Source organism: Serratia sp. TSO36 (assembly GCF_057808395.1).
Map to the genome: position 1 here is coordinate 114,599 of NZ_JBJZOU010000024.1, position 56,887 is coordinate 171,485.

Here is a 56,887-nt window from a genome sequence, read left to right on the forward strand (position 1 = left end):
TCGCCAGCATGATCATGCTGCCGCCGTGGGATTGCAGCAGATCGACGTAGGAGTCCATACGCCCGGCGGTGGTTGGCCCCAGCGAACCGGACGCGTAGCCCTCCGGCGTTTTGGCCGGGCCGGCGTAGTAGATCGGGTGATCCTTGACGTACTGCGGCAGGCCTTCACCGCGATCCAGGCGCTCTTTCAGCTTGGCGTGCGCGATATCACGGCCGACGATGATGGTGCCGCTCAGCGACAGGCGGGTGGAAACCGGGTACTGCGACAGCTGTTTGAGGATCTCGGCCATCGGACGGTTGAGATCGACCTTGATCGCCTCTCCCTCCCCGGCCTGGCGCAGCTCCTGAGGAATGAATTTCCCCGGATTGTGCTCCAGTTTTTCCAGCCAGATGCCGTCGCGGTTGATCTTGCCTTTGATGTTGCGGTCCGCCGAGCAGGAGACGCCCATGCCGACCGGGCACGACGCGCCGTGGCGCGGCAGGCGCACCACGCGGATATCGTGCGCGAAGTATTTGCCGCCGAACTGCGCGCCCAGCCCCAGGTTCTGCGCTTCTTGCAGCAGTTCCGCTTCGAGTTCCAGATCGCGGAACGCCTGGCCATGCTCGTTGCCTTCGGTCGGCAGACCATCGTAATACTTGGTCGAAGCCAGCTTGACGGTTTTCAGCGTCGCTTCCGCCGAGGTGCCGCCGATGACGAACGCCACGTGGTACGGCGGGCAAGCCGCGGTGCCCAGCGTGCGCATCTTGTCGACCAGGTAATTTTTCAGTTTGCCCGGCGACAGCAGCGCCTTGGTTTCCTGATACAGATAGGTTTTGTTGGCGGAACCGCCGCCCTTGGCGATGCACAGGAACTTGTACTCTTCACCGTCCACGCTGTAGAGATCGATCTGCGCCGGCAGGTTGCTGCCGGTATTGACCTCTTTATACATATCCAGCGCGGCGTTCTGCGAATAGCGCAGGTTCTCTTCGATGTAGGTGTTGTACACCCCGCGCGACAACGCGGCTTCATCGCCGCCGCCGGTCCAGACGCGCTGGCCCTTTTTGCCGACGATGATCGCCGTGCCGGTGTCCTGGCAGGTCGGTAAAATACCCTTGGCGGCGATTTCTGAGTTACGCAGAAATTGCAGCGCAACGTACTTGTCGTTTTCGCTGGCGTCCGGATCGTCGAGGATATCGGCCACCTGCTGTTGGTGCGCCGGGCGCAGCATGAACGAGGCGTCGTGGAACGCATGCTGGGCAAGCAGGGTTAACGCTTCAGGGGCAACTTTCAGAATTTCCTGGCCTTCAAATTCGCTCACGGAAACGTGGTCGCGGCTCAGCAGGTAGTATTCGGTATCGTCTTTCTTCAGCGGGAACGGATCTTGATAGTGGAACGGTTTATTCGACATTGATCTCTCACTTGCAACATCAGCTGCGTTAAATTCACACTTGCGGCGCACGGCTCGGCGCCTTGTCAAAAAACTGCCTCCACCTTACGTATTTTTAATCAGTCAGTTATTGCGCCAAATCGCAAAATAACCGCTCTTTGCGTAAGGGATTACCACAGGCGGCGTTTCAACCTTGCTCGGTGAGAACTGCGGGTACAGGCTCATCATGCACGCTTTATTATCCCGCAGTTAACACATTGATTACAATCCATCGGCGGCGATCGCCTTATCAATGTGGCGAAAAACCGGCGCGCAGCGCCAAGAAAGCGTCGGATGCGGATTTACGCCGGGGTATGCGGATTTACGCCGGGGTATATTGTCAGCCGCCGCGCCATTGCTTAAGCTAGGCCGCAATGAACAAACCAAGAATCCCCATCGCGCTGCAACAAGCGGTGATGCGCTGCCTGCGAGAAAAGCTGCAGTTGGCCCGCCGGCATTTTGCCGTCGAGTTCCCCGAACCCAGCATCGTCTATCAGCAACGCGGCACCAGCGCGGGCACCGCCTGGCTGCAAAGCTGGGAAATCCGCCTGAATCCGGTGCTGCTGCTGGAAAACCAACAGCCGTTTATCGATGAAGTGGTGCCGCACGAGTTGGCGCACCTGCTGGTGTTTCGCCAATTCGGCCGGGTGGCGCCGCACGGCCGCGAATGGCGCTGGATGATGGAAAGCGTGCTGCTGACCCCCGCCAGCCGCACCCACCGCTTCGAAACCGCCTCGGTGCAAAGCAAAACCTTCCCCTATCGCTGCGGCTGCGGGCAGCACCAGCTCACCATTCGCCGCCATAATCGCGTGCTGCGCGGCGAAAGCGAATACCGCTGCCGCCGGTGCGGCGAAAAACTGAAATTTCTCGCTAGCGAGAACCTTTAGTTAAACGATTTATACGTTAAAACAAGCAAATATCGCCATTTGCCACTGCCGGCAAGTTCCGTTACCCTGCCTGCTTTTCCAATTTTGAGCTGTTTTGGAATATGCTTCGCAGAATTTTGTTTATGGCGGTTTTCGCCGCAGGCGCCGTACAGGCGCACGGCATCAATAATTTTTCTCAGGCCAAGGCGGCGGCGGCCAAGATTAACCAGGATGCGCCGGGCAGCTTTTACTGCGGCTGCCGCATCGACTGGCAAGGCAAGAAGGGCATCCCGGATCTCGCCGGCTGCGGCTATCAGGTGCGTAAAAACGCCCAACGCGCGCAGCGTATCGAGTGGGAACACGTGGTGCCGGCCTGGCAGTTCGGCCACCAGCTGCAGTGCTGGCAGGACGGCGGGCGCAAGAACTGCAACAAGGACGCCACCTATCGCCAGATAGAAACCGATCTGCATAACCTGCAGCCGGCGATCGGCGAAGTGAACGGCGACCGCAACAACTTCATGTACAGCCAATGGAACGGCGGCGCCGGCCAGTACGGGCAATGCCCGATGAAGGTGGACTTCAAGAATAAACAGGCGGAGCCGCCCGCCCGCGCCCGCGGCGCCATCGCCCGCACCTACTTCTACATGCGCGATCGCTACCAGCTGCGGCTGTCACGCCAGCAAACCCAGCTGTTCGAGGTGTGGAACCGGCAATATCCGGTGAGCCAATGGGAATGTCAGCGTGAAGCACGTATCGCCAAGGTGCAGGGCAACCACAACCCCTATATTCAACAGGCTTGTCAGCAGCGGAAAAGCTAACCTACTATAGCCTTTATCTTTCATGGCGCCGCCAACCCGCGGCGCCGTTTCGTCAGGATCAGACTACCCATGCGCATACCCCGCATTTACCATCCGCAGCCGTTGACCGATCGGGCGGAGATCGCCCTCAGCGAGGACGCCGCCAACCACGTCGGCCGCGTGCTGCGCATGAGCGCCGGCCAGGCGCTGCAGCTGTTCGACGGCAGCAACCAGGTGTTCGACGCCGAGATAGTCCGGGTGGACAAAAAGAGCGTGCTGGTGCGCCTCAGCGACGGCCGCGTGGACGACATCGAATCGCCGCTCAACCTGCATCTGGGCCAGGTGATCTCGCGCGGCGAGAAGATGGAGTTCACCATCCAGAAATCCATCGAGCTGGGCGTCAACGTCATTACCCCGCTGTTTTCCGAGCGCTGCGGCGTCAAACTGGACGGCGAGCGTCTGGCGAAGAAAATCCAGCAATGGCAAAAGATCGCCATCGCCGCCTGCGAACAGTGCGGCCGCAACCGCATTCCCGAAATCCGCGAGGCGATGTCGCTGGAAGCCTGGTGCGCCGAACAAGACGGCAGCCTGAAGCTCAACCTGCATCCGCGCGCCAGCCACAGCATCAACACCCTGCCGCAGCCGGTAGACCGCGTCCGCCTGCTGATCGGCCCGGAAGGCGGTTTGTCCGCCGACGAAATCGCCATGACCACCGACCACGGATTTACTGATATTCTGTTGGGACCACGCGTTCTGCGTACCGAAACCACAGCGCTCACCGCCATTACCGCTCTGCAGGTCCGCTTCGGCGACCTGGGTTAAAGGAGAAAAGATGATTAAGCTCGGCATCGTGATGGACCCTATCGACTCCATCAACATCAAGAAAGACACCAGCTTCGCCATGCTGCTCGAAGCGCAGCGCCGCGGTTACGAATTGCACTACATGGAGATGAACGATCTCTATCTGCACGCCGGTGACGGGCGCGCCCGTACCCGCCTGCTGAGCGTGAAGGAAGACAAGGAGAACTGGTTCAGCTTCGGCAGCGAGCAGGATCTGGCGCTGCACGATCTGGACGTGATCCTGATGCGCAAGGATCCGCCGTTCGATACCGAATACATCTACGCGACCTACATTCTGGAGCGCGCCGAGGTCAAAGGCACGCTGGTGGTCAACAAGCCGCAAAGCCTGCGCGACTGCAACGAGAAGCTGTTCACCGCCTGGTTCCCTGAGCTGACGCCGGACACGCTGGTCAGCCGCAGCGCCGCGCACATCCGCAAATTCCACCAGCAGCACGGCGACATCATCCTGAAGCCGCTGGACGGCATGGGCGGCGCGTCTATCTTCCGCGTGAAGCAGGACGATCCTAACCTATCGGTGATCATCGAAACCCTGACCGAACACGGCAGCCGTTTCTGCATGGCGCAGAACTTCCTGCCGGCGATCAAGGACGGCGACAAACGCATCCTGGTCGTCGACGGCGAGCCGGTGCCTTACTGCCTGGCACGCATTCCGGCGCAGGGCGAGACCCGCGGCAACCTGGCGGCCGGCGGCCGTGGCGAAGCGCGCCCGCTGAGCGAGAGCGACTGGAAAATCGCCCGCACCGTCGCCCCGACGCTGAAAGAGAAAGGGCTGATCTTCGTCGGCCTGGACGTGATCGGCGATCGCCTGACCGAAATCAACGTGACCAGCCCAACCTGCGCACGCGAAATTGAGGCGGCATTCCCCATCTCGATTACCGGCATGCTGATGGACGCGATTGAAAAGCGCCTGGCGGCGAAGTAATGCGCATGCGGGCGGCCTGCCGTCCGCTATCCAGCATCGCGCCCGCCAAAGCCGCCTTTTCGCGGCTTGAAAGGCGGCGGGTATAGCCGCATACTGGCGGCTGTTTATTTTCTCACCCATTGATTACCTTATACTAACGCCATGAATTTACAGCACCATTTTCTGATCGCCATGCCCACCCTGCAGGATCCTCGCTTCAAGCGCTCGGTGATTTACGTCTGCGAGCATAACGAAGAAGGCGCCATGGGTTTGGTGATCAATAAACCGGTGGAGCAGTTCACGGTAGCCACGGTACTGAGCAAGCTGAAGATCATGCCGCCTGCGCGCGATCCGGCCATCAGCCTGGACAAACCGGTGTTCGCCGGCGGCCCGCTGGCGGACGATCGCGGGTTTATCCTACATACGCCGCGCCACGGCTTCGGCGCCAGCATTCAAATCTCCCCCAACACCATGATCACCACCTCGAAAGACGTGCTGGAAACGCTCGGCACCCCGGAACAACCGGACGACGTGCTGGTGGCGCTGGGTTATGCGGGCTGGGAAAAGGGCCAGCTGGAGCAGGAGGTGTTGGAGAACGCCTGGCTGACCATCGAGGCCAACACCGACATTCTGTTCCGCACGCCGATCGCCAGCCGTTGGCGCGAGGCGGGGAACCTTCTGGGTATCGACATTCGCAGCATCGCCAACCACGCAGGACACGCCTGATGAGCAACCGCACCATTATCGCCTTCGACTTCGGCACCAAAAGCATCGGCGCGGCCGTCGGCCAGGAGTTGACCGGCAGCGCCCGCGCCCTGCCCGCCTTCAAAGCGCAGGACGGCTCGCCGGACTGGCTGAAAATCGAAAAGCTGATGAAGGAGTGGCAGCCGGATCTGGTGGTGGTCGGCCTGCCGCTGAACATGGACGGCACCGAACAACCCGTGACCGCCCAGGCGCGCAAGTTCGCCAACCGCCTGCACGGCCGCTTCGGCATCCAGATCGATCTGCATGACGAGCGCCTGAGCACCGTGGAAGCGCGCGCCAACCTGTTCGATCGCGGCGGCTTCCGCGCGCTCGACAAAGGCAGCGTGGATTCCGCCTCTGCGGTGGTGATCCTCGAAAGCTGGTTCGAACGGCAGCTGGGCTAACCCTCCGTTCCCTCCTCCGCACTCTCCCCCAACACGCCGGCGTCGATCCGCTGCTGCAAACCTTGCTCAAAGGTTTGCATGCCGGACTGCGCGCCGGTTTGCAGCACGCTCGCCAACTGATGGGTTTTCCCTTCGCGGATCAGGTTGCTGACCGCCGCCGTCGCCGTCAGCACCTCAAAGATCGCCACTCGCCCACCGCCGGGCCGCCTCATCAGCTTTTGCGCGATCACCGCCTGCAGGCTGCCGGCCAACTGGGCGCGCACATAGGGTTTCTCTTCCGCCGGAAACACGTCCACCAGCCGTTCCACCGCCTGCGGCGCGCTGCGGGTGTGCAGCGTCGCCAGCACCAGATGGCCGGTCTCCGCCGCGGTGAGCGCCAGCCGGATGGTGGCGATATCGCGCAGTTCGCCCAACAGGATCACATCCGGATCTTCGCGCAGCGCGGCGCGCAACGCCGCATCGAAGCTGTGACTGTCGCGCCCGATCTCCCGCTGCTGGATCAGCGAACGCCGGCTGCGGTGCAGGAATTCGATCGGATCCTCCAGCGTCAAAATGTGCCGCGGCTGGTGCCGGTTGATCTCGTCGATCATCGCCGCCAGCGTGGTGGACTTGCCGCTGCCGGTGGCGCCGGTGACCAGGAGAAGCCCGTCGTCGCGCCGCAGCAGCGCCGGGACGATGGCCGGCGCCGCCAGCTCGGCAAGCGAAGGCGCCTGCCCGGCGATGCGCCGCAACGCGAGAGACATCCCCGCGCTTTGCTGAAAAACGTTGGCCCGCAGCCGCTCCCCGCCCGGCCTGTGCAGCGCCAGATCGATCTGCCCCAGCCGCCGCAGGCTCTCGCGCTGCTGCGCATTCAGCAATCCGTCGCAGAGGGCCTGCACGCCTTGCGCCGTCAGCGTTGGCGCCGCCGCCAGCGGCTGCAGTTCACCGTCGATGCGCAACATCGGCGGATGACCGGCACAAAGGTGCAGATCGGAAGCATTATGCTTTACACTAAGGGCCACGAATTCATCGATATCCATATCACTCTCCCGGGTCAATAATGAGCACTATCCAACAGAACCTGCAGGATGTCAGAAACCGCATCGCGGCCGCCGCGCAAAACTGCGCGCGGGCGCCAGAAGAAGTTGCCCTGCTTGCAGTCAGCAAAACCAAACCTGTGGCGGCGATCGAAGAAGCCATCGCCGCCGGCCAGCGCGCCTTCGGCGAGAACTACGTGCAGGAAGGGGTAGACAAGATCCGGCATTTCGCCGAGTCGCCGCAGGGCGGCGAGCTGGTGTGGCACTTTATCGGCCCGCTGCAATCCAATAAGAGTCGGCTGGTGGCGGAACACTTCGCCTGGTGCCATACCGTAGATCGGCTGCGCATCGCCCAGCGCCTGAGCGATCAGCGCCCGGCCGGCATGCCGCCGCTCAACGTGCTGATTCAAATCAACATCAGCGACGAGCAAAGCAAATCCGGCATCGCGTTAAGCGAACTGCCAGCGCTGGCCGAAGCGATCGCTGCGCTGCCGAACCTGACGCTGCGCGGCCTGATGGCCATCCCGGCGCCAGAAGCGGATTATCAGCGGCAGCTGGCGGTATTCAACCAGATGAACGACGCATTTCTCGCCCTGCGTCAGCGTTATCCGCAGGCCGATACGCTATCTATGGGCATGACGGACGATATGGCGGCAGCGATTGCCGCAGGCAGCACCCTGGTGCGCATCGGCACCGCAATTTTTGGCGCCCGCGACTACTCGCAGGCCTGACAAACAGACGAGGGATTTGATGCAACATCGCAAGATTACCTTTATCGGCGCCGGCAACATGGCGCGTGCAATCATCGCCGGCCTGGTGGCGGGCGGCTATCCGGCCAAATCCATCAGCGTCTGCGCCCCTTCGGCGAAAAACCGCGATGCGCTGGCGGCGGACTATGGCATCGTCAGCAGCGGCGACAACGTCGCCTGCGCGCGCGCGGCCGAAGTAGTGGTGCTGGCGGTCAAACCGCAGATGATGGCCGACGTTTGCCAACCGCTGCGCGAGCAGGTCGATTTCAGCGGCAAACTGGTGCTGTCGATCGCCGCCGGTATTCAGGTCAGCCGTTTCTATCAGCTGCTCGGCGACAAGCTGGACATCGTGCGCATCATGCCCAACACCCCGTCGTTGGTCGGCAAGGGCATGAGCGGGTTGTACGCGCCGGCGCAGGTCAGCCAGCAGGATCGCGACTACACCGGCGATTTAATGGCGTCGGTCGGTAAAGTTTGCTGGGTCGATGACGAAAATGGCATCAACGGCGTGATCGCCGCCGCGGGCAGCGCCCCGGCCTATTTCTTCCTGTTTATGGAGGCGATGCAACAAGAGGCCGAACGTATGGGCTTCGACAGCCAGACCGCGCGCGATCTGGTGCAGCAGGCCGCTTCCGGCGCCGCCGCGCTGGTGGAAGCCAACCCGGATACGCCGCTGGGCACGCTGCGCGAGCAGGTGACCTCCAAAGGCGGCACCACCGCCGAAGCGCTGCGGGTGTTCAATGAACGCCAGCTGCCGGAAACCGTGGCGCAAGCGATGCAGGCCGCCGTTTCCCGTGCGCAAGAGATGGAAAAATTATTTTAAATAACCATGAGTTAAGGAGAAGGACCACTTCATGCTAACGCTGACTTTCCTGGTCAAGACCGTTATTGATCTGTACGTGATGGTGCTGTTGCTGCGCATTTGGATGCAATGGACACGCACCGATTTTTACAACCCGTTCTCGCAGTTTGTGGTGAAGATCACCCAGCCGGTGGTCGGCCCGCTGCGCCGCATCATCCCGTCGCTGGGGCCCATCGACAGTGCTTCACTGCTGCTGGCGTTCCTGCTGATGACCATCAAGTACCCGCTGCTGCTGCTGATTCAGGGCGGCGCGATGTCGCTCAGCCCCTATAACCTGCTGTTCGGCCTGATCTCGCTGGTGAAGTCTGCCGGCTACCTGATCTTCTGGGTGATGATCATTCGTGCGCTGATGAGCTGGATAAGCCAGGGCCGCAGCCCGATCGACTATGTAATGTACCAGCTGACCGAACCCTTGATGGCGCCGATCCGTCGCATCATCCCGGCGATGGGCGGCATCGACTTTTCCGCCATGGTGGTGATCCTGATCCTCTATCTGATCAACTACCTGGGCATGGATCTGTTCGGCGAGATCTGGTTCCTGCTGTGAGTGCAGTCACTCCGGTGCTGGACGGGCTGGCGATCAGGCTATATATTCAGCCGAAAGCCAGCCGCGACCAAATTATCGGCTTGCATGGCGACGAACTGAAAGTCGCCATCACCGCCCCGCCGGTCGACGGCCAAGCCAACGCCCATCTGATCAAGTTTATCGCCAAGCAGTTCAAAGTGGCGAAAAGCAACGTCACCATCGAGAAAGGCGAACTGGGGCGGCATAAACAGTTACGCATCGTGAATCCGCAACAGATCCCCGCCGTAGTCGCGGCGCTCATCGAATAATTTTCAAGGTAGTCATTATGCAAAAAGTCGTTCTTGCCACCGGTAACCCGGGCAAAGTGCGCGAACTCGCCGACCTGTTGGCCGATTTCGGCCTGGACGTGGTCGCGCAAACCGATCTGGGCGTGGAATCCGCCGAAGAGACCGGCCTGACGTTTATCGAAAACGCCATCCTGAAAGCGCGCCATGCGGCACAGATCACCGGCCTGCCGGCGATCGCCGACGACTCCGGCCTGGCGGTCGACGCGCTGGGAGGCGCACCGGGCATCTACTCCGCACGCTACGCCGGTGAAGACGCCGACGATCGGCAGAACCTCGACAAGCTGCTGGCGGCGCTGAAAGACGTGGCGCCGGGCCGGCGCGGCGCGCAATTCCACTGCGTGCTGGTCTATCTGCGCCATGCGCAAGATCCGACGCCGCTGGTGTTCCACGGCAGCTGGGCCGGCGAAATCACCGAGCAGGCCGCCGGCGAAGGCGGTTTCGGTTACGATCCTGTCTTCTACGTGCCGGAGCTGGGCCGCACCGCCGCCGAGCTGAGCCGCGACGAGAAGCGAGCGATTTCGCACCGTGGCAAGGCGCTGAAGCTGATGTTGGAAGCCATGCGCAATGCTTAAGCTGCCCCCGCTGAGTCTCTACATCCACATCCCGTGGTGCGTGCAGAAATGCCCGTACTGCGACTTCAACTCCCATGCGCTGAAGGGTGACGTGCCGCATCAGGAGTATGTCGATCATCTGTTGGCGGATCTGGATGCCGACCTGCCGCTGGCCGGCGGCCGGGAGATAAGCACCATCTTCATCGGCGGCGGCACCCCCAGCCTGCTGAGCGCCGAGGCGATGCAAGCCTTGCTGGACGGCGTGCGGGCGCGCATACGCGTCGCCGACGACGCCGAAATCACCATGGAGGCCAACCCCGGCACCGTGGAGGCCGATCGCTTCAGCGGTTACCAGCGCGCCGGCGTCAACCGCATCTCCATCGGGGTGCAAAGCTTCAGCGCCGAGAAGCTGACCCGCCTGGGGCGCATCCACGGCCCGGAAGAGGCCAAGCGCGCGGCGACGCTGGCGACCGGCCTCGGCCTGCGCAGCTTCAACCTCGATCTGATGCACGGCCTGCCGGATCAGTCGCTGGAAGAGGCGCTGGACGATCTGCGCCAGGCTATCGCCCTCAATCCGCCGCACCTGTCGTGGTATCAGCTGACCATCGAGCCGAACACCCTGTTCAGCTCGCGCCCGCCGGTATTGCCGGACGACGACGCGCTGTGGGATATCTTCGAACGCGGCCACCAGTTGCTGAGCGCCGCCGGCTATCAGCAGTATGAAACCTCGGCCTACGCCAAACCGGGCTACCAATGCCAGCACAACCTCAACTACTGGCGCTTCGGCGACTATCTGGGGATCGGCTGCGGCGCGCACGGCAAGGTGACCTTCAGCGACGGGCGCATCCTGCGCACCGCCAAGACCAAGCACCCGCGCGGCTTTATGCGCGGCGACTACATGGACAAGCAGCATGAGGTGGCGGCGGCGGATCGGCCGTTCGAGTTCTTCATGAACCGCTTCCGCCTGTTGGAAGCCGCGCCGCGCGCCGACTTCGTCAACTACACCGGGCTGGCGGAAAGCGTCATTCGCCCGCAGCTGGACGAAGCGCTGGCCAAAGGCTATCTGGAAGAAACCGCGGAGCACTGGCAGATCACCGAGAAGGGCAAACTGTTCCTCAACTCGCTGCTGGAACTGTTCCTGGCAGACGACGAGTAAAAAAAAGCGCTGAATAATCAGCGCTTTTTTATTGGTGTTAATCCGGGTAAAACGTCTGAGACAGAATCTGCTGAGTTTCCCAGATGCCGTTTTCCGGATACACATCCAGCCCGGTTTCGGCCGTGGCGAGCGCAACGGCCTTCGACCAGACGACATCCAGCCAATCAGCATCGCCCAGTTTACCTTTTAGGCTGGGAGACTCTTTCAAGCTGTAAAGCACCTCTTTGCGCTGCGCTTTAATCGTTCTCTCCCAACTGGTTCCGCGCCTGGCCGGCTGATATTTCCATTTAAGCAAATGTGCAATCAGCACCGTCATCCGGCTAGCAAGTTCCCTTTGCTCGCTCTTCCCCACGTCCTCAATCTCCTCGGCGATCTTTTCAATATCGATCTCAGACAATTTTCCGGAGCGCAAAAGAGCTGCCTGTTCATTTGCCCAGGCGACAACATCGGTTTCGTAACGTGTATGGCTCATAGCGTCCTCCGTAAACATCCCTAAATCTGTACGTAGTTTGACCAGTCTGTCAGATAAGCTTCAGAAGGTCAAAAAACGTTCTCCCGAGGAAATTCTTAACTTACTTCAACGCCTTCAGCAGATCCTTGCGCTGGGTTTCCAGTGCGGTGACGCGGTTGCAAACGTCGCGGCCGAAGTTCTGGAAGTCCTGCTCCTGGTTGTTCCATTCGTTCTGGATCGCCTTCTGCAAGCCGCCCAGATTGCCCATGATCGCCTGCAGCGGGTTGCCGCCGCTGTTGGCGGCCTGTTTGACGCCCATCTCGTTCAGGCTGTCCTGCAGCACCCCGCCCATGCTCTGCTGCACGATGTTGCGGCCGTCCTGTTCCACCTGGTCAATCGCCTTGTGGTGGAAGGTCAGGCCGTCGCTGCGGTGTTCGATGATGCGGTTCATCTGCTGCTTCAGCTGGCCGTTCAGGGTGGTCAGCCGGTTGCGCACGTTGCTGTTGCTGCCCAACTCTTTGACGATCACCTTATCCAGCGCCGAACGGGCTTTCTCCAGGTGCTGCTGCGCGCCGTCGTCGATCCACGGCAGCTGCTTGCGCAGCGCGCTCTGGTAGCTGAAGGCTTTCTGCCGCTGGCTGTCGTTCAGGCTCAGCGCCTGGCCGTTGCGGATCACGTCGCCATCCGGCGAAATTTGCAGGTCGCCGCTGGCGCCTTTCACCTGCACGCTCTGCGGGCTGATGATCACATCATCCTGGGGTTTAACGCTGCATTGGTACTCGGCGTGGGCCTGCGCGGCAGTCGCCGCCAGCAGCAGTAAGGCTAACCCGGTTTTCTTCAACATAGCTTCTCCTGACTCCCATCCAGATTGGGATTAAAAAATCGAACGACCGATACGTTGAGACAACAGTTCCAGCGCCGCAGTTCCCGCCAGCGAGTTGCCAGAAGCATCCAGCTCCGGCGACCAGACGACGATCGACAACTCATCCGGTACGATGGCCACGATGCCGCCGCCCACGCCGGACTTGCCCGGCATCCCCACCCGATAGGCGAATTCGCCGGCGCCGTCGTACATGCCGCTGGTCATCATCAGAGCATTGATCTGCCGGGCCTGCAGCGGGCTGATCACCGCCTCGCCGCTGAGATCGCGGCCGCGATTGGCCAGATACACGAAGCTGCGCGCCAGCTCCACGCAGCTCATGCGCAGCGCGCAGTAGTGGAAATAGGTTTGCAGGACGGTGATCACGTCGTTCTCGAAGTTGCCGAACGACTTCATCAGGTAGGCGATGGCCGCATTGCGATCGGAGTGTTCGAACTCGGAGCGCGCCACCCGCAGGTCATAGGCCAGGTCGTCTTCGCCGGCCAACTGGCGCACCACCTCCAGCATCCGCTGTTTGGGGGCGCTGAGCCGGGTTTGCAGCATGTCGCACACCACCAGCGCGCCGGGGTTGATAAACGGATTGCGCGGTTTGCCCTGTTCCATCTCCAGCTGCAGCAGCGAGTTGAACGGCAGGCCGGAAGGCTCTTTGCCGACGCGCCGCCAGATCTCAGGCTCCTGATAGCGCGTCAACGCCAGCGTCAGGCTCAGCACCTTGGAGATCGACTGAATGGAGAAGCGCTCCGCGGCGTCGCCGGCCTGGAACAGTTCGCCGTCCACCGTGCAGACGGCGATCGCCAGCCGATCGGCGGGCACTTCCGCCAACGCCGGGATGTAGTCGGCCACTTTCCCCTGGCCAATCAGCGGGCGCACCTGTTGCAGGATCTCCTCCAGCAACGCGTTATCCAATGTTGTTACCACCTCGGTCACACTCCGGGCAAAACAAAGGCGCCGTTAAGGCACCTTAAATCAATAAAACGGCGCGGCGCGAAGCCGCGCTCATCGGGCAAGCGCGATCAATCCCACCAGATATCGAACAGATCGCTGACCTTAACGTCGCTCAGTTTGCGCGCTTCCAGCCAGTTTTTCACCAGCTCGCGATGCTCGTCGGTGCAGTGGCCGATCTTCTGCAGGCAGATCAGACCTTCCCACTGCAGGTAGCCGCTGCCGTCAAACGCCAGGCCGTTCGGCTCGATCACTTCATCGATGAAGGTATCCAGCGTGCTGTCGATGTCTTCCACCGACGTGCCTTCGGCGAAGCGCCAGGCTACGGAGAAACCCAGCTCCTGAAATTCTTCAATGTGCAACTTTTTACGTAAACGACGACTGCGGTTCTTAGCCATTATTCTTTCCTCTCAAACATCAAGTCCCAAACGCCATGTCCCAGGCGCTGGCCGCGTAATTCAAATTTCGTCAGTGGGCGCGAATCCGGACGCGGCACGTAATCATTATCGCTGGAAAGATTACGGTAGCCTGCGACCCCGTTCATAACCTCTAACATATGTTCCGCATAAGGTTGCCAATCGGTGGCCATGTGGAAGACGCCGCCGGTCTTCAGCTTGCGCAGCACCAGTTCGACAAACGGCGTTTGCACGATGCGGCGCTTATTGTGGCGCGCCTTGTGCCACGGATCGGGGAAGAACAGCTGCACCATGTCCAGCGAGCCATCCGGGATCATGTTTTCCAGCACCTCAACCGCGTCGTGGCACATCACGCGCAGGTTGCTCAGCTTCGCCTCGTGGGCGTCGGCCAGGCAGGCGCCCACGCCCGGCGAGTGCACCTCAATCCCTAAAAAGTTCTGCTGCGGGTTGTTGCCCGCCATGGTCACCAGCGAGGCGCCCATGCCAAAACCGATCTCCAGCACCGTCGGCGCGTCGCGGCCGAACAGCGCGGCGAGATCGACAGCGTCAGCCTGATACTCCACGCCCATCACCGGCCAATAGTTCTCCAGCGCGTGCTGCTGGCCTTTGGTCAGCCGCCCCTGGCGGCGGACAAAACTGCGGATACGGCGCATCGCGCGGCCGTTCTCATCAAATTCCGGGGAGATGACGTCATTAATCATAGTGCTTTCTGTCTGTTTGGCTGCCAATTAGGGAAACGCGCATTATGCAAAGATACATTGGTTTAGCAAGTGTTCATCTTCTGTACCCGCCGTGCGGCGTCGGAAAGTTCCGGTTTACAGCACCATGACTCTATGCTGCAATCTCGCTTCATTTTCTGCCGGATAACGACGCTGCTCATGATGCAAGCACAACAATTCGCACAGGTGGTGCTTGACTGGTATCAGCGCTACGGCCGCAAGACCCTGCCGTGGCAGCTGGAGAAAACCGCCTATCAAGTATGGCTCTCCGAGGTGATGTTGCAACAGACCCAGGTTGCCACCGTCATTCCTTATTTTCAGCGCTTTATGGCCCGTTTTCCCAACGTGCGCGCGCTGGCGGAGGCCCCGCTGGACGAAGTGCTGCATCTGTGGACCGGCCTCGGCTATTACGCCCGCGCCCGCAACCTGCACAAGGCGGCGCAGACCATTGTCGCACAGCACGGCGGCGAGTTCCCGACAACCTTCGCAGAAATCGCCGATTTACCGGGCGTCGGCCGTTCCACCGCCGGCGCGGTGCTGTCGTTGGCGCTGGGCCAACACTATCCGATCCTCGACGGCAACGTGAAGCGCGTGCTGGCCCGCTGCTACGCGGTGGAGGGCTGGCCGGGCAAGAAAGAGGTCGAAAACCGGCTGTGGAAAATCAGCGAAGAGGTCACCCCGGCGCAGGGCGTCGGCCAGTTCAACCAGGCGATGATGGATCTGGGCGCCATGGTCTGCACCCGCTCCAAGCCCAAGTGTGAACTCTGCCCGCTCAACGTCGGCTGCCTGTCTTACGCCAATCACAGCTGGGCCAACTACCCCGGCAAGAAACCCAAACAGATCCTGCCGGAAAAAACCGCCTACTTCTTATTACTGCAGCACGGCGAGCGCGTGTGGCTGGAACAGCGCCCGGCGGTAGGCCTGTGGGGCGGCCTGTTCTGCTTCCCGCAGTTCAGCGCGCGCGTCGATTTGGAACTCTGGCTGCAGCAGCGCGGTCTGAAAGGCAAGCGCCTGGAACAGCTGACCGCGTTTCGCCACACGTTCAGCCATTTCCACCTCGATATCGTGCCGATGTGGCTGTCGCTCGACGCGGCGGGCAGCGGCATGGATGAGGGCGCGGGTCTCTGGTATAACTTAGCGCAGCCGCCGTCGGTCGGGCTGGCGGCGCCGGTAGACCGTTTGTTGCAACAGTTGGCCAAGCAGCCCCCGATCCAACAAAACTTATATGGCGATAGCGCCATCGATGAGGAATTAGCATGAGCCGCACCATTTTTTGTACTTTCCTGCAGCGCGACGCCGAAGGCCAGGACTTCCAGCTTTATCCCGGCGACGTCGGCAAGCGCATCTACAACGAGATCTCCAAGGAAGCCTGGGGCGAGTGGATGAAGAAGCAGACCATGCTGATCAACGAGAAAAAGCTGAACATGATGAACGTGGACGACCGGAAGCTGCTGGAAGAGGAAATGATCAAGTTCCTGTTCGAAGGGCACGACGTGCACATCGAAGGCTATACGCCGCCGAGCGAATAACGCTGTTGGGGCCAGGCGCTGGCCCGCTTCAATCCTCTTATACTTCTTCCAAACGGCTTTAAGATGAAGAAAATTTTAGCTTTGCTCGTAATAGCGCCTTTGCTGATCTCCTGTTCCGGCAAAAAAAGTGAAGAAATCAACGAAGCCTGGATTAAAGATACCAACGGCTTCGACATTCTGATGGGCCAATTCGCCCACAACATCGAGAACATCTGGGGTCTAAACGAGGTTCTGATCGCCGGGCCGAAAGACTACGTCAAATATACCGACCAATACCAAACCCGCAGCCACATCAACTTCGACACCGGCGCCATTACCATCGAGACCATCGCCACCACCGATCCGGCCGCGCACCTGCGCCAGGCGATCATCAGCACGCTGCTGATGGGTGACGATCCGGGCTCCATCGATCTCTATTCCGACGCCAACGATATCCAGATCAGCAAAGAGCCGTTCCTGTACGGCCAGGTGCTGGATAACAAGGGCGCGCCGATCCGCTGGGAATGGCGCGCGGCGCACTTCGCCGATTACCTGCTGCAGACCAAGCTGCAAAAACGCACCTCCGGCCTGCACGTGATCTACTCGGTCACCATCCAGCTGGTGCCGAACCACCTGGACAAACGTGCGCACAAATACCTGCCGATGGTGCGCAAGGCGTCGGAAAAATACGGCGTGGACGAGTCGCTGATCCTGGCTATCATGCAGACCGAATCGAGCTTCAACCCGTATGCGGTGAGCGGTTCGGACGCGCTGGGCCTGATGCAGGTGGTGCAGCATACCGCCGGTAAGGATGTGTTCCAGATGCGCGGCAAATGGGGCACCCCGAGCCGCAGCTACCTGTTCGATCCGGAGAACAACATCGACACCGGCACCGCCTACCTGGCGATCCTGCAGAACAACTACCTGGGCGGCATTCAGAACCCGACCTCGCGCCGCTATGCGGTGATCACCGCCTACAACGGCGGCGCCGGCAGCGTGCTGCGGGTGTTCTCCAGCGACAGAACGCGCGCGGTGGGCATCATCAACGCCATGCAGCCGGGCGACGTGTACCAGACGCTGACCACCAAGCACCCGGCCGCCGAGTCGCGCCGCTATCTGGTGAAAGTGAATACCGCGCAGAAGAGCTACCGCAGGAAGTAACGCGTTCCGCGTGGATAAATGAGAAGGGCCGGTGCGAACCGGCCCTTTTTCTATGGCTTGATCATATAGCCGAAGATGCGCTTCCAGCCGTGATCTTTTTTCTCGATGTAGACCCCCTGCAGCTCCGGCGAGAAGCCCGGCAGGCGGTTGATGCCCTCTTCCAGCGCCAGGAAGTAACGCTGCACCGCGCCGCCCCACACTTCGCCCGGCACCACGCACAGCACGCCCGGCGGGTACGGCAAGGCCCCTTCCGCCGCGATGCGCCCTTCCGCCTGGCCGATCGGCACCAGCTCGACGTTATCGCGGATAAACTCCACGTTGGCGTCCTGCGGGTTCATCACCACCGGCGGGAAATGATCCTGGCGGAACATCTCCTTTTGCAGCTGTTTGACGTCGAAGCTGACGTACAGATCGTGCATCTCCTGGCACAGCCGGCGAATGCTGTAACCGCGGTAGCGCTGCTCGTTCTTGCGGTACACCGTCGGCAGCACCACGCTCAGCGGCGCGTCCTCTGCAACATAGCGCTCGAACTGCGCCAGCATCTCCACCAGCTGTTCCATCTTGGCCGGGTTCTCCGCCGGGGTCAGCAGGAACAGGATCGAGTTGAGATCGCACTTCTCCGGCACGATGCCGTTCTCGCGCAGGAAGTTGGCCAGAATGGTGGCCGGAACGCCGAACTCGGTGTATTGGCCGGTCGCGGCGTCAATCCCTGGCGTGGTCAGCAGCAGCTTGCACGGATCGACCAAATACTGATCCTGGGCATAGCCTTCGAAGCCGTGCCACGTCTCCCCCGGCACGAAGGTGAAGAAGCGCGCGTCGTTGGCGATAAGGTCAGTATCGTGATCCTGCCAGTCTTTGCCCGCCACCTGCAGCGGAATAAACGGCTTCAGCTGCGAACAACGCTTGAGCAGCTGTTTGCGCGTCTCGATGCCCAGCTTGACGCAGTCCATCCACATGCGGCGCCCGGCGGGGCCGGCGTGCATCTTGGCGTTGACGTCCAGCGCAGCGAACAGCGGATAGAACGGGCTGGTCGACGCATGCAGCATGAACGCGTTGTTCAGGTGCTTGTGGTTGCAGTGGCGCTTTTGCCCTTTGATATGATCGTCTTTCTTGTGGATCTGCGAGGTCTGCGAGAACCCCGCCTGCTGTTTATGCACCGACTGGGTGACGAAAATGCCCGGGTCGTGTTCGTCCAGCTCCAGCAGCAGCGGCGAACACTCTTTCAGCATCGGAATAAAGCCTTCGTAACCCACCCAGGCGGAGTCGAACAGGATGTAGTCGCACAGGTGGCCGATGGTGTCGATCACCTGGCGAGCGTTGTAAATCGTGCCGTCGTAGGTGCCGAGCTGAATGATCGCCAACCTGAACGGCCGCGCCGCCGCGGCCTTCTCAGGCGCCACTTCGCGGATCTGCTCACGCAGGTAGCGCTCGTCGAAGCAGCGCGCGTCGATGCCGCCGATAAAGCCGAACGGGTTGCGGGCGGTTTCCAGATAGACCGGCGTGGCGCCGGCCTGGATCAGCGCCCCGTGGTGGTTGGATTTGTGGTTGTTGCGATCGAACAGCACCAGATCGCCACGGGTCAGCAGCGCGTTGGTCACCACCTTGTTGGCCGCCGAGGTACCGTTGAGCACGAAATAGGTTTTATCGGCGTTGAACACCCGCGCCGCGTGCTTTTGCGCATCCTTGGCCGACCCCTCGTGGATCAGCAGGTCGCCCAGCTTGACGTCGGCGTTGCACATATCAGAACGGAACAGGGTTTCACCGTAGAAATCGAAGAACTGCCGGCCGGCCGGGTGCTTGCGGAAGAACTCGCCGCCCTGATGCCCCGGGCAGGCGAAGGTCGAGTTTTCCATCTCGACGTAGGTCTTCAGCGTTTTGAAGAACGGCGGCAGCAGCGCCTGCTCGTAGGCATCGGCGGCGGCCTCCAACTGCGCCATGTAGAACGGCTTGCTGGCGCCGGCCAGCAGCGCGAAGACCCCACTGACGAACGGCAGATAGTCCGGCGAGAGATGCTCATCCCCTTCCACCGCCACGAAGGTCGGGATGTTGAACCCCGTCGCCTGCAAGCGCGCCAGAATGCCGGCGTTCACGTCGGCGACCGACACCACCACCGCCGCCACGTCGGTGTAGTCCGTCTGCTCTACGCGCACGATCTGACGCAGCGTCTCAATGGTAGCGACCAGGCTGGCGCTGGTCGCGATTTTCAATTCTTTCATCATGCTGACTCTCAAACGGTGAAGGATGAGGGTGTGCCACCGGCACGGTAATGAGATAACGCGGTTATCCCGGTAAAGCGATACCCGGGCACGGCAGCATAAGCGGCGTGCGTGACCGGCTAATGATCGGCGATCATCAGGCGGCTATCGGGAAAACTGGTCTTGGCAGCGTCCGACAGGCATCAGTAAAATCAGGGCCGCAGCGCTGGCTTTACGCATGCCTAACAGCGAGCATCAGGCGGCCTTACCGCATGGCCGGCAGGCGTATTCGGGCGGATGGCGTACGGAGGAAACAACGGCGGAACGGTGGCGGCGTCAGATGTCTGGTGCGCAGCAGCGCTTGAGCAACAAAACCAGTCATGCCAATAACCCTCTGGCTTATAAGAAGCGGGAACACCGTCAGGGAACGGATAGTGCTAAAATTTGCGCAATGATTGCATGATTCGTTGCGGGGTTCAAGCAAGAATCGCCTTGATTGAACGCTCGTTGATTAAATCATAATGCATTGTTATTTAATTAAAAAATAATAACCCACGCTCGCGTCATCGGTATAAATACACGTTTTATATGCATATTTATTGAAAGGCGATATCCCCCCGCCCCCCATCCCGCCGGGTTCGCTGCCTGAAAATAGAGCAACCGATCGGCTTTGTGACAGAAAGCGATTGACGCCATCCGGCCAATACGGTTTAATGCGCCCCGTTGCCCGGATAGCTCAGTCGGTAGAGCAGGGGATTGAAAATCCCCGTGTCCTTGGTTCGATTCCGAGTCCGGGCACCATATTCAGAAGAACCCGCCTATGGCGGGTTTTTCGCTTTCTGGGGTACGGACTCTCCATCGAACTGCGTTCGATTATTCGGCCTGAAGGCCTCACCCTGCGGGCCAGCGCTAAAGCGCTGTTCAACGCGGCGCCAGCGCCGGTTGTCCGAGTCCGGGCACCATATTCAGAAGAACCCGCCTATGGCGGGTTTTTCGCTTTCTGGGGTACGGACTCTCCATCGAACTGCGTTCGATTATTTGTCAGGTACGCCATGCGTTAAGCGATAGTGATCGGGGTCGGTTACAGCCAGGCAATCATCAATGGCAGAAAGGTTGTTGTGTAGCATACCAGCTTGGGCTCGTATCAGGCGGAAAACACTCTGGTTAGCCTATTCTGTTGGTTAATCAGCAAGTGGCCGCCGGCGAGGAAATGCCTTTTCCAGGTGTGAATGAGCAATACCCCGGCGCTTCTTACCTGTGCCCAAGATGAATAAACCGGCTTCGCCGTTTATTAAAATTTAACGCGTTGTCTCCTACCATAAAATTTTATGACGGCTAATAATCAGCCGTTTTTTCCTGACTAATTTAATATGCATATAAAAAGACAACAGGCTAAATAAAAATAGTATTGCTGCAGAAAGCAAAAAAAACACTTAAGTTCCTTTTGTCAGAAAAAGAAAGCTCTAAAACTGCTAAAATAGGAAGCCATCATTTTCAAAAAAAGATTAGTCATCTTGCGATATTAACCAATACATAAATTCTCGATGGCGATTCAGCATCAGTTTTTTCATCACCGACCGTTTATGGCTATGTACCGTTTTTACGTTTATCCCTAGGAGTTTGGCTGTTTGTGATTGATCAAAACCTCTTTTTAGATAACCGATTACCTGTTTTTCCCTACTCGTCAGAACATAACCGAGAAGCTGTTTTTCAGCAGGATTTTTAACCAAGCTCTTCGCCAACAACTCAAATAGTCTGCTCCGGTTATCGGTTCGATAAAGGACACTCTCACTCTCATTAACGCGCCCTACTCTTTTTTCTTTAATGGTCATGATAGCCGATACAGCTTCGCAAGGATTCATTTTACGCCATCGTTGTGCGCGCCACATCGATGCTGCAATCACCATATCAGCCTGTACGCCATCATCAGGCGACAAAAAACTTACCGTCTTATGATTTTTTTCCGCATATTCCGTAATGCTGAAACGTAATCCCGCCACGAAATAAGCATTTTCATCATCAATAACGATATTGATTCGTTCCATTATTCACCTCTTAAACAATGCGGATAGACTGGCAGCAACCGAATTTATTGGCCCAGGCAGAGGAAAAGCATAAGGAATGGATTACACCGTAAAATAACCGCGATGGCAGAATGCAATTCCTTAACCAAACCTCCCATACCTATCTATTCATATTCCAGGTTAAAGGTGACAGCAGCACTAAAATCCCCACGAACAATGGTTCTGCTTTGTAGAGCAAGCGGCTCACCTCGAATATAGGCCTGAAGACGGATCTGATTATTACCGCTTACCAGTGAGAGCTTTTCGCCCCGTTTATTCAGCGGCAGCGATTTACCTTCCATACTCTCTAAGCCGATTGCAACGCCTCTGGCCTGGCTGCCGGTATCCAACGCTAAATAGCCTGGTAAGCTGCCGTTTTCGCTACCGACAAAAGTTACCGTCAGGGATTGCCCCAGACTCAGATCGCACTCCGCCAGCTGAATGGCCAATGGAACGGGTAACGTACGTTGATAGCTATAAAGGTATTTATCTATCACGGTGCCAAAATCGAGCGGGATAATTTCACTGCCAGGCGGGATCACGCAGGGCTCCGCCACCAGCTCGCCATGAAAATACAGGTTATCCTCTGCCCGGGCGTGTGGAGTGAAAACAATCAATAACGCCATCGCTGCAGAAAAAAACGGAAAAACTTTCATATCAAGCTCCTAGAAAAATTCAGCCAGCAAAGTCGCGGTCGCAAAAAAAGCGCCTTCCGTCAACGTGGCCCCCGGTCTGCTCACCGGCACCGCCTCCAGCCGCGGCGGGCTACTGGGATCGATAGAAATGGAGCTGTAGATCACAAAAGGCTCGTCATTTTGATAAACGCGAATCCCCAGATCTGCTTTATTGCTCTGTAGCGCGGCCCCATCAAACGCGGTGCCATTCCCCTTCAGGGTTAACCTTAGCTCCCAAGGACGCGCCCCCGGTTCACAATCAAGGTGGTAATCGATCGCCTGGCGGTAGTTAACGCCATCCACTTTTTTGATCCCAACGCGCGAGCCAAAATCGACATCTATTTTCGCCCCGGCGTTAATCGTGCAAGGAGGCGGGGCAATCAAGCCGCCACGAAATTGCATCGCAACCTCCTCTGCAGCCAGCGCAGCCCCCTGGAAACATAGAGCCAAACACACTACAGGAAAGACAAGACACGGCTTCATGCATTCACTCCAAGGGTTATTGATAGTCGACCCGCAACGTTGCGGATGCGGTGAATTCTCCCGTTTCCAGATTGACGCCGCTCCGCTTTACCGGCACGGCATCCAATTTAACCGGATTGGGATAGGAAAAATTGTGCCAGGAATTCAGCGGCAGTTGATCCCCACCTTGCCTTTGCAAGATGAGGATAGCCAAACCATCCCGACTGGTGCCGAGCAGCCCCTGGCCGAAATTGGCGGTGCCGCCCTGCACCTGCAACCGCATGGCGTTTTTATAGGGATTATTACAGGTGAACGAAAAATCTATCGGCATACGGTAAAAGTTACCGTTAATGCGTGTTGTCATCACCTCATCGCCAAAATCCACCTCAATCGGCCGTCCGCCGTTGATGGTGCAGGGCAAAGGCTGCATCACCGTCACACTGACTTTCACTGTCGCCGCCTGTGCGAAGGCCATTACGCTACTGCCGCACAGAAGCAACGCCGCAGCGGTTTGTCGTACTCTGGTTACCATTTTCACCCGTTACCCCTCAGTCATAGCTCAGATGAAAATCCACCACGGCACGATAGCTGCCCGCCACCAGAGGCTGCGCGGTACGCTCAGCCATAATCCAGTAAGCCAGCGCATTGCTCCCCGGCGTCAGCCACAGCGGCTCACCTCGGCTGCCCAAGCGCACGTTGCGGCCGTGCTCATCCAGCATTCGCAATCCCATGCCGCTCACCCCCTGCGCTTTTATCAGCTGCGGGTTATCCCGATCGGCCCGCGCGCTGAAGCTCACTCTGACCGCCGGTTGATCCGGTGCCCAGCTTAAAGCTCCCGTACGCTCATCCCGGCTGGCCGACCGAGTACGCAAGCAATCGCGCAGGCGCAACTCAACCGCCACCGGCGTACCGCGAGCCCCCACCTGTTCAAGCCTTCCGGTCGCCATTTCTCCCAGCCATATATCCTGGCGAGCAGAAGCCATCTCCAACCGGCAAGCACTCTCGGCCAGCGCCCCCCTGATATGCAGCACGCCATTGGAACCCTCCACCTGCCAGTTATCCGCCGCCCGTGTTGCAGGCAGCAGCCACAGCATCATCGCCACGCTGAGCGGCGCCATCAGCGCCAGCCCCGCCAACGTCAATCCGTAACGCCATCCGTTCACCCCATAGCGCCAGATTTCCGGTATTGCATGCCTACGTGCCATTCGTTTTCTCCTTTAACTACGGCCTCCGGTTATCTCACGAGCTTTTCTTCTCCGGTACGACGCTGCATTTACCCGCCTGACAATTGAACGCCAGCTGCGGCCGGCCGCCATAGTCGTTGATATAGGTCAGCACTGGATTGCCGCCCAAGGTCGCGGCGCTCACCGACAATGGCGCGCTGCCCTTCGGCGGCACCATAAACGGTTCGAAGTTTTGCGCGCCCGCAGCGCCTTTATGGCTGGCCGCATCGATAAGGGTGACGTAATACGGCGTCGGGTTATTGACGATGTATTTATCGCCTTGCCTGGTCAGCGTTAATTGCTCCTGCCACGGCGCAGCGTTGCGCTCGGGGGCTATCGCCGCCGGGCGATAAAACAGCTTGATGCGCGTCTGCAGCGCGATCTGCAGCGAATTCGGCTTGTTGCTCTTCGGCGGGATCTCGCGCAGGTTAAAGTAGTACAGCGTTTCCCTGTCCTGCGGCAGCTGTTTGGCCGCCGGCAACGCCTGGATCTTCACCTGGCTTGGCTTGCCCGGCTCAATGCGCTGCACCGGCGGCAGCACCGTCAACGGGCTTTGAATCTTGTTGCCCTGCTCGTCTTCCAGCCAGCCCTGCGCTAAATAAGGCAGCTGCTTATTTTGGTTGCTGACGCTCAGGCTCACTGACTGCAGCCCACCATCGAAAATAACGCGGGTGCGATCCAAGGCAATGGCCGCCTGCGACGACATCGACAAAAAGACACTGCCAATTAATGCTATTGCCGGTACGGCTCGCGCGACATTATATTGCATAGATATATTCATAAATAACCTTCCTCCCGGCAGCTCAATAAAAACCTCAGCCACCGAATTAAATATCGGCATAAAATTTAAAACTGCTAAATGACTTCAAATACAATCAGCGCATTGCCAGAAAAAGTGCCGCCTTCAATACCACTCAACTGCGCGCCGTCCAATTTGGCCACAAAGGCATAGGTCGCATTAAAACCTGGCGAGACGTCAATCACCTGCTCATTAGACGAATTTGGATCGCCAATCGACAGCTTCGCTTTTATTTCATCACTCGTGCCGCTCTTACGCAGCGTTACCGTATTTGCGCCCACCTGATTGACATCGGTAAATCTGAGGCGGGCTTTTCCCGAAGTCCCGCCCTGGCAGGCCAGTTTGGCGGCAATGCCCTTCACTTTGTTTTCACCCGGCGTCATCACGCCAAAATCAATCTCGCCGCTGCTTTGCCATGTCACCGCGCAAGAAAGCGGCTCCGGTGGGCGCGGCCTGGTTGGCGGCAGAGGCGGCAATAAACCAGAGCAGTCGGAACCTAATACGAAAGAGGTATATCCCGTTCTTAGTAGTAATTCTAAACAGCGCGGAGGTCGCTTCTCCGAGCGTCTATATTTAACTATTTCCGCTAAAGGCAAAATATTTCTCATCACTGCATTTGCCTCGTCAACACTAAACTTGACGCTTCCATATGCAAAATTAATACCTTCAGAATATACACCGTACCCAAATGCATCGTAGGTGCGAAACTCAAGCCGACAAAAACCGTAACAGTCTAGCTTACCCTTACCAATCCCATTAAATGCCTCGTCGCCAGCGTGAAAAACAACTTTGGAAAAATTAAAATCTAACTCCCCTAACCTCGGATAATCATTATCGCTAGGCGGATCAAGCCAGCGCCAATCGGAGTACCAACCCTCTACGTACGTTGCTTGTGCCATTGTGCTATAAAAACAGATGGGTAAAGCAAATATAAGGGCAATTAGCTTTTTCAATTTACGCTCCACTTTTCAATCCCTCCGTTCCCGCTAATACCCGGCAAGGAAGCAGTAAATTATTCACCAGCATTTCTGGCGGCAATAACATCGGCATTTGCACTTCGCACTGTGCTGTGCCCCCCCAGTGCACGGTCATATTTTCTCCGGCTTTGATACCGCTCAGATACACGCTGCCGCCGTCGTTGACGATGCCGGTTTCCTGTTTCCGCGCGTTCCGCACCGTGGCGCCGAACGGCGGCTCGCCGCCGTCCGCCAGCTTGATCACCGCCATCGCTTTCTCCCCGGCAATCACTTCAAACTTGCGGTAACCGATGGCGCCTTCGGTCAGCGTCGCCTGCACCACCGATTTGATCGCCTCGGCGCCATCGCCCAGCTCGTCCAGATCGATACTGGCCTTGTTGCGGTAGTAGCTGTTGACATCCGCCACCACCGCTTTGCCCCAGCGGTTGGTCGCCGCAACGCTGCCATAGCCGCGCACCGGCACCCCGCCCACTCCTTCAGTATCCAGCAGCAAGCGGGTGCCGCCCGGCAGGTTGCTACGGTGCAACGCGCCGCCTTCGGCGGTCAGCGTCATGCCCCCCTGCGCCGACAGGCCGATCGCGCTGTACCTGTCCTGCTGATAGCTGGCGTTAGCGGTTACGCGCGCCATATCGCTATCGCGGGTGTAATAACCGCTCAGATTGGTGCCGCTGCGCGAGCCGCCGGCGCTGAGCTGGTAGTTGCTGCGCTCGTCGAGGCGATCGTAATAGCTCACCCGATGGGTGTTGTCGCTGCGGTTAAGCGTGGCGTTATAGCTGACGCTGGCGCCATTGCCCCACGGCAGCGACAGCGACAGATACATGCCGTCGTCGTTGCGCTCGTTGTAACGGTTACGATACGCCGACAGCGACAGCGCCAGATTTTTGAAACGGCCGACGTCGAAATAGCGCGACAGCGTCAGGTTATAACGATCGTTGGCCGGTTTATCCCAATAAGTCTGATGGCTGTAGTTGAGATAAGCGCTCACCCCCAGGTCCCGCAGCTGTTGGTTATAGGTAATGGTGTACATCTCTTTACTGTTGCCGAAACGCCTGCCGTACTCGCGCGCATCCAGATATTCGCTCATGCTCATAAAATTCTGCTCCGAGAAGCGGTAGCCGGCAAAGGTCACCTGGCTGTCCAGCTCATCGAAACTCTTCGAATAGCTGAGGCGGTATGAACCGCCGCTCAGCGTTTCGCCGTTATACGGCAACCTGGCTCGCGACTGGGTGGCGTCAAACGACAGCGCCCCCAGCATCATCAGATCGCGGCCGATGCCCAGCGCCGCAGCGTTATAATCTCCCCCGAACAACCCGCCGCCGTACAACGACCAGCCGTTGCTCACCCCCCAGGAAAACTCACCGGTGCCGAACAGCGGCCCGCGATAGCGGTGATCGAGATCGGAGGGTTTACCCAAAGCCAGCTTGTAGCGCAGCGATCCCGGCCGCGTAAGATACGGAATGCTGGCGGTGCTCATCGTGAACGCCTGCACGCTGCCGTCTTGCTCTTCCACCCGCACGTCCAGATCGCCAGACACCGCATCATTCAGATCCTGGATGCGGAACGGCCCCGCCGCTACCGTGGTTTCGTACAGTACCCGTCCTTGCTGACTGATGATTACCTTGGCGTTGCTTTTCGCCACCCCCGTCACCTCCGGCGCATAACCGCGCAGGTTAGGCGGCAACATGTTGTCGTCAGAGCGCAGGCTCAGGCCGCCGAAGCGGAAGCTGTCGAACAGCCCGGAATCAAGATACCCTTCACCAAGCGTCAGTTTTGATCGCAACGCCGGCACGGCCCGATAAGCGTAGTAACGGCTCCAGTCCAAACGTTTGTCAGTCGGCTGCCCCGAACCCGTCTGGTGATTTAGCTGCGCCTGCCAATCTGCCCGCAACCGCCAGGCCCCCAGGTTAGCCCCCGCCGTGCCGTTACCGCTCATGCTATAACCACGCGTACCCGCCTGTATTTGATGCTGGGTTTGCGCATTGAGATTGTAATCAAACAACAGCCCGGGAATGCCTTCATCCCAGCGCGACGGCGGATCCCAATCCTCCGAAACATAGTCCATATAGGCCTGCGGAATGCTGAGATACAGCGATGAGGTGGCCAAGTCACCACGTATCTCCATCCCCTTCAGGCTAGCCTCATCCAGGCACTCCCCCTGATGCCACCAGAGCAGGTCTTGGTACAGCGCCGTTTTCAGTCCCAGCTGTTCCATCAGAGGGCGGGAAACGCAGGCGCGGCTGCCGTTAGGATCATCATCCGGCGCATAGAAAGCGATTTGCTGTTCCGGCAAATCACTTTTATTGACGTGCACCGCCATACCGTAAGTGCCCGGCATAATGTAGCCGCTGCGAGCGAACTGGCTCAGATCGATGTTTTTGCGATCGTTTACGTCCAGTACATCAATATTGAACTGGATTTCTTCCTGAGCGCCGGTAGCAGAGGTGAAACCAAAGCAGCACAACGCCACCCAGGCACTCAGAATAGATAAACGAAATGACTTTCCGGCAGGCAAAAACATCATGTTCCAAACCTTCTATCTGTTAACTTCCCTGAAATAGTCGATCGATTCAGTAATAATCCATTTTGAATCTAACCGATGAAAAATAACTTCCCGCCGTTAATGGTTGACGATTCGCCATGAGGTTTATGACGTAATTCAACCGATAACTCCCCAGAGGAATATTCATTAACGGCAACGGCATGCCCGGCCTGGCGATATTGCCGTCATCATCGCTTATTTTTAACGCCACACCGGAGGCTTCTCCGCGAATGCCAAACATTTCACCATCGGCATGGCCATCAAAAGTCACCTGAAATTGCTTCCAACCCGGTAATTTTTTATCTGCTCTCTCCAAGATGCAATTCACTAACTTGATACTGAAAGAGACGTTTTTCCCCTGCCCATCGCGAGCAATATCGGAGACAGGAATCACCTCCATATCGATAATCTGTTCACGGCTTTCCATAGCGATCGCACAGGCTGCATCATTAATGGCCCCTTGCATATTGACGCGCCCCTCGCCCTGTGAAGCAGAAATAGCCTGCGATACAAAGAACAACGGCACCGACAATAGGCAAAACGCCCCTAACTTTGTTATCTGATGCTTCATTATCTCTTCCCGTGAAATAACGATTCCCTATAAATGGCATGCGGGTTGCCCCACATGCCAATAATCATGCGTATTTCGTTAGGCTAACGAATTACTGGTAAGCCAGGGTAAAGTCGGCAACAGACTGGAATTCACCCGGAACGATCGTCGCATTGGACGCGCTGCTGCCCTGCAGGTAAGCGGCAAAACTCAGGGTGTTGGCGCCGTTCTGCAGATCACGTGCTTTAGAAGCCTTGCCCAGTTCGATGTTGGTGCCGGCGCCGTCGGTGATGGCGATGCCAGCCCCTTTAGCGGTACCGGTGATGCCCAGCAGCTTGCTGTCCGCTTCCGACGCTGAACCGGAGAAAGTCAGCGAAACGGTGTTGTTTTTGCCTGGCGCGACGGTGGTCAGCTCGCAGTTTTCCAACTTGATCTGGAAGTTACGCGGCGTGGATTTACCGCCGTTTTTCAGCGCCACGTTGGAGATGGCGCCCAGCTCAACGGTCTGATCCAGAGACTCAGGCGCGATAGAGCAAGGTGCGTCGATGATCGAGCCGCTGAAGGTCACTTTACCGTGCCCCTGATCGGCGGCGTGTGCCAGAGAAGAAACACCAAACGCCATAACGGCAGCCAGCATGATTTTATTCAGTTTCATATAACCAATTATCCTTAATCGTATTAATACATAAGGTATTTTCTTAACAATGAGTAATGTGTATCAACGGCCTGGCCTGATGCTTTAAAAAACCAAGCCGCCTTTTCACGCGGCTATTACTGATGTAGTGGATAACCATGGTTAATAGGTCAGCCACATACTATTCAAGGAATAAACCAATTACTCATCCTGTTTTCCCAACCGATGAAATCCTCCATCGCCGGGGTGAAGCCACTTTAGCGCCCCTGCTGCAATCTTGAAATATTATTTCATCAAACACGATAAATACGAGATTAAAATCTAATAAACAACATTAAATTACACATAGAATCTAAAAATGACATCTTTTAGTTCAATAATTAGATCTCCATAAAAAATTCATTATGGATAAATTATCACTTAGTGACAGATATCAATATTATTGGAAAACACAGAGAATCAGGGTTATTGAAAAATATAACCTCTCAGCGCAAAATCCCTTCCCGAAACAAAAAATGAGAGGATTCCTATGATTTTCATTATAAACGGAAGGGTTAAGTTCAATGAATACGAAGGAACCCTGGAGAGCGTCAATGCCCCGCAAAATATGCAGCCGCTAGCGGCCGCGGCTTGCCGTTTGCTTTCTATTTTCGTCAGGAACAATGAAATGTTGATTAAGCGTCAACAATTACTTGAAGAGGTCTGGGAAGAACGAGGACTAAAAGGAACAAACAGCAACTTGAATAACTATATCTCACTATTGCGCCGCCATCTGGCGCAACTTGGCGAGACGGAGTTGATAATCACCTACCCTAGGCAAGGCTTTAAGTTCGTTGCAAAAAAAATTAGCCGACACGCCACTGCCGAACCGGAAAAAGAACAAAACATAATGGAGGTAACCGCTGTTCCCACGCAACCGCCGGGGCAAGCCGCCCCCAGAGGGCGTGGTAGCGGAAAATTATTATCGGCCTGGCGGCAGTTTCAGAGTTGGAATAAATGGGTTAATCTCATCCTATTCATCAGCATCGCTGCATTGATCATGGCCAGCCATCAGTACTCCGTGCGTAACAACCTATTCAGCGGCACTCAGTTCGCGGGTTGCCAAATCTACAACATGGGTTGGGATTACCCAGAGGAGGAAACGGTAACCGACATGGTAAAGGCCTATGTCAATTGCCAGAAAAAGACTAAAGTTTATTACTATAACAAAATCACGCAGGATAACAGGCAGTTTGAAGAGAAAATGCTCGTATCCTGCCGAGAAAATGCAGGCCGCCAACCTTGCGAAGTGGTTTATATTCCATAATTGAGTAACGTTTTTCACTACCAGTGATACAAAAACAGCAAGATGTCCGTTCACGGACACGTTCAACCTGCCGTTATTTGCTATACACGCCATCACCAACCACATCCCATAATCGTCTCATTATGGGATGTTTCCATCATTTTCTGGTTACGGAACACAGCAGCTCAGGCTGCCTGCCGTAGTACATAATAAAATTGTCATCATTCAATTTGGCAATTTTTAAAACATAGTAATGTTTTTCCTCACCCAACAGAAAGGTCTGCGCATCGGAGTAGGTGAAGTTATCCATGGATTGAAGGATTTTCTTTTCAATGGCGACATAGTAGTACCCACGATGATAGTGATACTTCGTTTCGAGCACGCGGGCTATCACCTGCTTCTTTCCATCCCGATAGGCTAAACCGTTAAGCGTAATGGTCGCGCGGCGCCATCCCGAACGCACGATGTTCACGTACAGACCGCTGGTTACCGTCCCATTCGGCGTCATGCGCGTCGTCGATAAAGACGCATTGCACTCAGGGAAATCGCGCGAGGCGGTCAATAAATAAATCAATATAACAATAACAAGGGAAATAGCAGCAGATAATGCCAGGTAGAAAGCACGGCGCGAGCTAACCTTCATTGATCACCTCAAACTCATCTTCACAGTGCGCATCCATATTCTTAACGCGGTGTTTCGGGCAATACGAGATGAAATCAATCAGCTTTTTGTAGTTCGTATAATGGTATGTCAATCGAGAGTAATAAACCGTTGCCGGTACATCACAATCAAAACCACGGCTTTTGAGCCTTTCCAGGGCGTCGGCAATATACCGCTCGTCGATCCGCTCGCTGGCGTTCAGCGTCTCCACGCGGCAAGATTTGTAGCTGGCGATCTGGGTCTGATAAGCGGTGTCGTAACGTTCGGTAAAAAAGTAAACGCCCGCCAATACCAACGCAATCCCGATAAACAGCAGCGTTACCTTAGGTAAAATGGCATCGCAACGGCGCCGGACGGGTAAAGGCGCGGCAGGAACGCTTTCGTCCTGCGTCATATTGTCCGCCACGGAATGAATGCTGGCGGCGGTAAACATAAATCCCTGCCTCGGCACGGTAACCAGAATTTCGCTCTCTCCCAAGCCGGCAAATGTACGGCGCAGGCTGGCGATATAGTTGTTCAGGTTACTGTTCGAGGCCGTTTTGCCATGATCGTCCCAGACGGTGGAAAAAATAAAGTCCCGGCTAATCAAGATGCCGTTATTTTTTACCAACAGCGCGAGCAGACGATTGGCTATCGTGGTGAGCGTCACCGGTTCGAGGTTCTCCTCCGCCAACGCCAGCGTCGAGTTATCCTCATCGAAGATAATTCGGTTATTGATTAAGAACCTCATAATCGCTCTCTTAGACCTACTCCTGGCGCGGATTATAGCTGAAACATAAGAATCTTCCTATCACACGAACAATTAACCGCCGCGCGGTTAGACAAGTCTTTCTCACAACGTAACCACGTCGAGCGTGACGGCCAGCCTCTCTGACCTTCCGCCGGCATTGAGCCGGTGTCCACTAAACGAACAGCGCATTTTGCATGCAGTATGAGCAATCTTTGCTCAGCCGATGAGTGCCCGCAGAGAGGGAATGCTTTGGGTTCAGGAGGGATACAGCGAAGGAAGAGGCTCACTGCAGCAGGAAAAACCCCTGCTCACTGGCTCGCCACGCCATTACAAGTAACAATTCAACACGTTGAATTATATAACAAAAAACAAATCACAACAGGCTGATTTCATAATTTCACTTTTAATTTCATATTTTCAAAACGCCCTCTGCTTCTAATATCATGTTATTTCACCTTCCCAGGACGCATTTTAGGGCTATTCTAAGCAACGAATACTTGATCCCAGAGACATAAGACGAACGCAGACCAGCGTCGACACGAGAACAACTGATGAAAACCCAACGGCTTTTCTTTTCCCTGGGTTGGCGTTTTTATGGAATGAAAAATAAGACTTTATCGGATTTATACCTAAACGAGTTAATTATAAACACACGCAAGCTCTCATTGGGACTTTCATGGAAAGAAATACGCCCGTAGCCTTTACCTGATGTGCTACCGAATTCTAAACGGGTATTTAAATAATGCGGTATTTTTGGCCCACACACCTTTTAATTACATTTAATTCGTGAAGCTTACTTATAAGAAAAAGGCAGCCTGGTTGCTATAAGCCGCCCTTCTGCAGCCGTATTTCTGGGTATTATTCTCATTATACTGGAGCTTATTAATGAATCAGCATTTGGATATCATCGGTATTGGCCTTGGCCCGTCGAATCTTAGCCTGGCGGCCTTAGGGAGTGAAATAGAGGGATTTACGGGGCAATTCCTGGAACGCAAACCCCATTTCTCCTGGCACCCAGGGATGATCCTGGCGGATTGCAGCATGCAGACCAACTTTTTAAAAGACCTGGTGAGCGCGGTTGCCCCAACCAACCGGTACAGCTTTCTCAACTATCTGGTAAAAAACAGGAAGTTCTACCGTTTCCTGACCACGGAACAGCGCACCGCATCGCGTGAAGAGTTCGCCGATTACCTCTCCTGGGCCGCCGGCGGCATGCGCTCATTAGCATTTAATCAAGACGTTCAACGGGTCGAGTTTGACGATCGGCAGCGTCAGTTCGTGGTGACCACCTCGAATAAGGTCTTCCACGCCAGGCACGTCAGCATTGGGATTGGCAAGAAAATAAAGTTGCCTGATTGCGTGACGGCGCAAAGCGATCGCTGTTTCCATGCCAGCGAAATGATGCTGCGCAACCCCGATCTGACAGGCAAACGCGTGGCGATCGTCGGCGGCGGCCAGAGCGGGGCCGATCTGTTCCTGAATATTTTTAAAGGGGAATGGGGGCAACCGGAACAGCTCGACTGGATATCGCGCCGCAACAATTACAACGCGCTCGATGAAGCGGCCTTTGCCAACGAATATTTCACGCCCGATTACGTCGAGAGCTTTTACTCGCTGGATAGCGCGGCCAAGCGGCATATGCTGGCCGAGCAGAAGATGACCTCAGACGGCATCACCAGTGAGTCGCTGCTGGCGATTTATCGCGCCATGTACCACCGCTTCGACGTCCTGCGCGAGAAATTATGGGTGCGCCTGCTGCCCAGCCGTTCGCTGACGGCCGTGAAACACACGCTGGATAACGCCTACCAACTCGAAACGCGCCATCATCTCGATCACGGCGAAGAAGCCTTCAAGGCGGACGTGGTGATCTTTGCCACCGGTTACCAATCGGCAACGCCAGAGTTCCTTGAGCCTTTGGCCCACCGTTTGCTGACCACTGCGGATGGCGAATACCGCATCGCCCCCGACTTTACCTTTGAGTGGGAAGGCCCTGCGGAGAACTGCTTATTCGCCATGAACGCCAGTATGCATAATCACGGCATTGCCGATCCGCAGTTGAGCCTGATGGCGTGGCGATCGGCCCGTATTCTTAATCGCGCTTTAGAACAACAGCCGTTTGATCTGAGTACAACGCCGAGTGCAATTCAATGGCGAAGTGAAGGTGTCTCTCCCACGTTTTAACCGCGAGCACGCCTTAATCATTATCACAGCGCTATGATGGAATGAAGTATATGAAAAGACAAATTATTAAATTTATTATAAAGCAACTGGCCGTATTGGCCCCCGAATTCAAGGCCAGATTGCTCTACAAAAAAGCGTTTGGCAAACCGTTAAACTTGCAGGCGCCGTCCACCTGGAATGAAAAGATCAATCACCTGAAGTTGAATGGCTATAGTCACAATGCGTTGGTAAAGCAATGCGCAGATAAATATGCGGTGAGAGAGTACATCAAAGAAAAGGGGTGCGAAGAGATCCTGAATGAATTGTACTTTGCCTGCGATTCAGTAAACGATATTCCGTGGGACACGTTGCCGGACAAATTTGTGATCAAAGGGAATCACGGCTCCGGATATAACCTGATTTGCCAGAATAAAAAAATGCTGAATATCACGAGCGCCAAAAAATTGATCGACGGCTGGATGAAAGACGATTATTGGAAAACCTATGTAGAACTCAACTACAAAGGGATACAAAAAAAGATCATTGGCGAGAAGTATATCGAATCGGCCAATGGTCACGGGCCTGAAGACTATAAGATCTATTGCTTCCGCGGTGTGCCTTACTGCACCTTACTGTGTGTCGGCAGGGATACCGGATCACCGAAGTATTACTTCTTTGACAAAGATTTCAAGTTTCTGTGCTACAGCGATGACTGTCTGGCCTTGAGCCAGGAAGAAATAGACGCCTTCGTGAAGCCAGAGGGTTACGATGAGCTGTTTGAGTACGCCTCACGCTTGTCCGCGCCCTTCGAGTTTGTTCGAGTTGATTTCTACATCTCGCAAGGCCGAATCATTTTTGGCGAGCTGACCTTTACCCCTTCCGCCGGGCTGGATACGGATATCCTGCCGCCGACCGATGTTTTGCTTGGCGAGATGCTGACGCTGCAACAGCACTGATTTTCACCTGGCCCCACGGTGAAGATCGGCAATACCGGCCGGCATGTTCGCGGCCTGCCGGCCGGTATTGCCCTGAGGGGTATCGGGCCGCCGATCTCGCCGGTTCATGCCGCCGTTACAGCAAAACCCCTGCCGGCAATCCCTGGCAGCCCACGCCCGGCCCAAGAACAATACCTCAGCCAGACCACATAACCATTTGAAAAATAATGGCATTAAGCGATTAATAAGAATCACTTACATATTTATAATAAAATGTTCTATATGTATAGGAAGCTATAATATAAGATACCGGAAAGTTTCCCTGGTGTTGTTGTGTGTCTTTGCCCTATTTTATAGGGCTTTTTTTGCTCAAAATCGTTGATAACCGTGTGTTTTCATCCGCCCTCGCCGTTTCTCCCCCCATAAAAATCATAACTATTTCTAATTAATGCTAATCCTTCTTATTCCTGACTTACCAATAATAACAATGAGTTGCTATTAACCCGGCAAAGCAACTGGCGGCGCGCTTCCGGGTTTCGTGGCCGGAATGTCCACCCTAAAGGTAGGTTTTTGCCTGACGCGAACGGATGCTACTATCGGCCTTTTTCGAGGATGTTGATCCGCATGTTCTTGTCCAACCGGCATTTTATCTCCGCGCTTCTGGCGCTCGCCATCGGCCTTTGGCTGCCGGGCTCCGTGCTGGCCAAGCCCGATTTGGAACGCAAGATCGGCACTACCGTAGCCGATAGCGATTCTGCGGATTATCGTTTCAGCGATCTGCGCTTCACCTCCGCCGATGGTCAACGGCATTACCGTGTGCGCATCGCCCAGCCGCGTCGGGCGCCTGCGCCTGACGGCTATCCAACGGTTTATTTCCTCGACGGCAATGCGGTGCTGATGGAGTTGAACGCCGCCTTACTGGCCAAATTGGCAGCGGCGAAACGGCCGCCGGTGCTGGTGATGATCGGTTATGACAACGATCTGCGCATCGATGCCGCCGGCCGCGCCTACGACTATACGCTCCCTCTGCCGGCAGGCATGAAGAAAGCGCCGCGGGCCGGCGGGGGCGCGGATGCGTTCCTGCAATTGATTGAAACTCGGATCAAACCGGCGATCGCCGCCAAACTGGCGGTCGATCCGCAGCGGCAAACGCTGTGGGGCCACTCCTACGGCGGGCTCTTCGTTCTGCACACGCTGTTCACCCATCCCGCCGCCTTCCAGCGCTACATCGCCGTGGAACCCTCACTGTGGTGGGGCAACGGCATGATCCTGCAAGAAGCGCAGCAGATGACGGAACGACGTGCGGTGCCGGCGACAAGGCTGCAACTGTGGGTTGGCCTGGCAGAACGCGATCGCGCGGCTCCGCCCGGCGTGAAGAGCCCCACTCTGCCGGCGGATGCAACGCATTTGCTGGCCGAACAGCTGGCGCAGCTCGGCGGTCTCACCGTCGGCTATCGGGAGTGGCCCGCCTTAGGGCACGGCGCCATGCTGGGCGCGGCCATCGAGCCGGCGCTGAGCAGCGTCATCGCAGAGGATTGAATCCGCGGATTGGAAGGTATCGGCCACATTTTCATCTGCGGCACATATCTTCTGATGAGAAGAGTGTTTACTATCTGAGACGGTGAAGGGTGGTCGCGGATGGGGGCGTCAAAAAACAAAGTGGCTCCCCCGTCGGCAAGTGAGCTTGCTCTATCCGGTGGAGCCATACAGTACTGCAGTTTTCCCGGTGGGGCCCTGGTGAGGCGCAAGTAGGAAAAGATGGTGTTGGCAGGGCATTTCAGCGTTTTAATACCGCCTGTTCACTATTTTCTTCTCCCTGTGACGCCTACTATAAGCGTCCGCTCACCGGGCGGAAAAGGGTGAAAACCACCCTTGAAATACATTAATAAAAGTGATAATAGAAGCGGTTGGGGCGAAAGCGTCTAGTTCAGATTTGAATAATTAAATCAGGGAATTATATTAAAAATGAATATTAACATCACCGACAAACCCAACCCGCAGGATGAAGAGTTCGTTATCGACAGCCTCTGGGCGCACAACCATAAAACCCAGCCCGTAGACATTCACCCGCTGTTCCTGACCGTCACCGACGACAACCAGCAGATCGTCGGCGGCCTGGTCGCGCGCACCTGGTGGGGCGGCCTGGAAGTGCAGTATCTGTGGGTCGGCGATCAATGCCGCAAAAGCGGATACGGCCGCCAATTGATGGAGCTGGCCGAAGAAGAAGCCCGCAAGCGCGGTTGCCATATGGCCTACGTCGATACCTTCGATTTCCAGGCCAGAGGCTTCTACGAAAAACTGGGCTACCGGGTCTACGGCGAGCTGGGCGACTATGCGCATCGCCACACCCGCCATTACCTGGCTAAAAGCCTGTAACGCAGCCTGAGCGGCACAGAGGTGGGTATGGGTTCATCGCATAAAAATAATGAATCTTATTTTAAGGGCCTCATCACCATGATGGAGCACCTGAGCGAACCCTGGGGCATCAAAGATCAGCTGTCCCGCCACCTCTATATGAACCGCGCCGCTTATCTCTATACCAATACGCCGCTGAATTTCGACGTCGCCGGTAAATATGACCACGAGTTCCCCGCCGACTGGGCCGACTCCGCCGCCGACTTTATCGAGCATGACAAGATGACCGAAGCGGCGCGCGATCGGGTCACGGTCATAGAAACACACTACTGGTACGGCAAAGACAGCCTGACGCCGTTTATCAGCGAAAAGCTGCCGGTGTACAACGATGACAAACAGGTGATTGGCGTGATCTGGAACGCCAAGCCGATGAACAGCCTGTCGCCGCTGAAATACATCAATCAGCAAAAACCCAGCGTGTTGACCACCGAAGTCAATAACGAGCTGTTCACCCGTGCCGAACTCGATGTCATTTTCCTTATGCTGCAACGATTTACGGTGAAAGAGATCGCCAAAATCTATAACGTAAGCAATAAGACCATCGAAAACCGCATTTATAACATTTACCAGAAGGCCAACGTGCATACTCAGCAGCAATTTGAGGAATACTGCAAATACGCCAACCTGGATAACTACATTCCCGATCGCCTGATAACCAAAGGCATTCAGTTTATTTGAACCGCAAGGAAGATCTCACCGTGATAAAGATCGAAGATTATCCGCTCACCCGGGTGCCGCAGGATAAACGAGTTTCGTTTTTAAGCGTGGCCATCGTGCATATGGGCATGTTGACCGCGCTGGACCAGTTCATGCTCGGCGCCGTACTCGGCAACTCCATGACGCTGATTGACGCCTTCACCGCCATTTTCGTCGGCAGCCTGATCTTCGGCGTGGTGACCTACGGCCTGGGGCTGGCGGGCATGCGCGAAGGCATTTCCGGCAGCCTGCTGGCGCGCTGGTGCGGCTTTGGCCGTCTGGGCTCGGTGCTGATCGGCGTGGTGGTGGCCGTCAGCCTGCTGGGTTGGTTCGGCATTCAGAACGCCATTTTCGCCAAGTCGCTCGACTTCGCGCTCGGCAATAAGCTGGGCTTCGGTCTGGCCGCCGGGCTCTCGGGCACGCTGTTAACCATCCTGGTGGCATTCGGCTTCAAGGCGCTGCGCATCGCCGCCCGTATCGCGGTGCCGATGTTCATCATGCTGGTGGCCTATATTTCGGTGACCGCGCTTTCCGGCCATAACCTGCAGGAGATCATCCAGCTGGCGCCGCCGGGTGAACCGCTGACCATCAGCGCCGGCATCACCATCGTCGTCGGCGGCGCCATCGTGGCCAGCCTGATGACCCCCGATCTGACCCGTTACTCCAAAAACGGCAAGCACGTGCTCGGCGTCACGCTCTTCACCATCATCGCCGGCGAGTTCGTGGTGAACGGCCTGGCGATCCTGATCGCCAAAACCCTGGGCACCGCCGATGTGGTCACCATCATGTCACAAGCGGCCGGCGGCGCCGGTTTGCTGGTGGTGGTGTTCTCCACCCTGCGCGTCAACGATCTCAACCTGTACTCTTCTTCGCTGGGCATCGTCAACGCGGTGGAAGGCATCACCGGCAAAAAGCTGAAGTACACCTACACCACGTTGGTGATCGGCATTCTTGGCACCACGCTGTCGGTGCTGGGCATTCTTGACCGCTTTGTCGACTTCCTGACGGTGCTTGGCGTGGTCTTCCCGCCGATTATCGGCATCATGCTGGTGGACTATTACCTGCTGCGCAGCCACCGCAAGATCCTGGACGAGAGCCGCCGTACCGGCCAGCTGCCGAGCGAAACGCCGACCATCGGCTGGGCGGCGATCGTCGCCAGCATCGTCGGCGGCGCCGTTGGCCTGGCGACCGAATGGGGCGTGCCGACCATCAACTCTCTGGTGGCCGCCAGCCTGCTGTATTGGGTGCTCAAACTGGCCTTCAGCCGGGCGCAAAAACCGCTGGCCTCACAGAAATCGCTCTGATTTTCGCGCACGCGTTAATGCACTCCTCCGGTAACGGGGGAGTGCTTGATGCTCGAAAAGGGAGATTCAGTGCAAAAGAATAGGCCGATTGCGCAGACAAACGGCCGTGGTAGTTAGGGTCCCTGGTGTCGGTAGCAAGCTATCCATTATGCTCAGAGTGTGGCAACGCCCCCTCTGGGCTTTTTATTATAAAAATTGTTGGCTTCCGTGTTTGATCATAAAGAAAAACTTCAGCTTGCATGAACAGTAGCCCATGAAATCGGTTTTGGTCAACATAAAAGTAAACATAAAACCGGCTTTTGTGTTCACTTTTCCATAAGAAAAACCTAATCAATTGATTTACACGGCTTTATCTTTCGCGCAGAGAAAGCAGGCCATCCCCGCTGACATCACTGCGCTAAACGGCTGACGAGAAACAATAATTACCGCCAATAATCAGCCTATTACCCGCGCGTCCGCGCCTTTTTATCTGGACAACGCCAGTGCGTAGGATATAGTGAAGCCTGCGTAATGTTTGTAAGGACAGCCAATGAAAACCACCAACGCACAGCGCAAAATCAACATCATTAAAAATATTGAATATCTGATGCGTACCCGCGGTGAAACCAAGGCTTCCTTTTCCAATCGCAGCGGCCTGACGCGCACGACTCTCTACAAAATTCTTGACGGAAGAGTGAACAACGTTCAGCAATCCACCGTGAATCGGATCTCCGATTTCTTCGGTGTCTCCTGTGAAGAGATCGAAGACTACGATCTGGAAAAGCTGGAGCTGCTCAACGAGACGCTGTCCACCGAGGGCAACAAGAACCCTTCCGCCATTCCGGTGATCCCGCAGTCGCGCTATCTGGCCGTCTCGCAGCGCAAGATCGGGCAACTGGTCACCGAGTTTCCTCTGACTTATTTCTTCGGCGATGAGTCGAACATGTTGGCAATGAAAATAGAGACCGAAATTAAAGGGTCATTTATTCCCGGCGAGATCATCATCATAAAACGTCCGCCGGTACTGATTTGCGATTCGCCTTTGCTGTATCACTCGGGAAAAAGCGGCTTCTTTGTGGTTGACGACAAAGACAGCGAAAGCATGGACAAACGCCCTCAGGACACCGTGCAATTCCTGGGTTACATCGTTGGAGAAAGGTTATAAATGGAACCGAATCAGAAGTTCAAGCTGTTGGGCTTCACCCGGCATGGCACCATCGCGGCCAATGTCATGGTATTGGCCACCGGCAAAACCATTACCATGGGGCTGAATGAGCTGGCCGACAGCGAAATATCGGAAGATCTGAGCCGGCACGAGCTGCAGGCGCTGTACCGCAAACTCTATGGCGACAACCAACAAAAAACCGCCTACGAGCTCAGCGATCGCCATGAACGATCCTGGTACGCCTACCTGATTATTACCGTGGCGCTCAGCGTGATTTATATTTTCTCAACGCTGTGCGGCGTCAAGCCGATCCAAATCCCGGTGCTGAATCTCATCACGCCGCCGGCGATCTTCATCTACCCGCTCACGTTCATTCTGGTGGACATTCTCAACGAATTCTACGGGTTGCGGCTGGCCAGGCGCACCATCATCATCTCGTTTATCGCCAACCTGACCTTCGTCCTGGGAGTTTGGGTAACGACGCTGGTGCCGAGCATTCCGCAATGGGAGTACAGCGAGACCTACAACGGCATCGTACACAGCATCATGGCGGTGCTGGTGGCCTCGTCGGCGGCCTATCTGATCTCCGAGAACGTCAACTCCTACCTGCTCTGCAAAATCAAAGAGTTGACCAACTCCCGCTACCTGTTTGTGCGCGTGATCACCAGTACCGTAGTGGCTTCGGCCATCGACAGCGTGGTGTTCTGTACGCTGGCGTTCTACAACGTGCTGAGCTGGGACATCATCAAAACCATGATCCTGTCGCAGTTCCTGATCAAGGTGGTTTACGCCCTGCTGGGCGTCGGGCCGATCTACGCCACCCGCAGTCTGTTTAACCGCTACATCAATACCGAACAAGCAAAGGGCAATGAATATGCATATCCAAAAGCAAGATAAGATCACCCATCTTGGCGCCAACTCCGATTATCCGGATCAATATGCTCCCGCATTGCTCGAAGCCTTGCCGCGCGCGCGCGGCCGCGATCTGATCGGCGTGGACGAGCGGCAGCTGCCGTTCAGCGGCTTTGATCTGTGGACCGCCTTCGAGCTGTCCTGGCTCAACGCCAAGGGTAAGCCAGTGGTAGGCATCGGCGAATTTACCTTCCCGCACTCCTCGTCGAACCTGATCGAATCCAAGTCGTTCAAGCTGTATCTCAACAGCTTTAACCAAACGCGCTTCGACAGCGTGGAACAGGTGAGCGCCGCCATGCAGCAAGATCTGTCGCAGGCGGCCAACGGCCAGGTCACCGTCAAACTCTATCCGGGGCTGGAAGGTTACCCGGCGCAGATCGATCGCCTGCCGGGCATCAATATCGACGATCTGGATATCGCGGTCGACGACTTCGCCTTCAAACCGGAATACCTGAGCGGCGCGGCCGAGAGAGGGGAACCGGTATCGGAGACGCTCTCTTCCAACCTGCTGAAATCCAACTGCCTGGTCACCAACCAGCCGGACTGGGGCAGCGTGGTGATCCGCTATGAAGGCCGCAAAATCGATCGCGAAAGCCTGCTGCGCTACCTGATCTCCTTCCGCCAGCACAACGAATTCCACGAGCAGTGCGTCGAGCGCATTTTCAACGACATCAAGCAGAGCTGCCGCCCGGAAAAACTCAGCGTGTTCGCGCGCTACACCCGCCGCGGCGGCCTGGACATCAACCCCTTCCGCAGCGATTTCGAAACGGCGCCGGCGCTCGGCCGCCTGATCAGACAGTAAGCGTTATCCCCCAATGCTCCCGCCGGGGAGCATTGTTTCCCTCGCATTCATCTCCCTGTTATTTTTCGCCATTATCGTCGTCAGCGGCTATCTTCAAAGCACACTGACGGAGATTAACGACGCATGCCTGACCTTTCACGCAGAGACATCCTGCGGGCTGCCGCCATCGGATCGGCTTTCTCACTGTTGCCCGCCTCGATTCGCAAAGCGCTGGCCATTCCCGCCAATAACCGCACCGGCACCCTGCGCGACGTCGAACACGTGGTGATCCTGATGCAGGAGAATCGCTCTTTCGACCACTACTTCGGCACCCTGCCTGGCGTGCGCGGCTTCAGCGATCGCTTCACCATTCCACTGCCCGGCGATCGCCACGTCTGGCAGCAGCAGGGAGCCGAGCGGCTGGTGCTGCCCTACCACCTGGACAGCCAACGCGGCAACGCCCAGCGCGTCACCGGCACGCCGCACTCGTGGGTGGATGAGCAAACCGCCTGGGATCACGGCCGCATGAGCGCCTGGCCCACCTACAAAACGCCGGCCTCGATGGGCTACTACCGCCAGCAGGAGCTGCCGTTCCAGTTCGCGCTGGCCAACGCCTTTACCCTGTGCGACGCCTATCACTGCTCCATTCACGCCGGTACCAACACCAACCGGCTGTTCCATTGGACCGGCACCAACGGCCCGTCCGCCGCCGACGTGGCGGTGGTGGTCAACGAGTGGGACAGCCCCGGCCCGGCGGAGATTGGCTACCAGTGGACAACCTATCCGGAACGGCTGGAGGCAAGCGGCGTCAGCTGGAAGGTGTATCAATTCCTGCCGGACAACTTTACCGACAACCCGCTGGCGGGTTTTCGCCAATACCGCGCCGCCAGCATTCAGGTGGGCAATCCGGCGCGGCCGCCGAAAGACTTCAACGCCTTCGTGACCTACAGCGATGCGCTCAACGAGGCCGCGCCGCTGTACAAGGGCAACGGCAACACCCTGCCGGCCGCCGACGGCAACGATCTGGACGCCATGCTGGCCGGATTCCGCGCCGACGTGCAGCAGGGCAAACTGCCGCAGGTCAGCTGGATCATCGCGCCGGCGGCCTATTCGGAACACCCCGATCCCTCCAGCCCGGTGCAGGGCGGCTGGTTCACCCAAGAGATCCTCAACGCGCTGACCGACAACCCGGAGGTGTGGAGTAAAACCGTCCTGCTGGTCAACTACGACGAAAACGACGGCTTTTTTGACCATATGCCTTCGCCTTCCGCGCCGTCGCTGCGCGAAGACGGCAGCTTCGCCGGTAAATCGACCGTGCCGTTCGACACCGAGATCTTCCAGCACGTGGCCCCGCCCGGTTCGCAGGATCAACCGCCGCCGGACGGCCGCATCTACGGCCCCGGCCCACGGGTGCCGATGCTGGTGCTGTCGCCCTGGAGCCGCGGCGGCTGGGTCAACTCGCAGGTCTTCGATCACACCTCGGTGCTGCAATTTTTGGAAAAGCGCTTTCAGGTGCATGAACCCAACATCAGCGCCTGGCGCCGCGCGGTGTGCGGCGATCTCACCTCGGCGTTCAACTTTGTCGATCCTAACGGCGAAGCGCTGCCGAGCCTGCCCGCCACCAGCCGCCACGCCGCCGACGGCCTGCGCCTGCGTCAGGAACAGCTGCCGCAGGTGCCGCTGCCATCCCCCGCCCACCAGCGCTTGCCCCATCAACGCCGCCTGGCACGCCCTTCCCGCGCGTTGCCCTACCAGCTGCACGTCGAAGCCACCGTCGCGGCCGAGCAGCGCCGCGTGACGCTGAACCTGTTCAATACCGGCGAGCAGGGAGCGGTGTTTCACGTCTACGATCGGCGGGATCTGACGCAGATCCCGCGCCGTTTTACCGTCGAGGCGGGTAAGGCGGTCAGCGACGACTGGCTGGCGGAGAATGAGTACCATCTGTGGTTGCTCGGCCCCAACGGCTTTCATCGCGAGCTGCGCGGCACCCTGAGCCGGCCACAGCCGGAGGTGCGTTTACGCCCGACAGGCCGCAGCCTGCTGCTGCAGCTGAACAATCCGGGCACCGAAGCGATAGCGGTCACCCTCGAACGCTGCCCCTACACGCAGCAAGGGCCGTGGCCTATCACGCTGCCGGCGGGCGGCAGCCACCAGCAAGCGTTTGACGCCCGCGCCAGCGGCGGTTGGTATGACCTTACGCTGCAAGGCACCGACGGCTGGCTGCGCCGCCTGGCGGGGCGGCTGGAGGATGGCGAACACAGCGTCAGCGACCCGCTGATGGGCCAGGGGTAATCGATCGGCATCAAGGGAGTTCAAAAAGCGAAAGGATATCGCTTATCATTGCGTTCTCGTTCCCAGCCGATTACCCAAGGATCTTCATGCCCGCTGTTCTTATCGCCAAAGCCGGCCGCTGGTTGGCCGCCTGCGTTTTGCTGTTGGCCGGCGCCGCTCAAGCCGCGCCTATCGTCGTCACCGATGTCGCCGGCCGTCAGGTCACCCTGCCGCAACCGGCCAAACGCGTTATTCTGGCCGATGCCCGCGCGCTGCTGGCGCTGAATATTCTGCACCCGCAGCAGCCGCTGAAAAACATCATCGCCTGGGACAACTCGCTGAAGGTCAAAGCACCGGATCTGGTTGAGGCCTATGCGAAAAAATTTCCGCAGGTCATGCAAATCCCTACCTTCGACAACCCCTACACCAGTGATTTCAGCGTGGAAAGCGCGGTGGTGCGCCAACCGGACCTGATCATTTTCGACATCGGTCTGCTGAGCAAATTGAAAGACAGCGGCGTACTGACCCAGCTGGAAAAAGTCGGCATCCCGGTGCTGATCATCGATTTTCGCCAGCAGCCGCTGACCAACACCGTCGCCAGCATGGCGCTGTTGGGTAAAGTGTTTGACGAGCAGCCCAACGCCGACGCCTTTATTCGCCTCTATCAGCAGCGCCTCGAGCTGGTGCGCCAGCGCGTCGCCACGCTGAAACCGGAGCAGCGCCCCAGCGTCTTCATCGAGCGCAGCGCCGGCATCAAAGGCGATCAGTGCTGCAACACCTTCGGCAAAGGCAGCTTCGGGCAGTTCATCGATACCGCTGGCGGCAACAATATCGGCAGCAAGCTGTTTTCAGACATGGGCGGTGAAGTGAACGTCGAGCAGGTGATCAGCAGCAACCCGGATTTCTATCTGCTGACCGGCGCCGACTGGAGCCGCGGGCATCGCGGCACGCTGGCGGTGCCGCTGGGTTACGCTACCGATATGGCCACCAGCCAAAAGAAACTGGCGCATCTGCTGGATCGCACCGGCATTAACGTGCTGAAAGCGGTGAAAGAAAAACGCGTGATGGCGATTTACCATCAATTTTACGACACGCCGCTCAACTTTATCGCCGTTGAGGCGATCGCCAAATTCCTGCACCCGGCGCTGTTTAAAGATATTGATCCGCAAGCGGATATCGAAATGGTGCATCAGAAATTCACCGCGCTGGATTACAGCGGCGTCTTCTGGCTTACGCCGCAATAACCCCCGCCAGGGCCCGCCAGCCGGGCTCTGTTTCCCGCATTCATTATTTAGTTACCCACTTAACTATCCCGTAACAATTCTATTTACTTGCCAATAATTATCATTAAGATTGTCTTTTCTAAAAAAACACATCCGGGTCTGAAACTCTTAAGGCATTATTATGTCACCTCTTTTTCGGCTTTCCCTGCTGACGGCTGCCATCGCCGTCGCGTTCCCTGTCCTTGCTACTGATAATTCATCTCAGAACGATACCGACACTGTGACCGTCGTCGGCAACTGGCTGGACAACCCTGATACCAGTTCGGTGCTGCTCAACCATCCGGGCGCGCGTTCCATCGTCACCCAGCAGCAGATGCACGAACAGGGCGACCAAACCATCGCCGACAGCCTGCGCGGCGTACCCGGCGTGCAGGTGCGCGACAGCAACGGCACCGGCGGCAGCGACATCTCGCTCAACGTCGGCGTGCGCGGCCTGACTTCGCGTCTTTCTCCGCGCTCCACCATTTTGATGGACGGCGTCCCGCTGGCGGTCGCGCCTTACGGCCAGCCGCAGCTGTCGATGGCCCCGCTGTCTATCGGTAATCTGCAATCGGTGGACGTGGTGCGCGGCGGCGGCGCGGTGCGCTACGGGCCGCAGAACGTCGGCGGCGTGATCAACTTCGTTACCCGAGACATTCCCAAAACGTTTGGCGGCACCGCCAGCGTACAAACCCAGGGTGCCAGCCACGGCGGCCTGAAGACCCTGACCAGCGCCTCCGTGGGCGGCACCGCAGACAACGGCCTCGGCGCCGAGCTGCTCTACTCCGGCCTGCACGGTCAGGGCTACCGCGACAACAACGACAACACCGACATCGACGATTTCATGCTGAAAACGCGTTATGCGTTCAGCGATCGCGACGAGCTGCTGGCCAATTTCCACTACTACGACGCCAAAGCCGGCATGCCGGGCGGGCTGAGTGCCGCGCAATACGCGCAAAACCCGTTCCAATCCACGCGGCCGTGGGACCAGTTCGAAGGCCGCCGCAAGGATATGTCGTTCAAGTACAAACATCAGGAAGACGACAAACAGTTCGAAGTGTTGACCTACTTCACCGACAGCTACCGCGGCAGCAACATCGAATCGGAAGGCACCGGCAAAAACGCGGGCCAGCGGCGCATGGTCTCCTATCCGCGTCACTATTCAACCTGGGCTATCGAACCAAGCTATTCGCAGGTCTTCCGCTTCTGGGATATGGCGCACGAGATCACCCTCGGTTACCGTTACCTGAATGAAACCATGGACGAAAAGGCGTCGCGTTCGGCCTGGTATAATCCGGCGGATATCGGCTCGACGCCGGAGACCCCGGACTATTACCAGCACACCTCCGGCGGCACCGCGGCCAACGCGTTCTATATCGACGACACCATCAACGTCGGCAACTGGACGGTCACGCCGGGCCTGCGTTATGAAAGCATCCGCACCCACGTGGACGATGCCTTCAACAACATCAGCCGCGAGAAAAGCTACAGCGAACCGTTGCCGTCCTTGAACGTGATGTACCACCTGTCCGATGCCTGGAAGCTGTTCGCCAACGCCAACACCTCGTTCGGCAGCATGCAGTATTTCCAACTGACCAAAGGCGGCAACGGCAACCAACCTGCGCCGGGGCTGACGGCGGAGAAAGCGCATACCTATGAATTCGGCACCCGCTACGACGATACCGTGGTCAAAGCCGAAGCCACGCTGTTCTACATCGACTTCGATAATCAGCTGCAATACATCAGCAACGACGTAGGCTGGACCAATATGGGCGCCACCAAGCACAAAGGTATCGAGCTGGCGCTCAGCTACGATCTCAGCGAGCTGAACCGGGCGCTCGACGGCGCCAGCGTCTATACCAGCTATACCTACACCAAGGCCAGCACCGATAAGGGCGACTTCGCCGGTAAAGACCTGCCGTTCTACTCGCGCCAGGTCTATACCGTCGGCACGCGCTACGCCACCGGCAGCTGGGTATGGAATCTGGACGGCTACGCGCAGTCCAAACAGCATTCGCCGGGCACCGGGCCGGAGTACGTCACGCAGGAAAGCGCCGATGGTCAGTTCGGCGATATCGCCGGTTACATGGTGTGGAATGTGCGCGGGGAATATAACTTCGGGCCGCAGCTGTCGAACCTGACGCTGGGCGCCGGGGTGAAAAACCTGTTCGATCAGCGTTACTTCACCCGCTCCAACGACAATAACTTCGGCAAGTACGTCGGCGAACCGCGCACCTTCTTCGTGCAGGGGTCGATCGCCTTCTGATACCGAGGCCCCGCCGGGGCCTCGGTATCACCGACAGTAAAGGCGAAACAGGCGCGCCAGGTGCGCGCCCATCGGCGTCAAAGTGGTGTCCTTGCGTTGGATAAGATAAAACGTCGCTTTCGGCAGACTCTCTTCCAGCTCGAGCGGCACCAAATGCTTGCCCAGAATCGGATCCGAAATCACGTCCACCGACAGAATGCTAACAAAATCGCTCTGCGCCACCAGGCTGGTACAAGCCATAAAGGTCTCGCAGGTCACGCTGATCGACGGCGCCATGCCCAAGTCCCCGAACAGATCGTGCAATAACCGGTAATAACTGCCTTTCGGTGTCGGCATGGTCCAGTCGCAGTGCTGCAGCTGTTTCAGCGAGGTCGCCCCCTCCATCGGATGCCCTTTGCGCACCACCACCCGATACTCTTTTTCCATCAGCCGTTCGTACTGCAACTCGTTGTCGAGGCTGCTGGGATAGTAGGTATTGACGGTAAAATCCAGCTCGCCCTGGCGCAGTTCAGGGATCATCGACACCAGCTGCCCCTCGACGATGCGCACCTTCACGTTGGGATACTCACGATGAAACTGCGTGACCACCTGCGGCATCACGGTGCGCGCAATGCTGCCACCGACGCCGATATTCACCGTGCCGCCCGCCAACCCCAGCCGCTGCTGGATATCTTCCTGCGCCACCCGCAGCTCTTCAAGGATCAGGCTGGCATGCTGGAAAAAGTTATCGCCGCAGTCGGTCAAGACCACACCCTGGCTACGGCGAATAAACAGCTTGGCGCCCAGCACCTCCTCCAGCTCCTGAATGGCCTTGGTCAGTGCAGGCTGGGAAAGGCGTGAGGTGCGGCTGGCGGCGCGGATGCTGCCCTGGCGGCTAACGTCCACAAATGCACGTAATTGGTGCAATTTTATCGAGGCTGGCATAGGCGAAAGGCGATAACCGTTATTTATCAATAGCAAGATATTGGCATCTTATTTAGCCAGATTCCATTGTGTACATTCGGAAAAAACATAATAAATAACCAAATTCTTATTTCGCTTAATTAAGCGCATTTTCTGCGCCAATAAGCACCATTCACGGCAGTTAGTAACCAAATACACCTTTTTCTTTGCAATAGCTTCACCGTCTGATTTCAGTTCAGAGCATAACTGCTGCCTGGAGCGATCCAGCGCGCGATAACTTATGAGATATCACTATGACTAATTCGCTTTCGATGTTGGTGGCCGATTTGTACCCGCAATTGCAGGCCTGGCGCCGCGACTTCCATCGCTATGCCGAGTCCGGCTGGTTTGAGTTCCGCACCGCTACCCTGGTGGCGGAAGAACTCGATCGGCTGGGGTATCGCCTGCAGCTGGGCCGCGAGGTCATCAAGGCCGAGTCTCGCATGGGGCTGCCTTCGTCCGATGAGCTGGAAGCGCAGGAACAGCGCGCCCGCAATCAGGGGGCGTTGGAAAAATGGTTGCCGCACTTTTCCGGCGGCTTCGCCGGCATCGTCGCAACGCTCGATACCGGCCGCCCCGGCCCAACCATCGCCTACCGCGTGGATATGGACGCCCTCGATCTCAACGAGTTGCTGGAACCCGAACACCTGCCGTTCCGTGAAGGCTTCGCCTCTTGCAACAGCGGCATGATGCATGCATGCGGTCATGACGGCCATACCACCATCGGCCTGGGGCTGGCGCACGTCTTCAAAAGCCTGGAGCCCCAGCTTAGCGGCACCGTCAAACTGATCTTTCAGCCGGCGGAAGAAGGCACCCGCGGCGCAAAATCGATGGTGGAGGCCGGCGTGGTGGACGACGTCGATTTCTTCACCGCGGTGCATATCGGCACCGGCGTGCCGGCCGGTGAGCTGGTGTGCGGCAGCGACAGCTTTATGGCCACCAGCAAGCTGGACGTCACCTTCCGCGGCGTCGCCTCCCACGCCGGCGCCAGGCCGGAAGACGGTCGCAACGCTCTGCTGGCAGCGGCCCAGGCTGCGCTGGGGCTTTACGCCATCCCGCGCCACAGCGAAGGCAGCTCGCGCATCAATGTCGGCGTGCTGCAGGCCGGCACCGGCCGCAACGTGATCGCCGATCGGGCGTTTATGAAGGTGGAAACACGCGGCGCCACCAATGAGATCAACGCGTTCGTCTATCAGCAGGCGCTGAACGCCATCGAAGGCGCAGCCAAGATGCACGGCGTCGCCTGCGACATCGCGCTGATGGGCGCTGCGCAGAGCAGCAAACCGACCCAACCGTGGGTGGATTACATCCGCCACCAGGCACAGCAGGTAACCGAGCTGACCTCGGTGGTCGATCGCCGCGAACAGGCTGCGGGTTCAGAAGACGCCACCTACATGATGGAGCGGGTGAAATCCCACGGCGGCCAGGCCTCATACGTCATTTTCGGCACCGAGCTGAGCGCCGGGCACCATAACGAAAAATTCGACTTCAACGAGCAGGTGATGGCGGTGGCGGTGAAAACGCTGGCGTCGCTGGCGCTGAACCTGCCGACATTCGGGAGCGAAGCATGAGCAACTCAGAACTGCAGGCATTTATCGACGACTACATTGACCAACGCCGGCCCCGCTTCAGTGCGCTGAGCGACGCGATTTGGGACCACCCGGAAACGCGCTTCAACGAGATCTATTCCGCCACGTTACTGGCCGATGCGCTGGAGCAGGAAGGCTTCTCGGTTGAGCGCGGCGTGGGCGACATCGAGACGGCGTTTATCGCCAGCTACGGCAGCGGCCACCCGGTCATCGCGCTGCTGGGCGAGTACGACGCGCTGGCCGGGCTGAGCCAGCAGGCGGGTCGCGCCACGCCGCAGCCGCTGGTGGAAAACGGCAACGGCCATGGCTGTGGCCACAACCTGCTGGGCACCGCGGCGCTGGCGGGCGCCTTCGCCGCCAAGGCGTGGATGCAGCAAAACCGGCTGACCGGCACCCTGCGCTTCTACGGCTGCCCGGGCGAAGAAGGTGGCTCCGGCAAAACCTTTATGGTGCGCGAAGGCCTGTTCGACGGCGTCGACGCCGCCCTCACCTGGCACCCGGAAGGCTTCAGCGGCATGTTCAATACCAGTACGCTGGCCAACATTCAGGCGGCGTTTCACTTCAAGGGCGTGGCCGCCCATGCCGCCAACTCGCCGCACCTGGGGCGCAGCGCGCTGGACGCGGTGACGCTGATGAATACCGGCGCCAACTTCCTGCGCGAACATATCGTGCAAGAAGCGCGGCTGCACTACGCGGTCACCAACACCGGCGGCAGCTCCCCCAACGTGGTGCAGGCCGACGCCGAGGTGTTGTACCTGATCCGCGCGCCGCAGCTCGACCAGGCGCAGGACATTTACCAACGGGTGATTAACATCGCCAAGGGCGCAGCGCTGATGACTGACACCCAGATGGAAGTGCGCTTCGACAAGGCCTGCTCCAACTATGTGCCGAACCGCAGCCTGGAACGCGCGATGTATCAAAACCTGTGTGATTTCGGTCTGCCCGAGTACAGCGACGCCGAACGCCGCTTCGCCGAGGAAATCCGCCAGACGCTGAGCCGCGACGATCTGCGCAACGCCAAACTCAACATTGCCCGCACCGGCGGCGCAGCCGGGCGCGAGTGGGTGCAGCTGCTGGGAGATAAGGTGCTGATGGACGAGGTCGCTCCTTATGTGGAATCCGACGACCTGCTGTACGGTTCTACCGACGTTGGCGACGTAAGCTGGGTGGCGCCGACTGCCCAATGCTTTAGCCCCTGTTTCGCACTCGGCACCCCTCTGCACACCTGGCAACTGGTGGCGCAGGGCCGCACCGCTATCGCCCATAAGGGCATGTGCCTGGCCGGCAAGGTGATGGCGGCGACCGCCATCGATCTGCTGAGCGACAGCGCTCTGCTGGCGCGCTGCCGCAGCGAGTTTGAACGCCGGCGCGCCGAACAGCCATACCGCTGCCCAATCCCGCAGGGGGTGAAACCCTCCCCATTGAAATAGCATGAACAGACAGGGCCCGGAGAACCGGGCCACTAAGCATAATTATAAATAAATCAAATAATAACAATCACACAACAGAGCAAACACAGAGGGTAAAATCATGAGTGAGGCCACAACGCCAATCAATAAAAGCCCCGGACGCGTTTTTTACTGGGTGGAACGCATCGGCAATAAGATCCCCAATCCGTTTTTACTGTTCGTCTATTTGATCCTGGTGCTTATGCTGGCCACCGCGCTGTTTTCCTGGCTCGACGTGGCGGTGAAAAATCCGGCCACCGGCGAGCTCATCAAGGTCAATAACCTGATGAGCGTGGCGGGCATGCAGTGGATATTTCCCAACATCATCCATAACTTCAGCAGCTTTGCGCCGCTGGGGGCTATTTTGGCGCTGGTGATAGGCGCCGGCCTGGCGGAAAAGGTCGGCCTGCTGCAGGCGCTGATGTATAAAATGGCCTCGCGCGTCAGCGCCCGCTACGCCAGTTATATGGTGCTGTTTATCGCCTTCTTCAGCCATATATCGTCGGACGCCGCGCTGGTGGTGATGCCGCCCCTTGGCGCGCTGATGTTTGTGGCGGTGGGCCGCCACCCGATAGCCGGACTGCTGGCGGCGATCGCCGGCGTCGCCTCCGGCTTTACCGCCAACCTGTTGATCGTCACCACCGACGTATTGCTTTCCGGCATCAGCACCGAAGCCACCAAAGCGGTGGATGGCGCGGTTCACGTTAGCGTAATCGACAACTGGTACTTTATGGCCACCTCCGTGATCGTGTTGACCATCGCCGGCGCGCTGCTCACCGACAAGTTTATCGAGCCCCGGCTGCCGAAGTGGCAAGGCGGCGCCGAAGACAAAATCGCAGCGCTGACCCCGCTGCAAAACCGGGGGCTAATGATGAGCGGCATCGCCGCGCTGGTGTTTATCGCCATCATCGCCGCTCTGGTGGTGCCGGAGGCCGCGCCGCTGCGTGACCCGAACACCGGTTCGGTGATCCCTTCCCCGTTCATCAAGGGCATTGTGCCGATCATCATCCTGTTCTTCTTCACCGTCGCCATTACCTATGGCGTAGTCACCAAACAGATCCGGCGGCCGGATGACATTCCCCACCACTTGCTCGATCCGATGAAAAGCATGGCGGGTTTTATCGTGATGGTGTTTCCGCTGTCGCAGTTCGTGGCGTTCTTTAACTGGAGCAACATGGGCAAGTTTATGGCCGTCGGCCTGACCGATATGCTGGAAGCCGCCGGCATGAGTGGCGCGCCGGCATTTCTCGGCCTGATGTTCCTCTCCGCCTTCCTGTGCATGTTCATCGCCAGCGGCTCGGCGATCTGGTCAATTTTGGCGCCGATCTTCGTGCCGATGTTTATGCTGCTCGGTTTCCACCCGGCGTTCGCCCAGATGATCTTTCGCATCGCCGACTCTGCGGTGCTGCCGCTGGCGCCGATGTCGCCGTTCCTGCCGCTGTTCCTCGGCTTCCTGCAGCGCTACCGCAAAGACGCGCAGCTCGGCACTTATTACGTGCTGATCCTGCCCTATCCTGTGGTGTTCTTCAGCGTGTGGATTTTGCTGCTGCTGGTCTGGTATGCGCTTGGGTTGCCAATCGGCCCGGGCGTGTATCCGAAACTGGGCTAAACCGCCCCGCTACCTCGCCCCCGAGCCGGCTCGCGGGGCGGGTTCTCTTCCCCCCGACCCCCGAAAAAAATTGATCCTCCTCACCCTCCCAACGCCCCAGCGCATTATTTCATTGCCTTGCTAAACCGGTTCTTCTATTTTAGCAGCCCATCTGACAAGGACAAAAACAGGGATTAAGCATGATGAATCGCGTATGGGTACTGGGCGACGCCGTGATCGACCTGGTGCCGGAAAATGCCAACGGTTATCTCAAATGCCCCGGCGGCGCGCCGGCTAACGTGGCGGTGGGTATCGCCCGGCTCGGTGGCGACAGCGCTTTTATCGGGCGAGTGGGGCAAGACAGCTTCGGCGCCTTTTTGCAGCGGGTGCTGAGCGATGAAGGGGTGGATATCGGCCATATGCGGCCGGATCCCGAACACCACACCTCCACGGTCGTGGTGGATCTCGATCTGCAGGGTGAGCGCTCATTCACGTTTATGGTGCAGCCCAGCGCCGATCTGTTTTTGCAGCCCGACGATCTGCCGGTTTTCCAACGGGGCGAATGGCTGCACCTCTGCTCCATCGCGCTCTCACAGGAGCCCAGCCGCAGCGCGGCCTTTACGGCGATGGAACGCATTCGGGCGGCCGGTGGCCGGGTCAGTTTCGATCCCAACATCCGCGAAGAGGTCTGGCGCCAGCCGGAAGCGCTGCGCCCCTGCCTGCAAAAGGCGCTGCTGCTGGCGGACGTGGTGAAACTGTCGCGCGAAGAGCTGGCTTTCATCAGCCATCTTGACGATCTGGAGAACGCCATTCGCTGGATGATGCAAACCTATCCGCTGCGCCTGCTGCTGGTGACGCTGGGCGGCGACGGCGTCTGCGTACACGATGGGCAGCGTCTGCGCCATTTCCACGCGCCATCGATCGTGCCGGTCGATACCACCGGCGCCGGCGACGCCTTCGTCGCCGGGCTGTTAGCGGCGCTGGCGCGCCTTCACGAATTGCCGCAGGAAGCGCAATGGCCGGCGGTTATCGCCCAGGCTCAGGCCTGCGGCGCGCTGGCCACCACCGCCAAAGGCGCCATGACCGCCCTGCCCCGCGCCGACGAGCTGGCCGCTTTCCTGCGTTGATCTTCAGCATTCACGGCGATCCGCAGGTTCGCCGTGCTCTTTTACCCACGATTTGCGCGCTCGATCACAATAGCTGAATCGGGTTAGCTAACTGAGTTGCCAGCTCGCTTCGCTCTCGTTATCTTTCGCCATGAAAAACCGGTTTAGCAATTTAGCAAACAATAATAACAACCCTTACCCGGATGATATACGATGATGAAAAAACTCAGCTATTTGGCGATAACAACAGGGCTTTTCCTCTCCGCTTCCAGCGCAGCGGCCTCGGGCAGCGGCAGCATCGAGGCGCGTCTCAACGCGCTGGAACAACGTCTGGCGCAGGCGGAACGGCGCGCCGCACAGGCTGAAACCCGCGCGACGGCGGCGGAACGTCGGGCGCAACAGCTGGAACAACGCACCGCCAACACCGAACGGCAAACCGCGCAGATTGCGCAGCAGGCCGCCACGCCGGAAACGCCGGTTGCCCCGGCCAGCGCGCTGCAGCTGCGCGGATTCAATGACCTGAAGCTGTACGGGGATGTGGAGTTCAATCTGGACGGCGCCAGCCGCAGCGGCCAACTAACGTCGCTGAAAGGCAGCGACCACAAGGACTGGAAGCCCGGCAACAAAGAACGTTGGGATATCAACGGCCGCATTCTGGTCGGGCTGGACGGCTACCGCCGCAATCCGGACGGCAACTTCTCCGGCTTCAGCGTGCAGCCGCTGGCGGACATGACCGGCAAAATGAACCTGGACGACGCCGCCTTCTTCTTCGGCAATGAAAAGAACTGGCAAACCAAAATCGGCCGCTTTGAAGCCTACGACATGTTCCCGCTGAATCAGGACACCTTCATTCAATACTCCGGCAATACCGCCAACGATCTGTACGCCGACGGCTTCGGCTATATCTACATGATGAAAGAGGGCCGCGGCCGCAGCAGCAGCGGCGGCAACCTGATGCTGAGCAAATACGCCGGTGATGTCTATTTCGAGCTGAACACGCTGGTGGAGGACGGCACTTCGCTGTTCCAGGACAACAGCTACCACGGCAACGCCCTGGACAATAAGAAAAACGTCGCCTATTTACGGCCGGTGATCGCCTGGAAAAAAGACGCCTTCAGCATCGCGGCGGCGATGGAAAGCAACGTGGTGAATAACGCCTACGGCTATCGGGACAGCCAGGGCCGTTTCGTCGATCAGTCCAAGCGCAACGGCTACGGCATGACGATGAGCTGGAACAACAGCGCCGCCGATCCGGACAACGGTGTGGTTGCCAACCTGAGCACCGCCTATCTGGATGCCTCAGGCGAGCAAGACTTCACCGCCGGCGTCAACGTGCTGTGGCGGCGCTTCGAACTGGGTTATATCTATGCCCATAACAATATCAAAGAGTTCAATACCGCCGGGATCGCCGCCGATATCCACAACCCGCTCAGCGAACCGGGCAACTACGACATCCACACCGTTCACGCGTCGTATCAGATACCTGACATTATGAATATGAAGAATTTCAATCTGTATTTAGGCGCCTATGTGTCGCTGCTGGAGGCCAACGCCGACAACAAGATCGCCAACGGCGACAACGATCAACGTTACGGCATGCGCGCCAGATTCAAGTATTTCTTCTGACATCGATTCACGGCGCTGCGCCGCAAACGGCGCGGCGGCATTTTTATTTAGCAAGGGGACAACATGGACATTACCGCAACCGCCAACGCGCTGTTGCCGCTGCTTGGCGGTAAAGAGAATATCGCCAGCGCCGCCCACTGCGCCACGCGCCTGCGCCTGGTGCTGGTGGACGACAGCAAGGTGGACAAAGAGGCCATCGGCAAACTGGACGGCGTCAAAGGCTGCTTCAGCAACGCCGGTCAAATCCAGGTGATCTTCGGCACCGGGCTGGTGAACAAGGTGCATGCGGAATTCATCAAGGCGGCGGGCGTCAGCGAATCCAGCAAAGCCGAAGCCGCCGATATCGCGGCGAAAAAGCTCAACCCGCTGCAGCGCATCGCCCGCCTGC

At 57.6% G+C, this 56,887-nt stretch carries 55 protein-coding genes and 1 tRNA gene (2 of these 56 cut by a window edge); 35 read left to right on the forward strand and 21 right to left on the reverse strand.

Features of this window, described 5'->3' with window-relative positions; all coding sequences use genetic code 11:
- Positions 1-1,387, reverse strand: the 5' portion of a protein-coding gene (gene fumA, locus ACK3CV_RS21290) for a class I fumarate hydratase FumA (RefSeq protein ID WP_033635936.1). It extends 260 nt beyond the left edge of the window; 1,387 of the gene's 1,647 nt are visible here — the first part of the coding sequence; the start codon lies at positions 1,385-1,387; the stop codon falls past the left edge of the window.
- A 392-nt stretch (positions 1,388-1,779) separates the two neighbouring features.
- Here fumA and ACK3CV_RS21295 point away from each other — a divergent pair, with 392 nt between their 5' ends.
- From ACK3CV_RS21295 to ruvX, 6 genes are all read left to right on the forward strand, one after another.
- On the forward strand, positions 1,780-2,292 hold the full coding sequence (locus ACK3CV_RS21295; RefSeq protein ID WP_016930082.1) for a SprT family zinc-dependent metalloprotease: 513 nt from the start codon (positions 1,780-1,782) through the stop codon (positions 2,290-2,292).
- Between the two features lie 101 nt (positions 2,293-2,393).
- Positions 2,394-3,089, forward strand: coding sequence for a deoxyribonuclease I (gene endA, locus ACK3CV_RS21300; protein WP_025304243.1), 696 nt, complete (start codon positions 2,394-2,396; stop codon positions 3,087-3,089).
- 69 nt (positions 3,090-3,158) lie between these two features.
- A complete protein-coding gene (rsmE, locus tag ACK3CV_RS21305) occupies positions 3,159-3,890 on the forward strand; it encodes a 16S rRNA (uracil(1498)-N(3))-methyltransferase (protein ID WP_164040439.1) in 732 nt (243 codons plus the stop codon).
- A 10-nt stretch (positions 3,891-3,900) separates the two neighbouring features.
- On the forward strand, positions 3,901-4,851 hold the full coding sequence (gene gshB, locus ACK3CV_RS21310) for a glutathione synthase (RefSeq protein ID WP_033635939.1): 951 nt from the start codon (positions 3,901-3,903) through the stop codon (positions 4,849-4,851).
- Between the two features lie 141 nt (positions 4,852-4,992).
- Positions 4,993-5,556 carry a YqgE/AlgH family protein gene (locus ACK3CV_RS21315; protein WP_033635940.1) on the forward strand — a complete coding sequence of 188 codons (564 nt, stop codon included), beginning with the start codon at positions 4,993-4,995 and terminating at the stop codon, positions 5,554-5,556.
- Positions 5,556-5,978 carry a Holliday junction resolvase RuvX gene (gene ruvX / locus ACK3CV_RS21320; RefSeq protein ID WP_164040437.1) on the forward strand — a complete coding sequence of 141 codons (423 nt, stop codon included), beginning with the start codon at positions 5,556-5,558 and terminating at the stop codon, positions 5,976-5,978. The genes ACK3CV_RS21315 and ruvX overlap by 1 nt, the downstream gene beginning before the upstream one ends.
- Here ruvX and ACK3CV_RS21325 read toward each other — a convergent pair.
- Entirely contained in the window at positions 5,975-6,997 is a 1,023-nt protein-coding gene (locus tag ACK3CV_RS21325) for a type IV pilus twitching motility protein PilT (protein ID WP_121535382.1), read from the reverse strand. The two genes, ruvX and ACK3CV_RS21325, sit on opposite strands and share 4 nt — an antisense overlap.
- A gap of 20 nt (positions 6,998-7,017) precedes the next feature.
- Here ACK3CV_RS21325 and ACK3CV_RS21330 point away from each other — a divergent pair, with 20 nt between their 5' ends.
- From ACK3CV_RS21330 to hemW, 6 genes are read left to right on the forward strand one after another with little or no spacing between them, the layout of a single operon-like run.
- Positions 7,018-7,725 carry a YggS family pyridoxal phosphate-dependent enzyme gene (locus ACK3CV_RS21330; protein WP_033649587.1) on the forward strand — a complete coding sequence of 236 codons (708 nt, stop codon included), beginning with the start codon at positions 7,018-7,020 and terminating at the stop codon, positions 7,723-7,725.
- 19 nt (positions 7,726-7,744) lie between these two features.
- Positions 7,745-8,566 carry a pyrroline-5-carboxylate reductase gene (gene proC / locus ACK3CV_RS21335; RefSeq protein ID WP_041036672.1) on the forward strand — a complete coding sequence of 274 codons (822 nt, stop codon included), beginning with the start codon at positions 7,745-7,747 and terminating at the stop codon, positions 8,564-8,566.
- Between the two features lie 31 nt (positions 8,567-8,597).
- Positions 8,598-9,152: a YggT family protein gene (locus ACK3CV_RS21340; protein WP_033635944.1), complete on the forward strand. Its 555-nt coding sequence runs from the start codon at positions 8,598-8,600 to the stop codon at positions 9,150-9,152.
- Positions 9,149-9,439 carry a DUF167 family protein YggU gene (gene yggU, locus ACK3CV_RS21345; protein WP_004948014.1) on the forward strand — a complete coding sequence of 97 codons (291 nt, stop codon included), beginning with the start codon at positions 9,149-9,151 and terminating at the stop codon, positions 9,437-9,439. Before ACK3CV_RS21340 ends, yggU begins: the two co-directional genes overlap by 4 nt.
- A 17-nt stretch (positions 9,440-9,456) precedes the next feature.
- On the forward strand, positions 9,457-10,050 hold the full coding sequence (locus ACK3CV_RS21350; protein WP_164040434.1) for an XTP/dITP diphosphatase: 594 nt from the start codon (positions 9,457-9,459) through the stop codon (positions 10,048-10,050).
- The gene (hemW, locus tag ACK3CV_RS21355) at positions 10,043-11,185 is read left to right on the forward strand and encodes a radical SAM family heme chaperone HemW (RefSeq protein ID WP_033635947.1); all 1,143 of its coding nucleotides are present in this window, start codon (positions 10,043-10,045) and stop codon (positions 11,183-11,185) included. Before ACK3CV_RS21350 ends, hemW begins: the two co-directional genes overlap by 8 nt.
- A 37-nt stretch (positions 11,186-11,222) precedes the next feature.
- Here hemW and ACK3CV_RS21360 read toward each other — a convergent pair whose 3' ends face one another.
- The 5 genes from ACK3CV_RS21360 to trmB all read right to left on the reverse strand — a co-directional run bounded on the left by ACK3CV_RS21360 (position 11,223) and on the right by trmB (position 14,575).
- Complete coding sequence (locus ACK3CV_RS21360; protein WP_019456096.1) at positions 11,223-11,657, reverse strand: DUF29 domain-containing protein; 435 nt, start codon at positions 11,655-11,657, stop codon at positions 11,223-11,225.
- 100 nt (positions 11,658-11,757) lie between these two features.
- Positions 11,758-12,480: a YggN family protein gene (locus ACK3CV_RS21365; protein WP_033635949.1), complete on the reverse strand. Its 723-nt coding sequence runs from the start codon at positions 12,478-12,480 to the stop codon at positions 11,758-11,760.
- Between the two features lie 30 nt (positions 12,481-12,510).
- The gene (gene glsB / locus ACK3CV_RS21370; protein ID WP_039567907.1) at positions 12,511-13,434 is read right to left on the reverse strand and encodes a glutaminase B; all 924 of its coding nucleotides are present in this window, start codon (positions 13,432-13,434) and stop codon (positions 12,511-12,513) included.
- Positions 13,435-13,529: 95 nt separating this feature from the next.
- Positions 13,530-13,856 (reverse strand): YggL family protein, encoded by a 327-nt coding sequence (locus tag ACK3CV_RS21375; protein ID WP_025304256.1) that lies wholly within the window; start codon positions 13,854-13,856, stop codon positions 13,530-13,532.
- Complete coding sequence (trmB, locus tag ACK3CV_RS21380) at positions 13,856-14,575, reverse strand: tRNA (guanosine(46)-N7)-methyltransferase TrmB (protein ID WP_033654659.1); 720 nt, start codon at positions 14,573-14,575, stop codon at positions 13,856-13,858. Before trmB ends, ACK3CV_RS21375 begins: the two co-directional genes overlap by 1 nt.
- Positions 14,576-14,752: 177 nt before the next feature.
- Between trmB and mutY the strand changes: the two genes are divergently transcribed.
- The 3 genes from mutY (at position 14,753) to mltC (ending at position 17,262) form a co-directional block, all read left to right on the forward strand.
- Positions 14,753-15,853 (forward strand): A/G-specific adenine glycosylase, encoded by a 1,101-nt coding sequence (gene mutY, locus ACK3CV_RS21385; protein ID WP_239504640.1) that lies wholly within the window; start codon positions 14,753-14,755, stop codon positions 15,851-15,853.
- On the forward strand, positions 15,850-16,122 hold the full coding sequence (locus ACK3CV_RS21390) for an oxidative damage protection protein (protein WP_004937404.1): 273 nt from the start codon (positions 15,850-15,852) through the stop codon (positions 16,120-16,122). Before mutY ends, ACK3CV_RS21390 begins: the two co-directional genes overlap by 4 nt.
- Positions 16,123-16,185: 63 nt before the next feature.
- The gene (gene mltC, locus ACK3CV_RS21395; RefSeq protein WP_033635951.1) at positions 16,186-17,262 is read left to right on the forward strand and encodes a membrane-bound lytic murein transglycosylase MltC; all 1,077 of its coding nucleotides are present in this window, start codon (positions 16,186-16,188) and stop codon (positions 17,260-17,262) included.
- A 50-nt stretch (positions 17,263-17,312) separates the two neighbouring features.
- On the opposite strand, the gene speF is transcribed toward mltC, so the two are convergent.
- Entirely contained in the window at positions 17,313-19,478 is a 2,166-nt protein-coding gene (gene speF / locus ACK3CV_RS21400) for an ornithine decarboxylase SpeF (protein WP_033638579.1), read from the reverse strand.
- 704 nt (positions 19,479-20,182) lie between these two features.
- Here speF and ACK3CV_RS21405 point away from each other — a divergent pair.
- Positions 20,183-20,258: transfer RNA gene (locus ACK3CV_RS21405), tRNA-Phe, on the forward strand.
- 704 nt (positions 20,259-20,962) lie between these two features.
- Here ACK3CV_RS21405 and ACK3CV_RS21410 read toward each other — a convergent pair.
- The 10 genes from ACK3CV_RS21410 to ACK3CV_RS21455 all read right to left on the reverse strand — a co-directional run bounded on the left by ACK3CV_RS21410 (position 20,963) and on the right by ACK3CV_RS21455 (position 29,399).
- Positions 20,963-21,502, reverse strand: coding sequence for a LuxR C-terminal-related transcriptional regulator (locus ACK3CV_RS21410; protein ID WP_033636018.1), 540 nt, complete (start codon positions 21,500-21,502; stop codon positions 20,963-20,965).
- 143 nt (positions 21,503-21,645) lie between these two features.
- A complete protein-coding gene (locus ACK3CV_RS21415) occupies positions 21,646-22,176 on the reverse strand; it encodes a fimbrial protein (protein ID WP_033636019.1) in 531 nt (176 codons plus the stop codon).
- Positions 22,177-22,185: 9 nt separating this feature from the next.
- Positions 22,186-22,596 carry a fimbrial protein gene (locus ACK3CV_RS21420; RefSeq protein ID WP_223182023.1) on the reverse strand — a complete coding sequence of 137 codons (411 nt, stop codon included), beginning with the start codon at positions 22,594-22,596 and terminating at the stop codon, positions 22,186-22,188.
- Positions 22,597-22,693: 97 nt separating this feature from the next.
- Positions 22,694-23,188: a fimbrial protein gene (locus ACK3CV_RS21425; protein ID WP_047729841.1), complete on the reverse strand. Its 495-nt coding sequence runs from the start codon at positions 23,186-23,188 to the stop codon at positions 22,694-22,696.
- 16 nt (positions 23,189-23,204) lie between these two features.
- Positions 23,205-23,861: a fimbrial protein gene (locus tag ACK3CV_RS21430; RefSeq protein ID WP_047729840.1), complete on the reverse strand. Its 657-nt coding sequence runs from the start codon at positions 23,859-23,861 to the stop codon at positions 23,205-23,207.
- A 34-nt stretch (positions 23,862-23,895) separates the two neighbouring features.
- Entirely contained in the window at positions 23,896-24,648 is a 753-nt protein-coding gene (locus ACK3CV_RS21435) for a fimbria/pilus periplasmic chaperone (RefSeq protein ID WP_049213281.1), read from the reverse strand.
- Between the two features lie 86 nt (positions 24,649-24,734).
- A complete protein-coding gene (locus ACK3CV_RS21440; RefSeq protein ID WP_152903546.1) occupies positions 24,735-25,643 on the reverse strand; it encodes a hypothetical protein in 909 nt (302 codons plus the stop codon).
- Positions 25,633-28,176, reverse strand: a complete 2,544-nt coding sequence (locus ACK3CV_RS21445) for an outer membrane usher protein (RefSeq protein WP_049196208.1) — start codon at positions 28,174-28,176, stop codon at positions 25,633-25,635. The genes ACK3CV_RS21440 and ACK3CV_RS21445 overlap by 11 nt, the downstream gene beginning before the upstream one ends.
- Before the next feature lie 46 nt (positions 28,177-28,222).
- A complete protein-coding gene (locus tag ACK3CV_RS21450) occupies positions 28,223-28,765 on the reverse strand; it encodes a fimbrial protein (RefSeq protein ID WP_033636025.1) in 543 nt (180 codons plus the stop codon).
- A gap of 91 nt (positions 28,766-28,856) precedes the next feature.
- Positions 28,857-29,399, reverse strand: a complete 543-nt coding sequence (locus ACK3CV_RS21455; protein WP_033636026.1) for a fimbrial protein — start codon at positions 29,397-29,399, stop codon at positions 28,857-28,859.
- Positions 29,400-29,907: 508 nt separating this feature from the next.
- Here ACK3CV_RS21455 and ACK3CV_RS21460 point away from each other — a divergent pair.
- On the forward strand, positions 29,908-30,684 hold the full coding sequence (locus tag ACK3CV_RS21460; RefSeq protein WP_164039653.1) for a transcriptional regulator: 777 nt from the start codon (positions 29,908-29,910) through the stop codon (positions 30,682-30,684).
- A gap of 136 nt (positions 30,685-30,820) precedes the next feature.
- Here ACK3CV_RS21460 and ACK3CV_RS21465 read toward each other — a convergent pair whose 3' ends face one another.
- A complete protein-coding gene (locus ACK3CV_RS21465) occupies positions 30,821-31,306 on the reverse strand; it encodes a hypothetical protein (RefSeq protein ID WP_049196206.1) in 486 nt (161 codons plus the stop codon).
- Positions 31,296-32,054, reverse strand: a complete 759-nt coding sequence (locus tag ACK3CV_RS21470) for a winged helix-turn-helix domain-containing protein (RefSeq protein WP_033636029.1) — start codon at positions 32,052-32,054, stop codon at positions 31,296-31,298. Before ACK3CV_RS21470 ends, ACK3CV_RS21465 begins: the two co-directional genes overlap by 11 nt.
- An 885-nt stretch (positions 32,055-32,939) precedes the next feature.
- Between ACK3CV_RS21470 and ACK3CV_RS21475 the strand changes: the two genes are divergently transcribed.
- The 12 genes from ACK3CV_RS21475 to ACK3CV_RS21530 all read left to right on the forward strand — a co-directional run bounded on the left by ACK3CV_RS21475 (position 32,940) and on the right by ACK3CV_RS21530 (position 48,200).
- Positions 32,940-34,235 carry a lysine N(6)-hydroxylase/L-ornithine N(5)-oxygenase family protein gene (locus ACK3CV_RS21475; RefSeq protein ID WP_033636030.1) on the forward strand — a complete coding sequence of 432 codons (1,296 nt, stop codon included), beginning with the start codon at positions 32,940-32,942 and terminating at the stop codon, positions 34,233-34,235.
- A 50-nt stretch (positions 34,236-34,285) separates the two neighbouring features.
- A complete protein-coding gene (locus ACK3CV_RS21480) occupies positions 34,286-35,170 on the forward strand; it encodes an ATP-grasp fold amidoligase family protein (protein WP_033636031.1) in 885 nt (294 codons plus the stop codon).
- Between the two features lie 603 nt (positions 35,171-35,773).
- Positions 35,774-36,688: an alpha/beta hydrolase gene (locus ACK3CV_RS21485; protein WP_164039650.1), complete on the forward strand. Its 915-nt coding sequence runs from the start codon at positions 35,774-35,776 to the stop codon at positions 36,686-36,688.
- Between the two features lie 426 nt (positions 36,689-37,114).
- Positions 37,115-37,525 carry a GNAT family N-acetyltransferase gene (locus tag ACK3CV_RS21490; protein ID WP_004937348.1) on the forward strand — a complete coding sequence of 137 codons (411 nt, stop codon included), beginning with the start codon at positions 37,115-37,117 and terminating at the stop codon, positions 37,523-37,525.
- A 27-nt stretch (positions 37,526-37,552) separates the two neighbouring features.
- Positions 37,553-38,242: a helix-turn-helix transcriptional regulator gene (locus tag ACK3CV_RS21495; protein WP_033636032.1), complete on the forward strand. Its 690-nt coding sequence runs from the start codon at positions 37,553-37,555 to the stop codon at positions 38,240-38,242.
- Positions 38,243-38,262: 20 nt separating this feature from the next.
- Positions 38,263-39,564 (forward strand): cytosine permease, encoded by a 1,302-nt coding sequence (locus ACK3CV_RS21500; protein WP_033649111.1) that lies wholly within the window; start codon positions 38,263-38,265, stop codon positions 39,562-39,564.
- A 529-nt stretch (positions 39,565-40,093) separates the two neighbouring features.
- Positions 40,094-40,708: a helix-turn-helix domain-containing protein gene (locus tag ACK3CV_RS21505; RefSeq protein WP_033636033.1), complete on the forward strand. Its 615-nt coding sequence runs from the start codon at positions 40,094-40,096 to the stop codon at positions 40,706-40,708.
- Positions 40,709-41,605, forward strand: a complete 897-nt coding sequence (locus tag ACK3CV_RS21510) for a queuosine precursor transporter (RefSeq protein ID WP_004937338.1) — start codon at positions 40,709-40,711, stop codon at positions 41,603-41,605.
- Positions 41,583-42,422 (forward strand): NADPH-dependent 7-cyano-7-deazaguanine reductase QueF, encoded by an 840-nt coding sequence (gene queF / locus ACK3CV_RS21515; RefSeq protein ID WP_033649092.1) that lies wholly within the window; start codon positions 41,583-41,585, stop codon positions 42,420-42,422. Before ACK3CV_RS21510 ends, queF begins: the two co-directional genes overlap by 23 nt.
- Before the next feature lie 123 nt (positions 42,423-42,545).
- Positions 42,546-44,693 (forward strand): phosphocholine-specific phospholipase C, encoded by a 2,148-nt coding sequence (locus tag ACK3CV_RS21520; protein WP_164039645.1) that lies wholly within the window; start codon positions 42,546-42,548, stop codon positions 44,691-44,693.
- Between the two features lie 86 nt (positions 44,694-44,779).
- Positions 44,780-45,916: an ABC transporter substrate-binding protein gene (locus tag ACK3CV_RS21525; RefSeq protein WP_033636036.1), complete on the forward strand. Its 1,137-nt coding sequence runs from the start codon at positions 44,780-44,782 to the stop codon at positions 45,914-45,916.
- A 160-nt stretch (positions 45,917-46,076) separates the two neighbouring features.
- The gene (locus tag ACK3CV_RS21530; protein ID WP_172905091.1) at positions 46,077-48,200 is read left to right on the forward strand and encodes a TonB-dependent receptor family protein; all 2,124 of its coding nucleotides are present in this window, start codon (positions 46,077-46,079) and stop codon (positions 48,198-48,200) included.
- Between the two features lie 27 nt (positions 48,201-48,227).
- Here ACK3CV_RS21530 and ACK3CV_RS21535 read toward each other — a convergent pair whose 3' ends face one another.
- The gene (locus tag ACK3CV_RS21535) at positions 48,228-49,124 is read right to left on the reverse strand and encodes a LysR family transcriptional regulator (protein WP_025304273.1); all 897 of its coding nucleotides are present in this window, start codon (positions 49,122-49,124) and stop codon (positions 48,228-48,230) included.
- Positions 49,125-49,396: 272 nt separating this feature from the next.
- On the opposite strand from ACK3CV_RS21535, the gene ACK3CV_RS21540 reads away from it, so the two are divergent.
- The 6 genes from ACK3CV_RS21540 to ACK3CV_RS21565 form a co-directional block, all read left to right on the forward strand.
- Positions 49,397-50,713, forward strand: coding sequence for a M20 family metallo-hydrolase (locus ACK3CV_RS21540; RefSeq protein WP_164039642.1), 1,317 nt, complete (start codon positions 49,397-49,399; stop codon positions 50,711-50,713).
- Positions 50,710-52,161, forward strand: coding sequence for a M20 family metallopeptidase (locus ACK3CV_RS21545; protein WP_164039639.1), 1,452 nt, complete (start codon positions 50,710-50,712; stop codon positions 52,159-52,161). Before ACK3CV_RS21540 ends, ACK3CV_RS21545 begins: the two co-directional genes overlap by 4 nt.
- Positions 52,162-52,261: 100 nt before the next feature.
- Positions 52,262-53,788 (forward strand): p-aminobenzoyl-glutamate transporter, encoded by a 1,527-nt coding sequence (gene abgT / locus ACK3CV_RS21550; protein ID WP_028127596.1) that lies wholly within the window; start codon positions 52,262-52,264, stop codon positions 53,786-53,788.
- A gap of 179 nt (positions 53,789-53,967) precedes the next feature.
- Entirely contained in the window at positions 53,968-54,894 is a 927-nt protein-coding gene (gene cscK / locus ACK3CV_RS21555; protein ID WP_060431358.1) for a fructokinase, read from the forward strand.
- A 195-nt stretch (positions 54,895-55,089) separates the two neighbouring features.
- Positions 55,090-56,499 (forward strand): carbohydrate porin, encoded by a 1,410-nt coding sequence (locus ACK3CV_RS21560; RefSeq protein WP_164039657.1) that lies wholly within the window; start codon positions 55,090-55,092, stop codon positions 56,497-56,499.
- A 63-nt stretch (positions 56,500-56,562) separates the two neighbouring features.
- On the forward strand, positions 56,563-56,887 hold the 5' portion of the coding sequence (locus tag ACK3CV_RS21565; protein WP_033636041.1) for a sucrose-specific PTS transporter subunit IIBC. 1,046 nt of this gene lie beyond the right edge of the window; only the first 325 of its 1,371 coding nucleotides appear in the window; it begins with the start codon at positions 56,563-56,565; the stop codon falls past the right edge of the window.

Bases quoted from the DNA above. Each gene is read 5' to 3' on its own strand.
- ACK3CV_RS21435 (WP_049213281.1), bottom strand. From the start codon at position 24,648: ATGCAATATAATGTCGCGCGAGCCGTACCGGCAATAGCATTAATTGGC.
- ACK3CV_RS21410 (WP_033636018.1), bottom strand. From the start codon at position 21,502: ATGGAACGAATCAATATCGTTATTGATGATGAAAATGCTTATTTCGTG.
- ACK3CV_RS21415 (WP_033636019.1), bottom strand. From the start codon at position 22,176: ATGAAAGTTTTTCCGTTTTTTTCTGCAGCGATGGCGTTATTGATTGTT.
- ACK3CV_RS21340 (WP_033635944.1), top strand. From the start codon at position 8,598: ATGCTAACGCTGACTTTCCTGGTCAAGACCGTTATTGATCTGTACGTG.
- cscK (WP_060431358.1), top strand. From the start codon at position 53,968: ATGATGAATCGCGTATGGGTACTGGGCGACGCCGTGATCGACCTGGTG.
- ACK3CV_RS21360 (WP_019456096.1), bottom strand. From the start codon at position 11,657: ATGAGCCATACACGTTACGAAACCGATGTTGTCGCCTGGGCAAATGAA.
- ACK3CV_RS21560 (WP_164039657.1), top strand. From the start codon at position 55,090: ATGAAAAAACTCAGCTATTTGGCGATAACAACAGGGCTTTTCCTCTCC.
- ACK3CV_RS21445 (WP_049196208.1), bottom strand. From the start codon at position 28,176: ATGATGTTTTTGCCTGCCGGAAAGTCATTTCGTTTATCTATTCTGAGT.
- hemW (WP_033635947.1), top strand. From the start codon at position 10,043: ATGCTTAAGCTGCCCCCGCTGAGTCTCTACATCCACATCCCGTGGTGC.
- ACK3CV_RS21425 (WP_047729841.1), bottom strand. From the start codon at position 23,188: ATGGTAACCAGAGTACGACAAACCGCTGCGGCGTTGCTTCTGTGCGGC.
- ACK3CV_RS21365 (WP_033635949.1), bottom strand. From the start codon at position 12,480: ATGTTGAAGAAAACCGGGTTAGCCTTACTGCTGCTGGCGGCGACTGCC.
- ACK3CV_RS21390 (WP_004937404.1), top strand. From the start codon at position 15,850: ATGAGCCGCACCATTTTTTGTACTTTCCTGCAGCGCGACGCCGAAGGC.
- ACK3CV_RS21540 (WP_164039642.1), top strand. From the start codon at position 49,397: ATGACTAATTCGCTTTCGATGTTGGTGGCCGATTTGTACCCGCAATTG.
- ACK3CV_RS21315 (WP_033635940.1), top strand. From the start codon at position 4,993: ATGAATTTACAGCACCATTTTCTGATCGCCATGCCCACCCTGCAGGAT.
- endA (WP_025304243.1), top strand. From the start codon at position 2,394: ATGCTTCGCAGAATTTTGTTTATGGCGGTTTTCGCCGCAGGCGCCGTA.
- proC (WP_041036672.1), top strand. From the start codon at position 7,745: ATGCAACATCGCAAGATTACCTTTATCGGCGCCGGCAACATGGCGCGT.
- gshB (WP_033635939.1), top strand. From the start codon at position 3,901: ATGATTAAGCTCGGCATCGTGATGGACCCTATCGACTCCATCAACATC.
- ACK3CV_RS21450 (WP_033636025.1), bottom strand. From the start codon at position 28,765: ATGAAGCATCAGATAACAAAGTTAGGGGCGTTTTGCCTATTGTCGGTG.
- mutY (WP_239504640.1), top strand. From the start codon at position 14,753: ATGATGCAAGCACAACAATTCGCACAGGTGGTGCTTGACTGGTATCAG.
- mltC (WP_033635951.1), top strand. From the start codon at position 16,186: ATGAAGAAAATTTTAGCTTTGCTCGTAATAGCGCCTTTGCTGATCTCC.
- ACK3CV_RS21460 (WP_164039653.1), top strand. From the start codon at position 29,908: ATGATTTTCATTATAAACGGAAGGGTTAAGTTCAATGAATACGAAGGA.
- ACK3CV_RS21505 (WP_033636033.1), top strand. From the start codon at position 40,094: ATGAAAACCACCAACGCACAGCGCAAAATCAACATCATTAAAAATATT.
- ACK3CV_RS21475 (WP_033636030.1), top strand. From the start codon at position 32,940: ATGAATCAGCATTTGGATATCATCGGTATTGGCCTTGGCCCGTCGAAT.
- ACK3CV_RS21490 (WP_004937348.1), top strand. From the start codon at position 37,115: ATGAATATTAACATCACCGACAAACCCAACCCGCAGGATGAAGAGTTC.
- speF (WP_033638579.1), bottom strand. From the start codon at position 19,478: ATGAAAGAATTGAAAATCGCGACCAGCGCCAGCCTGGTCGCTACCATT.
- queF (WP_033649092.1), top strand. From the start codon at position 41,583: ATGCATATCCAAAAGCAAGATAAGATCACCCATCTTGGCGCCAACTCC.
- trmB (WP_033654659.1), bottom strand. From the start codon at position 14,575: ATGATTAATGACGTCATCTCCCCGGAATTTGATGAGAACGGCCGCGCG.
- ACK3CV_RS21480 (WP_033636031.1), top strand. From the start codon at position 34,286: ATGAAAAGACAAATTATTAAATTTATTATAAAGCAACTGGCCGTATTG.
- ACK3CV_RS21350 (WP_164040434.1), top strand. From the start codon at position 9,457: ATGCAAAAAGTCGTTCTTGCCACCGGTAACCCGGGCAAAGTGCGCGAA.
- rsmE (WP_164040439.1), top strand. From the start codon at position 3,159: ATGCGCATACCCCGCATTTACCATCCGCAGCCGTTGACCGATCGGGCG.
- ruvX (WP_164040437.1), top strand. From the start codon at position 5,556: ATGAGCAACCGCACCATTATCGCCTTCGACTTCGGCACCAAAAGCATC.
- ACK3CV_RS21525 (WP_033636036.1), top strand. From the start codon at position 44,780: ATGCCCGCTGTTCTTATCGCCAAAGCCGGCCGCTGGTTGGCCGCCTGC.
- ACK3CV_RS21485 (WP_164039650.1), top strand. From the start codon at position 35,774: ATGTTCTTGTCCAACCGGCATTTTATCTCCGCGCTTCTGGCGCTCGCC.
- ACK3CV_RS21375 (WP_025304256.1), bottom strand. From the start codon at position 13,856: ATGGCTAAGAACCGCAGTCGTCGTTTACGTAAAAAGTTGCACATTGAA.
- ACK3CV_RS21520 (WP_164039645.1), top strand. From the start codon at position 42,546: ATGCCTGACCTTTCACGCAGAGACATCCTGCGGGCTGCCGCCATCGGA.
- ACK3CV_RS21420 (WP_223182023.1), bottom strand. From the start codon at position 22,596: ATGCAATTTCGTGGCGGCTTGATTGCCCCGCCTCCTTGCACGATTAAC.
- ACK3CV_RS21535 (WP_025304273.1), bottom strand. From the start codon at position 49,124: ATGCCAGCCTCGATAAAATTGCACCAATTACGTGCATTTGTGGACGTT.
- ACK3CV_RS21455 (WP_033636026.1), bottom strand. From the start codon at position 29,399: ATGAAACTGAATAAAATCATGCTGGCTGCCGTTATGGCGTTTGGTGTT.
- ACK3CV_RS21325 (WP_121535382.1), bottom strand. From the start codon at position 6,997: ATGGATATCGATGAATTCGTGGCCCTTAGTGTAAAGCATAATGCTTCC.
- ACK3CV_RS21530 (WP_172905091.1), top strand. From the start codon at position 46,077: ATGTCACCTCTTTTTCGGCTTTCCCTGCTGACGGCTGCCATCGCCGTC.
- ACK3CV_RS21470 (WP_033636029.1), bottom strand. From the start codon at position 32,054: ATGAGGTTCTTAATCAATAACCGAATTATCTTCGATGAGGATAACTCG.
- ACK3CV_RS21510 (WP_004937338.1), top strand. From the start codon at position 40,709: ATGGAACCGAATCAGAAGTTCAAGCTGTTGGGCTTCACCCGGCATGGC.
- ACK3CV_RS21465 (WP_049196206.1), bottom strand. From the start codon at position 31,306: ATGAAGGTTAGCTCGCGCCGTGCTTTCTACCTGGCATTATCTGCTGCT.
- ACK3CV_RS21495 (WP_033636032.1), top strand. From the start codon at position 37,553: ATGGGTTCATCGCATAAAAATAATGAATCTTATTTTAAGGGCCTCATC.
- ACK3CV_RS21295 (WP_016930082.1), top strand. From the start codon at position 1,780: ATGAACAAACCAAGAATCCCCATCGCGCTGCAACAAGCGGTGATGCGC.
- abgT (WP_028127596.1), top strand. From the start codon at position 52,262: ATGAGTGAGGCCACAACGCCAATCAATAAAAGCCCCGGACGCGTTTTT.
- ACK3CV_RS21330 (WP_033649587.1), top strand. From the start codon at position 7,018: ATGAGCACTATCCAACAGAACCTGCAGGATGTCAGAAACCGCATCGCG.
- ACK3CV_RS21545 (WP_164039639.1), top strand. From the start codon at position 50,710: ATGAGCAACTCAGAACTGCAGGCATTTATCGACGACTACATTGACCAA.
- ACK3CV_RS21430 (WP_047729840.1), bottom strand. From the start codon at position 23,861: ATGGCACGTAGGCATGCAATACCGGAAATCTGGCGCTATGGGGTGAAC.